Annotated in this window: 66 protein-coding genes, 5 tRNA genes and 2 pseudogenes (1 of these 73 only partly in view); all 73 read right to left on the bottom strand. The window is 47.6% G+C overall.

The features are described 5' to 3' along the window. On the bottom strand, positions 1-52 hold the beginning of the coding sequence (rpsE, locus tag WC592_02880; GenBank protein ID MFA4981394.1) for a 30S ribosomal protein S5. 410 nt of this gene lie to the left of the window's left edge; only the first 52 of its 462 coding nucleotides appear in the window; it begins with the start codon at positions 50-52; the stop codon falls past the left edge of the window. Between the two features lie 244 nt (positions 53-296). Beyond that, positions 297-665, bottom strand: a complete 369-nt coding sequence (gene rplR, locus WC592_02875; protein MFA4981393.1) for a 50S ribosomal protein L18 — start codon at positions 663-665, stop codon at positions 297-299. 3 nt (positions 666-668) lie between these two features. Then, on the bottom strand, positions 669-1232 hold the full coding sequence (gene rplF / locus WC592_02870) for a 50S ribosomal protein L6 (protein MFA4981392.1): 564 nt from the start codon (positions 1230-1232) through the stop codon (positions 669-671). A 9-nt stretch (positions 1233-1241) separates the two neighbouring features. After that, on the bottom strand, positions 1242-1640 hold the full coding sequence (gene rpsH, locus WC592_02865) for a 30S ribosomal protein S8 (protein MFA4981391.1): 399 nt from the start codon (positions 1638-1640) through the stop codon (positions 1242-1244). Between the two features lie 165 nt (positions 1641-1805). Continuing rightward, entirely contained in the window at positions 1806-1991 is a 186-nt protein-coding gene (locus WC592_02860; protein MFA4981390.1) for a type Z 30S ribosomal protein S14, read from the bottom strand. A 36-nt stretch (positions 1992-2027) separates the two neighbouring features. Continuing rightward, a complete protein-coding gene (gene rplE / locus WC592_02855) occupies positions 2028-2627 on the bottom strand; it encodes a 50S ribosomal protein L5 (protein MFA4981389.1) in 600 nt (199 codons plus the stop codon). Between the two features lie 3 nt (positions 2628-2630). Continuing rightward, a complete protein-coding gene (rplX, locus tag WC592_02850) occupies positions 2631-2942 on the bottom strand; it encodes a 50S ribosomal protein L24 (GenBank protein MFA4981388.1) in 312 nt (103 codons plus the stop codon). Further along, the gene (gene rplN, locus WC592_02845) at positions 2939-3307 is read right to left on the bottom strand and encodes a 50S ribosomal protein L14 (protein MFA4981387.1); all 369 of its coding nucleotides are present in this window, start codon (positions 3305-3307) and stop codon (positions 2939-2941) included. Before rplN ends, rplX begins: the two co-directional genes overlap by 4 nt. Continuing rightward, on the bottom strand, positions 3304-3594 hold the full coding sequence (rpsQ, locus tag WC592_02840; protein ID MFA4981386.1) for a 30S ribosomal protein S17: 291 nt from the start codon (positions 3592-3594) through the stop codon (positions 3304-3306). Before rpsQ ends, rplN begins: the two co-directional genes overlap by 4 nt. Continuing rightward, positions 3581-3781: a 50S ribosomal protein L29 gene (rpmC, locus tag WC592_02835; GenBank protein MFA4981385.1), complete on the bottom strand. Its 201-nt coding sequence runs from the start codon at positions 3779-3781 to the stop codon at positions 3581-3583. The genes rpsQ and rpmC overlap by 14 nt, the downstream gene beginning before the upstream one ends. After that, positions 3781-4200: a 50S ribosomal protein L16 gene (gene rplP, locus WC592_02830; protein ID MFA4981384.1), complete on the bottom strand. Its 420-nt coding sequence runs from the start codon at positions 4198-4200 to the stop codon at positions 3781-3783. The genes rpmC and rplP overlap by 1 nt, the downstream gene beginning before the upstream one ends. Positions 4201-4218: 18 nt before the next feature. Next, positions 4219-4893, bottom strand: a pseudogene (gene rpsC, locus WC592_02825) (30S ribosomal protein S3). A 172-nt stretch (positions 4894-5065) separates the two neighbouring features. After that, positions 5066-5410 (bottom strand): annotated as a pseudogene (rplV, locus tag WC592_02820) (50S ribosomal protein L22). Between the two features lie 56 nt (positions 5411-5466). Beyond that, on the bottom strand, positions 5467-5751 hold the full coding sequence (gene rpsS / locus WC592_02815; protein MFA4981383.1) for a 30S ribosomal protein S19: 285 nt from the start codon (positions 5749-5751) through the stop codon (positions 5467-5469). Between the two features lies 1 nt (position 5752). Beyond that, positions 5753-6571 (bottom strand): 50S ribosomal protein L2, encoded by an 819-nt coding sequence (gene rplB / locus WC592_02810; protein ID MFA4981382.1) that lies wholly within the window; start codon positions 6569-6571, stop codon positions 5753-5755. Positions 6572-6676: 105 nt separating this feature from the next. Next, a complete protein-coding gene (rplW, locus tag WC592_02805) occupies positions 6677-6955 on the bottom strand; it encodes a 50S ribosomal protein L23 (protein MFA4981381.1) in 279 nt (92 codons plus the stop codon). Then, positions 6955-7677 (bottom strand): 50S ribosomal protein L4, encoded by a 723-nt coding sequence (rplD, locus tag WC592_02800; protein ID MFA4981380.1) that lies wholly within the window; start codon positions 7675-7677, stop codon positions 6955-6957. The genes rplW and rplD overlap by 1 nt, the downstream gene beginning before the upstream one ends. A 10-nt stretch (positions 7678-7687) precedes the next feature. Continuing rightward, complete coding sequence (gene rplC / locus WC592_02795; protein MFA4981379.1) at positions 7688-8392, bottom strand: 50S ribosomal protein L3; 705 nt, start codon at positions 8390-8392, stop codon at positions 7688-7690. Positions 8393-8431: 39 nt separating this feature from the next. Then, entirely contained in the window at positions 8432-8746 is a 315-nt protein-coding gene (gene rpsJ / locus WC592_02790) for a 30S ribosomal protein S10 (GenBank protein MFA4981378.1), read from the bottom strand. An 8-nt stretch (positions 8747-8754) separates the two neighbouring features. After that, entirely contained in the window at positions 8755-9951 is a 1197-nt protein-coding gene (gene tuf, locus WC592_02785) for an elongation factor Tu (protein MFA4981377.1), read from the bottom strand. Between the two features lie 10 nt (positions 9952-9961). Further along, the gene (fusA, locus tag WC592_02780) at positions 9962-12058 is read right to left on the bottom strand and encodes an elongation factor G (protein ID MFA4981376.1); all 2097 of its coding nucleotides are present in this window, start codon (positions 12056-12058) and stop codon (positions 9962-9964) included. Positions 12059-12078: 20 nt separating this feature from the next. Continuing rightward, positions 12079-12546, bottom strand: a complete 468-nt coding sequence (gene rpsG, locus WC592_02775; GenBank protein MFA4981375.1) for a 30S ribosomal protein S7 — start codon at positions 12544-12546, stop codon at positions 12079-12081. Between the two features lie 18 nt (positions 12547-12564). Beyond that, positions 12565-12966, bottom strand: a complete 402-nt coding sequence (gene rpsL / locus WC592_02770) for a 30S ribosomal protein S12 (protein MFA4981374.1) — start codon at positions 12964-12966, stop codon at positions 12565-12567. A gap of 5 nt (positions 12967-12971) precedes the next feature. Then, a complete protein-coding gene (rpoC, locus tag WC592_02765) occupies positions 12972-17024 on the bottom strand; it encodes a DNA-directed RNA polymerase subunit beta' (GenBank protein ID MFA4981373.1) in 4053 nt (1350 codons plus the stop codon). Positions 17025-17026: 2 nt separating this feature from the next. Continuing rightward, positions 17027-20737 carry a DNA-directed RNA polymerase subunit beta gene (gene rpoB / locus WC592_02760; protein ID MFA4981372.1) on the bottom strand — a complete coding sequence of 1237 codons (3711 nt, stop codon included), beginning with the start codon at positions 20735-20737 and terminating at the stop codon, positions 17027-17029. Positions 20738-20779: 42 nt separating this feature from the next. Beyond that, a complete protein-coding gene (gene rplL / locus WC592_02755) occupies positions 20780-21154 on the bottom strand; it encodes a 50S ribosomal protein L7/L12 (protein ID MFA4981371.1) in 375 nt (124 codons plus the stop codon). Positions 21155-21224: 70 nt separating this feature from the next. After that, on the bottom strand, positions 21225-21794 hold the full coding sequence (gene rplJ, locus WC592_02750; GenBank protein MFA4981370.1) for a 50S ribosomal protein L10: 570 nt from the start codon (positions 21792-21794) through the stop codon (positions 21225-21227). A gap of 5 nt (positions 21795-21799) precedes the next feature. Then, positions 21800-22498, bottom strand: coding sequence for a 50S ribosomal protein L1 (rplA, locus tag WC592_02745; protein MFA4981369.1), 699 nt, complete (start codon positions 22496-22498; stop codon positions 21800-21802). Between the two features lie 10 nt (positions 22499-22508). Next, positions 22509-22934, bottom strand: coding sequence for a 50S ribosomal protein L11 (gene rplK / locus WC592_02740; protein MFA4981368.1), 426 nt, complete (start codon positions 22932-22934; stop codon positions 22509-22511). 1 nt (position 22935) lies between these two features. Continuing rightward, positions 22936-23466, bottom strand: a complete 531-nt coding sequence (gene nusG / locus WC592_02735; protein MFA4981367.1) for a transcription termination/antitermination protein NusG — start codon at positions 23464-23466, stop codon at positions 22936-22938. A gap of 18 nt (positions 23467-23484) precedes the next feature. Further along, complete coding sequence (gene secE / locus WC592_02730; GenBank protein ID MFA4981366.1) at positions 23485-23676, bottom strand: preprotein translocase subunit SecE; 192 nt, start codon at positions 23674-23676, stop codon at positions 23485-23487. A gap of 163 nt (positions 23677-23839) precedes the next feature. After that, positions 23840-23915, bottom strand: a tRNA-Trp gene (locus tag WC592_02725). 132 nt (positions 23916-24047) lie between these two features. Then, positions 24048-24200, bottom strand: coding sequence for a 50S ribosomal protein L33 (gene rpmG, locus WC592_02720; GenBank protein MFA4981365.1), 153 nt, complete (start codon positions 24198-24200; stop codon positions 24048-24050). A gap of 111 nt (positions 24201-24311) precedes the next feature. After that, positions 24312-25508: an elongation factor Tu gene (tuf, locus tag WC592_02715; GenBank protein ID MFA4981364.1), complete on the bottom strand. Its 1197-nt coding sequence runs from the start codon at positions 25506-25508 to the stop codon at positions 24312-24314. Between the two features lie 28 nt (positions 25509-25536). Next, positions 25537-25612, bottom strand: a tRNA-Thr gene (locus WC592_02710). Positions 25613-25804: 192 nt separating this feature from the next. Then, on the bottom strand, positions 25805-26575 hold the full coding sequence (locus tag WC592_02705) for a hypothetical protein (GenBank protein ID MFA4981363.1): 771 nt from the start codon (positions 26573-26575) through the stop codon (positions 25805-25807). Then, on the bottom strand, positions 26572-28401 hold the full coding sequence (locus tag WC592_02700) for a BatD family protein (protein MFA4981362.1): 1830 nt from the start codon (positions 28399-28401) through the stop codon (positions 26572-26574). Before WC592_02700 ends, WC592_02705 begins: the two co-directional genes overlap by 4 nt. A gap of 11 nt (positions 28402-28412) precedes the next feature. Then, a complete protein-coding gene (locus WC592_02695) occupies positions 28413-29621 on the bottom strand; it encodes a hypothetical protein (GenBank protein ID MFA4981361.1) in 1209 nt (402 codons plus the stop codon). Continuing rightward, the gene (locus tag WC592_02690; GenBank protein MFA4981360.1) at positions 29618-30628 is read right to left on the bottom strand and encodes a VWA domain-containing protein; all 1011 of its coding nucleotides are present in this window, start codon (positions 30626-30628) and stop codon (positions 29618-29620) included. Before WC592_02690 ends, WC592_02695 begins: the two co-directional genes overlap by 4 nt. Beyond that, on the bottom strand, positions 30625-31623 hold the full coding sequence (locus WC592_02685) for a VWA domain-containing protein (GenBank protein MFA4981359.1): 999 nt from the start codon (positions 31621-31623) through the stop codon (positions 30625-30627). The genes WC592_02690 and WC592_02685 overlap by 4 nt, the downstream gene beginning before the upstream one ends. Before the next feature lie 3 nt (positions 31624-31626). Next, on the bottom strand, positions 31627-32562 hold the full coding sequence (locus WC592_02680) for a hypothetical protein (GenBank protein ID MFA4981358.1): 936 nt from the start codon (positions 32560-32562) through the stop codon (positions 31627-31629). Between the two features lie 3 nt (positions 32563-32565). Beyond that, complete coding sequence (locus WC592_02675) at positions 32566-33441, bottom strand: DUF58 domain-containing protein (protein ID MFA4981357.1); 876 nt, start codon at positions 33439-33441, stop codon at positions 32566-32568. Between the two features lie 18 nt (positions 33442-33459). After that, entirely contained in the window at positions 33460-34455 is a 996-nt protein-coding gene (locus WC592_02670) for an AAA family ATPase (GenBank protein ID MFA4981356.1), read from the bottom strand. A gap of 96 nt (positions 34456-34551) precedes the next feature. Further along, on the bottom strand, positions 34552-34956 hold the full coding sequence (locus tag WC592_02665) for a response regulator (GenBank protein ID MFA4981355.1): 405 nt from the start codon (positions 34954-34956) through the stop codon (positions 34552-34554). Between the two features lie 282 nt (positions 34957-35238). Further along, a tRNA-Gly gene (locus tag WC592_02660) sits at positions 35239-35312 on the bottom strand. A 445-nt stretch (positions 35313-35757) separates the two neighbouring features. Then, positions 35758-36126 (bottom strand): response regulator, encoded by a 369-nt coding sequence (locus WC592_02655; protein ID MFA4981354.1) that lies wholly within the window; start codon positions 36124-36126, stop codon positions 35758-35760. Between the two features lies 1 nt (position 36127). After that, positions 36128-39778 (bottom strand): PAS domain S-box protein, encoded by a 3651-nt coding sequence (locus WC592_02650; protein ID MFA4981353.1) that lies wholly within the window; start codon positions 39776-39778, stop codon positions 36128-36130. Positions 39779-40211: 433 nt separating this feature from the next. Beyond that, entirely contained in the window at positions 40212-40442 is a 231-nt protein-coding gene (locus WC592_02645) for a CopG family transcriptional regulator (protein MFA4981352.1), read from the bottom strand. After that, complete coding sequence (locus tag WC592_02640) at positions 40429-40710, bottom strand: BrnT family toxin (GenBank protein MFA4981351.1); 282 nt, start codon at positions 40708-40710, stop codon at positions 40429-40431. Before WC592_02640 ends, WC592_02645 begins: the two co-directional genes overlap by 14 nt. A gap of 108 nt (positions 40711-40818) precedes the next feature. Continuing rightward, positions 40819-41418, bottom strand: coding sequence for a hypothetical protein (locus WC592_02635; protein MFA4981350.1), 600 nt, complete (start codon positions 41416-41418; stop codon positions 40819-40821). Between the two features lie 19 nt (positions 41419-41437). Next, positions 41438-41977, bottom strand: a complete 540-nt coding sequence (locus WC592_02630) for a hypothetical protein (GenBank protein ID MFA4981349.1) — start codon at positions 41975-41977, stop codon at positions 41438-41440. A 79-nt stretch (positions 41978-42056) separates the two neighbouring features. Continuing rightward, a complete protein-coding gene (locus WC592_02625; protein ID MFA4981348.1) occupies positions 42057-42650 on the bottom strand; it encodes a hypothetical protein in 594 nt (197 codons plus the stop codon). A 371-nt stretch (positions 42651-43021) separates the two neighbouring features. Beyond that, positions 43022-43429, bottom strand: coding sequence for a hypothetical protein (locus tag WC592_02620; protein ID MFA4981347.1), 408 nt, complete (start codon positions 43427-43429; stop codon positions 43022-43024). Next, entirely contained in the window at positions 43426-43971 is a 546-nt protein-coding gene (locus WC592_02615; GenBank protein MFA4981346.1) for a nucleotidyltransferase domain-containing protein, read from the bottom strand. Before WC592_02615 ends, WC592_02620 begins: the two co-directional genes overlap by 4 nt. A gap of 162 nt (positions 43972-44133) precedes the next feature. Then, on the bottom strand, positions 44134-44499 hold the full coding sequence (locus WC592_02610; protein MFA4981345.1) for a hypothetical protein: 366 nt from the start codon (positions 44497-44499) through the stop codon (positions 44134-44136). A gap of 23 nt (positions 44500-44522) precedes the next feature. After that, on the bottom strand, positions 44523-45068 hold the full coding sequence (locus WC592_02605; protein MFA4981344.1) for a hypothetical protein: 546 nt from the start codon (positions 45066-45068) through the stop codon (positions 44523-44525). Continuing rightward, on the bottom strand, positions 45055-45474 hold the full coding sequence (locus WC592_02600) for a hypothetical protein (protein ID MFA4981343.1): 420 nt from the start codon (positions 45472-45474) through the stop codon (positions 45055-45057). Before WC592_02600 ends, WC592_02605 begins: the two co-directional genes overlap by 14 nt. A 259-nt stretch (positions 45475-45733) precedes the next feature. After that, positions 45734-46126 carry a hypothetical protein gene (locus WC592_02595; protein MFA4981342.1) on the bottom strand — a complete coding sequence of 131 codons (393 nt, stop codon included), beginning with the start codon at positions 46124-46126 and terminating at the stop codon, positions 45734-45736. 11 nt (positions 46127-46137) lie between these two features. Next, a complete protein-coding gene (locus tag WC592_02590; protein ID MFA4981341.1) occupies positions 46138-46386 on the bottom strand; it encodes a hypothetical protein in 249 nt (82 codons plus the stop codon). 876 nt (positions 46387-47262) lie between these two features. Next, positions 47263-47338 (bottom strand) — tRNA-Thr (locus WC592_02585). Beyond that, entirely contained in the window at positions 47329-48192 is an 864-nt protein-coding gene (locus WC592_02580; GenBank protein MFA4981340.1) for an NAD(P)H-hydrate dehydratase, read from the bottom strand. Before WC592_02580 ends, WC592_02585 begins: the two co-directional genes overlap by 10 nt. A 2-nt stretch (positions 48193-48194) precedes the next feature. After that, positions 48195-48578 (bottom strand): holo-ACP synthase, encoded by a 384-nt coding sequence (gene acpS, locus WC592_02575; GenBank protein ID MFA4981339.1) that lies wholly within the window; start codon positions 48576-48578, stop codon positions 48195-48197. Further along, complete coding sequence (locus WC592_02570) at positions 48575-49288, bottom strand: pyridoxine 5'-phosphate synthase (GenBank protein ID MFA4981338.1); 714 nt, start codon at positions 49286-49288, stop codon at positions 48575-48577. The genes acpS and WC592_02570 overlap by 4 nt, the downstream gene beginning before the upstream one ends. A gap of 8 nt (positions 49289-49296) precedes the next feature. Next, a complete protein-coding gene (locus WC592_02565) occupies positions 49297-49746 on the bottom strand; it encodes a YbbR-like domain-containing protein (protein MFA4981337.1) in 450 nt (149 codons plus the stop codon). After that, positions 49743-50531 (bottom strand): diadenylate cyclase CdaA, encoded by a 789-nt coding sequence (gene cdaA / locus WC592_02560; protein ID MFA4981336.1) that lies wholly within the window; start codon positions 50529-50531, stop codon positions 49743-49745. The genes WC592_02565 and cdaA overlap by 4 nt, the downstream gene beginning before the upstream one ends. A gap of 1 nt (position 50532) precedes the next feature. Continuing rightward, positions 50533-51438 (bottom strand): dihydropteroate synthase, encoded by a 906-nt coding sequence (gene folP / locus WC592_02555; GenBank protein MFA4981335.1) that lies wholly within the window; start codon positions 51436-51438, stop codon positions 50533-50535. Then, a complete protein-coding gene (gene ftsH / locus WC592_02550) occupies positions 51380-53290 on the bottom strand; it encodes an ATP-dependent zinc metalloprotease FtsH (protein ID MFA4981334.1) in 1911 nt (636 codons plus the stop codon). Before ftsH ends, folP begins: the two co-directional genes overlap by 59 nt. 180 nt (positions 53291-53470) lie before the next feature. Then, entirely contained in the window at positions 53471-54535 is a 1065-nt protein-coding gene (gene tilS / locus WC592_02545; protein ID MFA4981333.1) for a tRNA lysidine(34) synthetase TilS, read from the bottom strand. A gap of 2 nt (positions 54536-54537) precedes the next feature. Beyond that, positions 54538-54957, bottom strand: coding sequence for a hypothetical protein (locus WC592_02540; protein MFA4981332.1), 420 nt, complete (start codon positions 54955-54957; stop codon positions 54538-54540). Positions 54958-55113: 156 nt separating this feature from the next. Further along, a tRNA-Met gene (locus WC592_02535) sits at positions 55114-55190 on the bottom strand. Positions 55191-55238: 48 nt separating this feature from the next. Further along, on the bottom strand, positions 55239-56030 hold the full coding sequence (gene larE / locus WC592_02530; protein MFA4981331.1) for an ATP-dependent sacrificial sulfur transferase LarE: 792 nt from the start codon (positions 56028-56030) through the stop codon (positions 55239-55241). Between the two features lie 25 nt (positions 56031-56055). Next, positions 56056-57150: a tRNA 2-thiouridine(34) synthase MnmA gene (gene mnmA / locus WC592_02525; protein ID MFA4981330.1), complete on the bottom strand. Its 1095-nt coding sequence runs from the start codon at positions 57148-57150 to the stop codon at positions 56056-56058. 15 nt (positions 57151-57165) lie between these two features. Continuing rightward, the coding region (locus WC592_02520) for a hypothetical protein (GenBank protein MFA4981329.1) at positions 57166-57387 on the bottom strand (222 nt) is incomplete at its 5' end.

Raw genomic sequence — 57387 nt, 5'->3', positions numbered from 1 at the left:
GGCCGCCCTTGACGACCTTAGCGACTCTCTTTATAAGAACTACTTTCTCGATAAGCCCTTCTTCCGAAGCGGCGCGCGACTGGCGCTTTCCGCCAAAACCGCCTCTGCCGCCCTTCCTTGACCTATCCTGTCTCGCGGCTGGCGGCTGAGGAGCCGCAGCGGCTTCTTTCTTCTCTACAACCTTATCGGGAGCCTGTTCAGGTTTTTCAACTCCGGCAGGCTGGGCTTTAGGTCCATTCACTTCGGTCTTCCCGTTATTTTCGCTATTGTCAGGTTTTGCCAATTTAAATCCCTTTCTAGAATTTCAATCCGCCTTTTCTGGCGGCATCCGCCAGGGCTTTTACGCGGCCGTGATAAAGATATCCCGACCTGTCGAACACTATATCCGTGATCCCTTTAGATTTGCACTTCTCTGCCAGGGCTACCCCTAACATACCTGCCCCTTTTACATTCCCGGCGTCCTTCTTTACCTTGTCTTTAAGATCCGGCGAGTTGGTCGACAAAGAAACCAGCGTCTTCCCCGTGACATCATCGACAAGCTGCGCGTAGAGGTTATTCAAACTGCGGTAGACGCTCAGCCTCGGCTTTTGAGCCGTTCCCGATATCTTCTTCCGGATTATCTTATGCCTTCTCTCCAAACCTGTGATCTTTATCCATCTCTTCATATGTTATCCGCCCGCTCCGCCGGCGCCTGCGCCTGCGACAGCCTTACCGGCTTTGCGCCTGACATGTTCTCCGACGTATTTTATGCCTTTCCCTTTATAAGGTTCCGGCCTGTAATAATCCCTGATCTCGGCAGCGACTTCCCCTACCTTCGCTTTGTCGATCCCTTTTATGACGATCTGGTTCGGCTTCGGCGTCTCGATCGTTATGCCTTCAGGTATATTGTAATTTATAGGATGCGTAAAGCTGAGCTGTATATTCAATACCTTCCCCTGGACGCCGGCTTTGAAACCCACGCCCGTTATTTCCAGGTCCTTCCTATAACCTTCGGTTACGCCGATTATCATATTGTTCAGAAGGCTCCTTATCAGGCCGTGCGTCGACTTATCCTGCTTTTCGTCCGACGGCCTTGCGACAGAGACCAGCTTTTCCTTTATCTCGATCTTGAAACGAGGATCTGCCTTATAGGTCAGTTTGCCTTTCGGCCCTTCGATTGTAATGGCGCTGCCTGAGATCGAGGCTTTTACGCCGCTAGGCAGACTCAATGGTTTTTTACCGATTCTTGACATATTCAGTCCTTACCAGGCGTAGCAGACTACTTCTCCACCCACCTTCTTTTCACGCGCAGCCGTATCGGTCATCAGCCCGTTGGATGTGGAAATTATCGCAACGCCCAATCCGCTGTATACTTTAGGTAGCGCGTCGGTCTTCTTATATATCCTTAGGCCGGGCTTAGAGATACGCTTTATACCCATCAAGGCCGGTACTCCGTCTTTAGAGTACCTGAGATATACCCTCAGCAGCCCCTGCTTATTGTCCTTGATAAGCTTATAATTTGCTATAAATCCTTCTCTCTTCAGTATCTTCAATATTTCTTCGGAAAAGATCGAGTTCTTTACCTCTACGACCTCTTTCTTGGAGGAACTTCCGTTCCTTATGATTGTAAGCATATCTGATATCGGGTCTGTCACTGACATATTGCTGCTCGCTTCCTAAATGTTTGCGTAATGTGCAAAGTGTAATGTGTAATGCCGGTGTAATGAAGCTATGTGTAATGGAAAATTCTCTTTCATTACACAATTAACCATTAAACCTACTTTACACATTCCACATATAACATTACACAAAGTTGTTTACCTCAATTACCAGCTTGCTTTTACAACGCCGGGTATTTCGCCTCGCGAAGCAAGTTCCCTGAAACACAGCCTGCAGATCTGGAACCTGCCTATGAAACCGCGCGGCCTTCCACAGATAAGGCACCTATGATACTTTCTGACCTTGAACTTGGGTGTCCTCTGCGACTTGACTATTAACGACGTCTTTGCCATATCATCACTTCCTATTTTTTAACCTGCCCGCCTGAGTTAGTTTTTGCCGGGCAGGCGGGCCTGCTCTGCTGCAGGCGCTTTTCCTTCGATGGGACGGATAAACGGCATCCCGACCAGCCTCAAAAGTTCAAACGCCTCTTTTTTTGTCTTTGCGGTAGTACATATAGTTATATCCATGCCATGCGCTTTCATGACCTTATCCGCGTCGATCTCGGGAAATATCAGCTGTTCATTCAATCCAAACGAATAATTACCGCCCTCATCAAACGATTCGGTAGACAGCCCCCTGAAATCCCTGATCCGGGGTATTGAAACAGATATGAGTCTGTCGAGAAATTCATACATCCTGGCGCGCCTGAGCGTTACCTTGCATCCTATCGGCGAACCCTTACGTATCTTAAAATTGGCTATAGCCTTTTTGGCTTTGGTCACCACAGGTTTCTGCCCGGTGATCATAGCTATTTCAGACTGGGCGCTTTCAAGTAATTTGATGTCCTGAGTCGCCTCGCCAAGGCCGATGTTCACGACGATCTTTGTCAACCGTGGTACCTCCAGCAAATTCTTATAGCCGAAGATCTTGGTCATTTCCGAAGCAATCTCTTTTCTGAATCTTTCCAAAAGTCTTGGTGTTATCATATATTATATTACCTCTTTGCAGCGCTTGCAGAACCTGGCTCTGGTGCCGTCGGCAAGCACGCTGACGCCGACGTGGGCGGACTTATTGCAGGTCTTACAAAATAGCGCCAGATTCGATATCTGTATAGGACTCTCTTTTTGAGCTACGCCGCCCTGCTGGTCGTTCTTCGTCTTCCTCACATGCTTCTTCACGTAATTGACGCCTTCGACGAGCGCGCGCTCCTTTTTCGGGAATATCCTGAAAACCTTTCCCGTCTTTCCGCGCGACCTGCCGGAAAGCACAAAAACTATATCATTCTTTTTAATCTTATTCACAGTACCTCCGGCGCCAGGGAGATTATCTTCATAAAGTTCTTGTCGCGCAGCTCTCTTGCCACGGGGCCGAATATCCTCGTCCCTCTCGGGTTCATCTGAAGGTCGATGATTACAACGGCATTCCGGTCAAACCTCAAACGGCTTCCGTCCGGCCTGGTAATGGGAAAAGCGCTTCTTACGATGACGCCCTTAACGACCTCATGGTCCTTGACGATCGCGTCGGGTGAGGCCTCCTTAATGTTGCATGTAATAATATCACCTACGTCGGCGTATTTCCGGTTCCCCCTGCCGATCACACCTATCATAGACGCCTTCCTGGCGCCCGTGTTATCAGCTACATCAAGTATGCTTCTCATCCTGATCATGTCGTTACCTGTTCTTTTTCTACGGGGTTGGCAATCTTAATTATCTCCACCAATCTCCACCGTTTCGTTTTTGACATGGGCCTGGTCTCTTCTATCCTGACCGTATCGCCCATCTTCGCTTCATCCTTTTCGTCATGTGCCTTGAATTTAGTAGCGGTCCTGACCATCTTGTTATAGACCGGATGGCGTACCACTCTTGCCACTTGCACCGTAACGGTCTTATCCATCTTATCGCTTATAACCACACCTACGCGTGTTTTACGCATGCCCCTATCATTGCTTTGCATTTATTTTCTCCCTTAACACCGTCTCACATCTTGCAATATCCTTCCGCGCTTCCGCTATCCTGTGAGGTTTCTCGATCCTGCCTGCCTCAGCCTCGGTCCGTGCGTTGTAAAGGTCCTTCTTCAGAGCCTCAAGCTTGTGCCCTATTTCTTCTACGGTCATGTTCCGTATTTCATTGGTCTTTATCATTAGTGCGCAATCCCTCTCGTGATAAACTTTGTCCGGAAAGGTATCTTATGCGCCGCTACACGCATAGATTCTTTAGCTATCTCAAGCGGCACGCCGTCCATCTCGAACAGTATCTTGCCTTTCTTTATGACGGCTACCCAGTGGTCCGGGATGCCTTTACCTTTACCCATCCTGGTCTCCGCCGGTTTCTTCGTTATGGATTTATCCGGGAATACCCTGATCCATATCTTTCCGCCGCCCTTGAGGCTCCTCATGAACGCGACCCTTGCCGCTTCTATCTGCCTGTCGGAAAAATAGGCATTTTCTAGGGCCTTCAGACCGAATTCGCCGAAAGAGAGGGTTGCGCCCCTCCATGATGTTCCAAAGCGCCTGCCCCTCTGGCTCTTCCTGAATTTTACTCTCTTTGGCATTAAACCCATGAAATCCCTCGCGCTATGTTATAGCTGTTTCTTCTCTTCTACTGTCGTATCTTCAACCTTCTTATCAAGCACCCTGTCGCCTTTATATATCCATACCTTAACGCCGATCAACCCGTAGGTAGTTACAGCCTCGGAAAATCCGTAATCCACATCCGCTCTCAGCGTCTGCGCGGGTATTGATCCGACGCGATAACTCTCTCTGCGCGCGATCTCGGCGCCGCCGAGCCTCCCGGAGCACAGGATCTTGACGCCTTTAGCTCCGCTATCAAGCGCATTCTGTATGGATTTCTTCATGGCGCGTTTGTGCGGTATGCGCTTCTCTATCTGGAACGCTATGTTCTCCGACACAAGCTGGGCGTCTACATTAGGGTTCTTGATGTCTTTAATATCTATCAGGACCTCTCTGCCGGCTATCGAATGGAGCGTCTCTTTCAATTTCTCTATCTCGGATCCGCGCCTGCCGATTATTATGCCCGGCCTGGCCGAAAATATCATGATCCTTATCTTATCGCTCGCCCTTTCGATCTCTATCTTGGAAACGGCGGCGGCGGACAATACCTTCTTTATGTATTTCCGTATTTTAACATCTTCTATCAGGAGCTTAGCGAATTCCTGCCTTGTCGACTACCACCGAGATTTCCAGTCGTATATGTACCCTACCCTGAACCCGTATGGATGAACCTTTTGTCCCATCTTACTCCTTACCTTTTTTGCCCGATTCGGCCTTTTTAGTCTCTCTGGCTTTATGCGGCTTTGCGTGCGCTGCCGCATCCTTAGCCTTATCTTTCTCTTTTGCTTTAACGGCGTATTGAGCGTCTTCTTTATGGGCCCTGGTTCCGGCATGCGCCGCTTCGACGCGCTTATTTTCTTTCTTGTTTGTAAACTCGTCCAACTCTACCGTAATATGCGAAGTCCTCTTTCTTATAGTGCTCGCCCTGCCCATAGAGGCCGCCCTGAACCGTTTCAGCGTAGGGCCGCAGTCGGCAAAGAACCTGGATATATAGAGGTTTGAGACGTCAACACCCTGTTTCCGTTTTGCGTTAGCAATAGCGGATTTGAGCAATTCGATAGCGTAAACGCACGCGCCCTTCTTTACGTTCATCAGTATCGCTATCGCCGCCTCGGGATTCTTCCCTTTTACAAGAGGGATTATGAGCCTGAACTTCCTCGGACTTATCCTTATATATCTAGCTACTGCTTTTGTCACCATTATCTTTGCTTCCTTTTTTACTTACAACTTACCACTTATAACTTACAACTAACAAATTACGTTTTCTCCATCGATATCTCTGTGGCCGCTCCATGTTTCTTAAATACCCGGGTAGGAGCAAATTCGCCTAACTTATGTCCAACCATATTCTCCGTGACATACACCGGCAGGAACTTCTTGCCATTGTAGACAGACAGTGTGATCCCTACGAATTCCGGAGTTATAGTTGACCTGCGGGACCATGTCTTTATAGGCTTCTTATCGCCGGACTTAATTACCTTCTGCACCTTGATCAAAAGCTTTTCATCAATAAACGGGCCTTTTTTGGTCGATCTCGACATTCTATTTTCTCCGTTTCACTATGAATTTATCCGAATGCTTAGTCTTTCTCGTCTTCAATCCCCTTGCGTACTGGCCCCACGGGGATCTTGGCAATCCGCCTGTTGCCTTACCCTCGCCGCCGCCCATCGGATGGTCGTGGGGATTCTTCGCGACTCCTCTGGAATACGGCCTTTTGCCCATCCACCTGGATCTGCCGGCCTTGCCTATCGATATCGTCTCGTGCTCGATATTTGCCACCTGCCCGATAGTTGCCATGCACTCGACGCTAATGAGCCTTATCTCGCCGCTCGGGAGTTTGACATGCGCATAGTCGCCTTCCTTGGCCATTATGAGGCATGAATTACCTGCCGACCTCGCGATGCACCCACCCGAACCTTTTTTAAGCTCTACATTATAGATAGGGATACCCGCCGGTATATTGGACAATTGCATTGAATTGCCGACTTTTACTTCGGCGGTCTTACTTGATATTACTTCGTCTTTTACGCTCAATCCTACCGGGGCGATGATATAGCGTTTCTCGCCGTCAGTATACTGGACAAGCGCGAGGCGCGCTGACCTATTCGGGTCATATTCTATCGCAAGGACTTTGGCCGGCACATCGAACTTATCGCGCCTGAAATCAACTATGCGCCCCATCCTCTTATGGCCGCCGCCGCGATGCCTCGAGGTGATCCTGCCGCGGTTATTCCTTCCCCCTGATTTCTTCAACGCGACGAGCAGGTTCTTCTCCGGTTTTCCCTTTGTGAGCTCGTCGAAATTGGAAATCGCCGTATGTCTTAACCCCGGTGTCATCGGTCTGAATTTTTTTATTCCCATAATATTAAAGCAAGGTTATGTAAAGTTAAGGAAGGTTAATTAAGGTTACGTAAGGTTATTTTAGTCTTTGTAACCTTACGCAACATTCACTAACCTTACGCAACATTACGTAACATCAATCTTGCTCCCTTCTTTTAATGTGACTACAGCTTTCTTCCAATCAGGTGTCTTGCCCATCTTGTAGCGGACGCGTTTCATCTTGCCGCGCATCGTTATGGTGTTTACGGCGCTGACCTTGACTTTATACATTTCCTCAATCGCTCTCCTGATCTCTATCTTATTGGAGTCACTATCGACCCAGAAAAGGTACTTATTGAGCGGCATAAGCATAGCACCCTTTTCGGTCCTTATCATCCCTTTTACTATATCCTGAGGCGCCTTCATTAGTTTTTAAACCTTTCCGGCAGCTTTTCTAAAGCTGTTTTAGTCATGACTACGGTGTCGCATTTGAGCACATCAAGCGTACTGAAATCCCTGTAATTTTTTATATCGGCCTCCTGGAGATTCCTCGACGCCCTCATTATCTTTTCGTCTACGGCGTCCAGGATGAACAGGCTCTTTCCTTGGAGCTTCAGTGCATCCATTATGCCTTTGAATTTTTTAGTCTTAGCTTCCTCCAGGACTAAAGAGTCTATGCCTATAACCTTATTGTCGTTAAGCTTCGAATTTATGATCGACAGGAATGCCAGCCGTTTCATCTGTTTCGGTATGCTGTAATGGAAATCTCTCGGGTGCGGACCGAATACGGTGCCGCCGTGCCTCCAAAGAGGTGAACGCGTAGAACCTGCGCGAGCCCTTCCCGTACCCTTCTGTCTAAAAGGTTTCTTCCCACCGCCCGATACATCGCCTCTCGTTTTAGTCGCGGCATTTCCCTGGCGCTTATTCGAGTTATACATGAGGATAGCCTGGTAGAGGATCTTCTTGTTGACCTCCCCGTCGAATATCTTCTTATTAAAATCAAACGTCCCGACTTCCTTACCCTTGACATTATAAATAGGTATGGAGAAGCCTTTAAATTCGCCGGGAGCGGCTTTCTTAGCTGTAGATACCCGCTTTTTTAAATCTGCTCTTGTCTTCGTCCTCTGTGCTCTTGTCTTTGATTTCATATGCTCACTTTTATTTTTTCTTGCCGACCGTGGCTTTAACGCTCTTCTTAGATGAGACCTGTACGGCTTTGGCCTTTACGAATCCTTTTGGCCTCTTTCTGGCTTCCTTAACCACAAGAAAATTGTTCTTATGCCCCGGAACCGAGCCCCTGATAATTATAAGAGAATTCTCTTTATCAACATCCAGGACTTCCAGATTCTGTATCGTTATCCTGTCAACACCCATATGCCCGGGCAAATGATGCCCTTTTGTCACTCTGCCAAGTCTTGCGCCGGACTGGATGGAGCCTACGGCGCGGTGGAACATCGAACCGTGCCCGCCCGGACCGCCCTTCCAATTCCATCTCCTAACGCCGCCCTGGAATCCTTTACCGATCGATGTGCCGACGACATCAACGTAATCGCCTTTGGCAAATACATCCACTTCTATCTTCTGCCCTAGCTTATAAGGCGCGACATCATTGACCCTCAATTCCTTTACGAAACGGACCGCGTCAACGCCGGCTTTTTTGAATCTTGCCTTATCGGGTTTATTGACAAGTTTCTCTCGCTTCGCGCCGAAGCCTATCTGCAGGGCATTGTAGCCGTCGTTCTCCATTGTCTTGATCTGGAGGATATAACATGGTCCTGCTTCGACGAGAGTGACGGGGATGTTCCTGCCGCTTTCATCGAATATGTTCGTCATTCCTATTTTTTTACCCAATAATCCTATCATGCCTTCCCCTTCTATCTACTACGAACAATCAGCTATGAACTATTTTATTTCCACATAAACGCCGGCCGGTAAGTCCAGCTTCTTCAAGGCATCGATAGTCTTTGCCGTCGGGTTTATTATATCCAGTATCCGCTTATGTGTCTTTATTTGGAACTGGTCCCTGGACTTCTTGTCCACATGAGGCGACCTCAAGACCGTAAATATCTCGCGTCTGGTCGGGAGAGGTATCGGTCCGGCAACACCGGCACCGGTGCGTTTGGCCGTCTCCACTATCTCCTGCGCGGACAGATCCAATAGCCTGTTGTCATAAGCAAGTAACTTTATCCTGATTTTTTGAATCTCTTGTTGCGCCATATTCTTCTCTATTCTATGACTTCGGTTACGACCCCTGCGCCAACAGTATGTCCGCCTTCACGTATGGCGAACCTCAACTCTTTTTCCATGGCTATCGGGGTTATCAGAACTACTTCGAAGCTTACGTTATCGCCGGGCATGACCATCTCGACCTCTTTGGGGAGGGTTACTACTCCCGTGACGTCTGTGGTCCTGAAGTAGAACTGCGGGCGGTAACCGTTAAAGAAGGGCGTGTGACGGCCTCCTTCTTCTTTGCTCAATATATATACCTCTGCCTTGAACTTGGTGTGAGGGGTGATGGAACCCGGCTTTGCCAGGACCTGCCCCCTCTCGAGGTCTGTCTTCTCGATACCCCTTAACAGGACGCCGATGTTGTCTCCGGCTTGTCCTGAATCGAGCAGCTTCCTGAACATCTCAACGCCCGTGACTACGGACTTCTTTGTGGGGCGTATGCCTACTATCTCGATCTCCTCGCCCACCTTTATCTGGCCTCTCTCGACCCGGCCTGTTCCTACTGTGCCGCGGCCTGTTATCGAGAAGACGTCTTCTATGGGCATGAGGAAGGGTTTATCTATGTCCCTCTTGGGCTCGGGGATGAACGTATCGCATGCTTCCATGAGCTCGAATATGCTCTTTGTGGATTCCGGGTTATCGGGCGCCGACATCGCTTTTAATGCGCTGCCCCTTATCACGGGGGTCTTGTCTCCGGGGAACTGGTACTTGGTGAGAAGCTCCCTCACTTCCAGCTCGACCAGGTCCACGAGTTCCTTGTCTTCCACAAGGTCTACTTTATTGAGGAATACGACTATTGAAGGGACATTGACCTGGCGGGCCAGGAGGATATGCTCTCTTGTCTGGGGCATCGGGCCGTCCACTGCCGATACCACAAGTATGGCTCCGTCCATCTGCGCGGCTCCGGTTATCATATTCTTGATGTAATCGGCGTGTCCGGGGCAGTCTATATGGGCGTAATGCCTCTTCTCGGTCTCGTATTCAACGTGCGCTACGGCGATAGTAACGGTCTTGGTTTCATCCCTGACGGTGCCGCCCTTGGCGATATCGGCGTAGGACTTAACCTGCGCCTTGCCCTTTTTGGCAAGGGTCGCTAAAATTGCTGCCGTCAAAGTAGTCTTGCCGTGATCGATATGGCCGATTGTGCCGATGTTCACGTGCGGCTTAGATCTTACAAACGCTTCCTTTGCCATAAACTCTCCTTTATTTTCTTTCTTTAACGCGTCCGCTTAATTCTATTATTTTTTCCGATATATTTTTAGGCACTTCCTGATAATAGGAAGGCTCCATGGTGTAAGAAGCGCGTCCCTGCGTAAGGCTTCTTACGGTAGTCGCATAACCGAACATCTCGCTTAACGGCGCGAACCCTCGTATGACTTTAATATTCAACCTGTCCGTAATGGCTTCTATTTTTACCCTGCGCGAACTGAGATCTCCGATAACGTCGCCCATATAATTGTCCGGAGTAATTACTTCCAGGTTCATGATAGGCTCAAGAAGTATCGATCCCCCGGTCCTGAGCGCCTCACCCACGGCGATCGAGCCCGCCATATGGAACGCCAGGTCGGATGAATCTACTTCGTGATAAGAACCGTCTACCAGTTTCACGTCGATATCAGTCACGGGATATCCGGCAAGCTGCCCGTTCTGGGCGGCATCTATCACGCCCTCTTTGACGGACGAGATATACTCCCGGGGAATGGCGCCGCCTATGATCTTCGACTCAAATAATACGCCTGCGCCTTTCTGCGCCGGCGCTACATCCAGCACGACATGCCCGTATTGGCCCCTGCCCCCGCTCTGCTGTATAAACTTGCCTACGGCCCTGACCTGCCTGGTCAGAGTCTCTTTATAAGCTACCTGAGGCTTGTCCACATTGGCCGCGACATTAAATTCCCTGAACATCCTATCGACTATTATCTCCAGATGCAGTTCGCCCATGCCGCTTATTATCGTCTGCCCGGTCTCTTTAGCGTAGGTTACCTTAAAAGTCGGGTCTTCCTCCGCGAGCCTGTTCATAGCCAAACCCAACCTTTCCTGGTCTGCCTTTGTCTTAGGCTCTATCGCCATAGATATGACAGGTTCCGGAAAATGCATCGTCTCCAGGACAATGGGGTTGTCTTCATAACAGATGGTGTCGCCGGTCGTCGTATTTTTCAACCCGACGAGCGCGACGATATCGCCGGCCATCGCCTTATCGACGATCTCCTGCTTATTTGCATGCATCTTCAATATCTTGCCGATGCGTTCTTTTGTATCTTTCTTGGAATTGTAAACATATTGCCCCGGATCGAGTATCCCGGAATAAACGCGCGCGTAAGCCAGTTTTCCGACGAACGGATCGGCCTTGATCTTGAATACAAGCGCGCAGAACTTCTCGTTTTCAGACGGCTCTCTCGTCACCTCTTCTTCCGTCTCCGGGTTGATCCCTTTGACAGGAGGAAGGTCGAGCGGCGACGGCAGGAAATCGCAGATACCGTCCAATAAAGGCTCTATGCCTTTGTTCTTCGCGGAAGCGCCGCAGAATACGGGAATTATTTTTGCGGCTAATGTAGCTTTCCTGATAAAATTCCTTACTTCATGAGGGTAGAGTCCTTTTTCATTGATGTACCTGTCCATGACCGTCTCGTCTACCTCGCCTAGTTTCTCTATCAGATTATGCCTGTACTTGCTCGCCAATTTCTTCAAGTCCTCGGGTATGTCGGTAACCTCAAACCCGGATTTTCCTTCGCTGCCTAAGTAGATTATAGCCTTCATCGTTATAAGATCTATGACCCCCTGGTACTTGTCTTCCGCACCTATAGGTATCTGGAGCGGCAAGGGATTCGCCGCCAATCGCTCGCGCATATCATCAAGAACCTTAAAGAAGTTCGCGCCGGTCCTGTCCATCTTATTGATGAAAGCGATCCTTGGAACTTTATACTTCTCCGCCTGGCGCCATACGGTCTCGGATTGGGGCTGGACGCCTCCAACGGCGCAGAGAACAACAACGGCGCCGTCAAGTACCTTAAGGGATCTCTCGACCTCTACCGTAAAGTCGACGTGGCCGGGGGTATCTATAATATTGATATTCTTGTCTTTCCAAAAACAGGTGGTTGCGGCGCTCGTAATAGTAATACCGCGCTCCTGCTCCTGGACCATCCAGTCCATTACTGCGGTCCCCTCGTCGACAGTGCCGATCTTATATACCTTGCCGGTAAAAAATAGCATGCGTTCGGTCGTCGTCGTCTTGCCGGCGTCGATATGCGCTATTATGCCTATGTTCCTTAAATTAAATAATCTTGTGTCTTTTGTAGTCATTTTTTTATCAACGTCCTCGCTTACCATCTGTAATGAGCGAAGGCCTTATTCGCTTCAGCCATCTTATGTGTATCTTCCCGCTTCTTCATGGCAGAGCCTTCTCCTTTGTAAGCCTCCAACATCTCATCCGCAAGCTTTATCTCCATCGGCTTGCCCTTCTTCGCTCGCGCGAAGTTCCGTATCCACCTCATCGCGATAGAAATACCTCTTTCTGACTTAACATCGATAGGGACCTGATATGTTGCTCCTCCGATCCTTCTCGGCTTTATTTCCAATAACGGCCTGACGTTATCGAGAGCTTTCAGAAAAACCTCCAGAGGCGGTTTACCGGTCTTCTCGCCTAATATGCCGAAACACTTGTAAACTATCTTTTCCGCGGTAGACTTCTTGCCCTGCAGCATCATTATATTGATAAATCTTGCCACAGTGGCGTTCTTATATTTTGGATCCGGTATGATCTCTCTCTTATCAGCTCTGCGTCTTCTCATCGATTATCCTTACCTTTTTTATTTTGCGGCTTTACCTGGCGCTGCCTTATCTTTCGGTTTTTTTGCTCCGTATTTCGATCTCGATTTACGTCTGTCGGTCACACCTGCCGTGTCGAGCACTCCTCTCACGATGTGGTACCTGACACCCGGAAGGTCTTTTACTCTGCCGCCTCTGACCAACACTATGGAATGCTCCTGCAGGTTATGGCCGACTCCCGGTATATAAGATGTGACTTCTATTGAATTCGTCAGCCTTACCCTGGCAACTTTTCTCAGCGCTGAATTCGGCTTTTTGGGAGTCTGCGTCTTTACCTGAAGGCACACGCCCCTTCTCTGCGGACAGCCCTTGAGAGCGGGCGACTTGCTCCTGTTTTTGAACTTTTCTCTTCCCAATCTTATAAGCTGGTTTATCGTCGGCATTTGTATTATCCCTGCTCCCCTGCTTTATCTTCTTTTGTGCTCCCCTTTTTATCTTCTTTAGTCTCTTCTTTGTCTTTCTTGGCGTCGTCCAGCACATGCTTTACTATCGATATGTTCCTGTGGAAATCAAAACCAGTTCCAGCCGGTATCAGATGGCCCATGATGATATTCTCTTTCAGCCCGATCAGGTTATCCGTCTTGCCGCTTGCGGCAGCTTCGGTCAGCACCCTGGTCGTCTCCTGGAAGCTTGCGGCCGAGATAAAACTCTCGGTGTTCAGCGACGCCTTCGTTATACCCAACAACACAGGCACCGCACTTGCCCCCTTACCTTTCTTCTTGGTCGCCCTCTTATTCTCTTCAATATAAACGGTCTTATCGACCTGCTGCCCCATCAGGAACGTCGTGTCTCCCGGGTTCTCTATTCTCACCTTGCGCAGCATCTGCCGCACTATGACCTCGATATGCTTATCGTTAATATTGACGCCCTGCAACCTGTAAACTTCCTGAACTTCATTTACCAGATACTCCTGAAGTTTTTTATCTCCGGAAACCCTCAAGATGTCCTGCAGGACTACGGGACCGTCTATCAATTGCTCGCCCGCTGTGACTTTATCGCCCTTATACACGTTAAGGTGTTTTCCGTGCGGAATGACATATTCTTTCTTCATACCTGTCGGGGATGTGATTATGACCCTTTTCTGCCCTTTCTTCGACTCGCCGAATTCTACTAAACCGTCGATCTCGCTTATGATGGCGGGATCCTTAGGCCGTCTTGCCTCAAAGAGCTCAGCGACCCTTGGCAAACCTCCGGTTATATCTTTGGTCTTACCGAAGACGCGGGGAGTCTTAGCGAGAACCTCTCCGGCAGTAACCCCTTTACCATCATGTACTACGATATGGGCGCCGGCAGGGATCGGGTATATAGCGAGAACCTCTCCGTCCTTGTTTAATATAAGTATCTGAGGATGGTAGTCGCCTTTGTGCTCGACGATGACGCGGTTCTTCAACTTCGTCGCGGGGTCGAGCTCTTCCTTCATGGTAACGCCTTCTTTGATGTCCTCGTACTTTGTCTTGCCGGAAACTTCTGTAAGGATGGGTACAGTGTAGGGATCCCATTTCACGAATATCGAACCTTCTTCTACCGGCTTACCGTCTTCAACCCTTAATATAGCCCCTTGGGGGATCGTATATCGTTCAAGTTCGCGTCCCTGCGGATCATTGATGCTCACCTGGCCGTTTCTGTTCAGGACGACCAATTCGCCTTCTTTCTTGGTTGCAACGACCCTCAAATTGTGGTATTTTATCATACCTTTATACTTCGATTCAGTAAATGACTGCTCCACTATCCTCGAGGCGGTTCCTCCTATATGGAATGTTCTCATCGTCAGCTGCGTACCGGGCTCACCTATAGACTGTGCCGCAACTATACCGACTGCCTCACCGAGTTCAACGATCCTGCCCGTTGCGAGATTTCTTCCGTAACATTTTACGCAACATCCGTGCTTTGATTCACAAGTAAGAACACTCCTGATCCTGATCTTCTCTATGCCGACCTCTTCGATCTGCTTTGCCTTCTCTTCGGTAATCTCGGCGCCCGCTTCTACAAGTACCGTATCTGTTATAACGTCGACTATGTTGTCGAGCGCGACCCTTCCTATTATCCTTTCGGCCAGCTTCACGACCACCTCGTCGCCTTCGATGATCGCGCTTATCAATATACCGTTCAACGTCCCGCAATCGTCTTCGCTGACTATGACGTCCTGCGCCACATCGACGAGCCTGCGAGTAAGGTATCCGGAATCAGCTGTCTTCAACGCAGTATCTGCCAGACCTTTTCTCGCGCCGTGCGTAGATATGAAATACTCCAGCACAGTCAGCCCTTCCCTGAAGTTAGCCTTGATAGGGGTCTCTATAATCTCTCCGGAAGGTTTTGCCATCAGTCCTCTCATGCCGGCGAGCTGCCTGATCTGGAGCTTCGAACCGCGTGCGCCGGAATCCGCCATCATGAATATAGGATTGAACGAATCGAGTTCCTGGAATATGAGGTCCGATACGTCGTCGGTCGCATGTGTCCACAGGTCTATGATCTTATTATAACGCTCGCGGTCTGTTATGAGCCCTCTCTTATACTGCTCTTCGACGTGGTTGACGTCTGTGATCGTCTTCTGGAGATATTCGTCTTTTTTCTTCGGTATCTGCAGGTCATTTACGGATATCGATAGGCCCGCTTTCGTCGCCTCTTCGAATCCAGCCCTCTTGAGATCATCGAGCAGCTTTATGACCACCTGATGTCCCTTTGTCTTGTAGCAGCTATATATGGTCTTGCTTAATTTGGATTTGCTCATAGTCTCGTTCACATAGACTATGCCTTCGGGCAGAAGAAGGTTAAATAAGACCCTGCCAACCGTTGTTTCAATAAGCTTGCCGCCTATGTCGACCTTTATCTTCGCGTGCAAATCGACCTCTTCGTCATTATGAGCGATAACGACTTCCTCGGACGAGCTGAAGATCTTTCCTTCGCCCTTGGCGCCGGGCTTCTCCTTCGTCATATAGTAACATCCGAGGACAATATCCTGGGTCGGGCTCGTGATCGGCCTGCCGTCTGCCGGTGAAAATATATTTGTTGTGGCCATCATGAGCAGTTTACACTCGGTCTGCGCCTCGATAGAAAGAGGAACGTGCACCGCCATCTGGTCACCGTCAAAGTCCGCGTTGAAAGCTGTACAGACGAGCGGATGTATGCGAATGGCATTGCCCTCGATCAGTATCGGCTGGAACGCCTGTATACCCAGCCTGTGCAGGGTCGGGGCTCTGTTTAACATAACGGGATGGTCTTTTATAACATCGTCCAAAATGTCCCAAACCTCCAGCTTCGCCTTCTCGACCATCTTTTTGGCGCTCTTTATCGTATGGACAAACCCTTTTTCTTTCAGTTTCTTTATAATAAAAGGCTCAAAGAGTTCAAGAGCCATCTTTTTTGGCAACCCGCATTCTTTGAGCTTCAGCTCAGGACCGACTACTATAACGCTTCTTCCGGAATAATCTACCCTCTTACCCAGCAGGTTCTGCCTGAAACGCCCCTGTTTTCCCTTCAACATATCGCTCAGCGACTTCAAAGGCCTGTTGCCGGGGCCCAGAACGGCCTTTCCGTGACGTCCGTTATCGAAGAGGGCGTCGACAGCCTCCTGGAGCATGCGCTTTTCGTTCCTTATGATGATCTCCGGCGCCTTCAGTTCTATCAACTTCTTCAACCGGTTGTTCCTGTTTATCACACGCCGATAGAGGTCGTTAAGGTCGCTTGTCGCGAACCGCCCGCCGTCAAGCGGCACGAGAGGCCTTAGGTCGGGAGGGATGACCGGTAATATGTCGAATATCATCCATTCCGGCTTGTTTCCTGAATTCTTGAACAATTCTATGAATCTGAGGATCTTTACGCTCTTCTTCTGGATGTTATCGGACTTGGAGTCTTTGATCTCGCGTTTTATCTTCGAGGCCAGCTTATCGAGGTCGATGTCTTTAAGCAGATCCCTTATAGCTTCAGCCCCCATCTTAGCCGTAAATTTCTGGCCGAATTTTTCCCTGAACTCTTTATAACGCTCTTCGGACAGCAGGTCCATCTTCTTCAGCGATGTCTCACCCGGATCGATGACTATGTATTCTTCGTAATAGAGCACCTTCTCCAACTCTCTGGAAGTTATGCCCAGCATGATACCGATCCTTGACGGCATGACCTTAAAGAACCAAACATGCGACACCGGACAGGAGAGCTCTATATGGCCCATCCTCTCCCTGCGAACGCTGGAGCGGGTGACCTCTACCCCGCACCTGTCGCATATGATGCCCTTATGCTTTATGCGCTTATATTTCCCGCAATTGCATTCATAGTCTTTGGTAGGCCCGAATATCCTCTCGCAGAAGAGTCCGTCTTTCTCGGGCTTCAGCGTCCTGTAGTTGATAGTCTCCGGCTTCTTGACTTCGCCTTTAGACCATGACTTCACGACCTGGGGTGACGCTATCTTTATGGTTATTGCATTAAAATAACCGATATCCTCGACCATTATTATTTATCCTTTTCTTCAACAGGAGATCTCTTCTCCAGCTTGATTTCGAGTCCCAACGACTGCAATTCTTTTACAAGGACGTTGAAGGATTCGGGCGTACCCGACTGAAGTTTATTATCGCCCTTGACCACGGCTTCATATATCTTCGTCCTTCCGACAACATCGTCCGATTTAACAGTAAGCAATTCCTGTAAAGTGAACGCCGCGCCGTAGGCTTCGAGAGCCCACACTTCCATCTCGCCGAATCTCTGTCCGCCGAACTGCGCTTTTCCTCCAAGCGGCTGCTGAGTAACGAGCGAATACGGCCCGATGGACCTTGCATGTATCTTGTCGTCGACCAGATGGGCCAGTTTCAGCATATAAATGTAGCCAACCGTCACTTTCTGGTCGAACGGTTTTCCTGTAAACCCGTCATACACGCTTACCTTGCCTTCAAGCGGTATCCCGGCCTTCTTCATTTCTTCTTTGATCTCATTTTCGCTCGCGCCGTCAAAGACATGGCTCGCTACGGTGAAACCGAGTATCTTGGCGGCCCATCCGAGATGCGTTTCGAGTATCTGCCCTACGTTCATACGGCTCGGCACTCCGAGCGGATTCAACACTATCTCAACAGGCGTCCCATCTGCGAGGAACGGCATATCCTCCTCGGGCAGGATCTTCGCGACGACCCCCTTATTCCCGTGTCTTCCCGCCATCTTGTCGCCGACCGATATCTTCTTCTTGCTCGCTACATATACTTTGACCTTCTTCAATACACCAGGTGGAAGCTCGTCGCCTCTCTTGACTCTATCTATCTCCCTTTCGAGTTCAAATGTAAGCTCTTCTATCTGGCTGTCGAGCAACCTGGTGATCCTGGCTATCTCCTGCTCTATCTCGGGATTATTGACCTTGACATTCTCCAGGTCTCCCTTATCGACTATCTTATTCAGGTCTTTTACCCTTACGGTCCTGCCCTGGGAGATCAGCGCCCTGCCGGATTCCTGGTCCAGTATTCCAGCCGCAAGTTTGCGGCCCACCAGCAGGTTGTGGAGTTTCCTATACTTCTCTTCTTTTATCTTTTCTATCTGTGTCTGGAACGTGCCCTCCAGGATCTTTATCTCTTTCAGTTCCAGCGTCCTCTCTTCTTTTGTTTTAGAACGCGCGTCCCTTCGCGAGAATACCCTTACATCAACGATTATACCGTCAACTCCCGGAGGCGCGATCAGGGACGAATCCCTCACGTCGCCGGCCTTTTCTCCGAATATCGCGCGCAGCAGTTTTTCTTCAGGAGATAGCTCGGTTTCGGACTTAGGCGTAACTTTGCCCACCAGGATATCTCCGGGCTCAACTTCGGCACCGACTCTTATTATTCCGCTTTCGTCCAGGTTCCTGAGAGCTTCCTCGCCGATATTAGGGATATCCCTGGTTATCTCTTCATTTCCTAACCTGGTATCTCTGGCCTCAAGTTCAAATTCCTCGATATGGAGGGATGTATATTTATCTTCCGCCACAAGCTTTTCGCTCAGCAGGATAGCGTCTTCAAAATTATATCCTCTCCAAGGCATGAACGCCACGAGCACGTTCTTCCCCAGAGCCAGCTCGCCCTTGTCAGTCGCTGCGCCGTCGGCAATAACATCTCCTTCTTTTATCTTATCCCCAAGCTTGACTATTGGCCTCTGGTTTACGCATGTATTGGCATTTGACCTGTCGAATTTTATCAGCTTATAGCTCTTGCCGCTTACAACTATCTCGCCTGCGTCAACACTTGTCACCGTTCCGGAATTCTTCGATGAGATTACGGCCCCGGAATCTTTAGCGGTCCTATACTCCATGCCTGTGCCTACCAGCGGAGCTTCCGTATACAGGAGAGGAACAGCCTGGCGTTGCATGTTGGAGCCCATAAGCGCCCTGTTGGCGTCATCGTGTTCAAGGAACGGGATAAGGCTCGCGGCCACGCTCACAAGCTGCCTGGGCGATACATCCATATACTGGACATCCTTAGGCTCAGTCTGGAGGAAATTATCTTTAAAACGGCAGAATACCTTATCTTCCGTAAGATTGCCTTTCGCGTCTATCTTTGAATTGGCCTGAGCTATGATGTAAAGGTCCTCTACATCAGCCGACAAATAGTCGATCTTATCGGTAACGCGGGCATTCTCAACTTTCCGGTATGGCGTTTCGATAAAACCGAACGGGTTTATCTTTCCGTATGTGCTCAAGGAGGCTATAAGGCCTATGTTCGGGCCTTCAGGCGTTTCAATAGGGCACATCCTGCCATAGTGGGAATAATGGACATCGCGGACTTCGAATCCCGCCCTGTCCCTATTAAGACCTCCTGGCCCAAGCGCGCTCATGCGGCGCTTGTGCGTCATTTCGGCCAGCGGATTCGTCTGGTCCATGAATTGGGACAACTGGCTCCTGCCGAAGAAATCCCTGATAACGCCGGACACAAGCTTTGCGTTCACCAGGTTGTGCGGCATCACATTGGAAAGGTCATAAAGGTTCATTCTCTCCCTGCACGACCTGTCGACCCTTGCCAGCCCTATCCTGATCTGATTTAAAAGCAATTCTCCAACACAGCGGACGCGCCTGTTGCCTAAATGGTCGATATCATCCGTCGTTCCCTCTCCGTTCTTAACTGATATAAGCCTGTTTATGACCTGGACGAGCGTATCCGGGGTTATAAGCCTCTCTTCCAGAGACACGTCCATATTCAATTTTCGGTTAAGCATGTAACGGCCGACCTGGCCAAGATCGTATCTCTTCATGTCGAAGAACAGCCTCTGCATAAGATTGGCGGCCGATTCCGGCGTTGGGGGATCGCCGGGCCTGAGTTTTCTATATACATCCATTACCGCATCTTCTTTGGTCTTAGTATGATCTTTCTTCAGCGTATTCAATATCTCCGGAACCACCTTGGTCAGCACATCGACCTTGCGCGCGGACGAATTCCATATCCTCTCCGCCGACTCTTTAGTGATCTTGTGCAGTTTCTCGGCGACTACTACGTTCGTTTCCTTTTCGACCAGGTCTCTGGCAATAGTCATTCCTATTAGTTTCTCAAGCTGCGCCTGTCTTGTTATCTCATGAGTCTCTACTCCGCAAAATGCCTTAAGGATGTCGTAATCGGAAGAGTAGCCGAATATCCTGAAGAACGGCGTCGCGAGGAATTTGCGCCTCCTGTCGACATATACATAAAGCACATCGTTAATATCAAATTCGAATTCGACCCATGCGCCCCTATATGGAATTATGCGCGCGGAAAATATCGTCTTGCCCGACGCATGCGGTTCTGATTCGAATGAAATGCCGGGTGAGCGATGAAGCTGGCTGACGACAACGCGCTCATCCCCGTTCACTATGAATGTGCCGGTGTCGGTCATAAGAGGTATGTCGCCAAGATAGACTTCCTGCTCTTTCGTCTCGGTCTTCGATTTAAGCCTTAGCATGATCTTGAGGGCTCCGGCAAAGCTCATGCCGCGCTTCTTGCATTCCGGTATGTCGTATTTCGGCTTGCCGATAGTGTAGCTTAGATATTCAAGCTTATGCTCGCCGTCAGCAGTCTCTATCGGGAACACCTCACGGAACGCTGATTCCAACCCCTGGTTCTTCCTTTTGCTCTTAGCAGTATCCGATTGCAGGAATTCGGCATAAGAGTCAAGCTGTATCTCCAGTAGATTAGGGAGCCGGTAACACTCTTCTATCTTTGCGTAACTTTTGCGCTTAGGCATGTCTTCCTTCTTAAATTATAGTAACCAGATACCAGTAACCAGTTATTTTAATTCGATCTTCGCGCCCGCCGCTTCAAGCTGCTTCTTTATCTTATCGGCTTCTTCCTTTGTGGCGCCTTCTTTAACTGTCTTCGGCGCTCCGTCGACAAGATCCTTGGCTTCCTTCAGGCCCAGGTTCGTCAAGGTACGAAGCTCTTTGATGACCTGGATCTTGCTCGCTCCCGCTGCCGCCAGGACTACCGTGAACGAAGTCTTCTCTTCTGCGGCTGCAGGCGCTGCGCCCGCTCCGGCGCCCGATGCTACCTGCACGCCGACAGCTGCGGCTGCCACGACCCCGAACTTATCCTCGAGGGCCTTGACCAGATCAGCCAACTCCATAACGGTCATCTTCTCGATGGTGTCCATTACGCTCTTCATCTTTTCAGTCAATTCAACTTTTGCTTCTTTTGCTTCCATGTCTTTACCTCTCCTTCTTGTTTATTCTGTCTTAAGTTCTTACTTCCTGCGCGCCCGCGGCGGGCGTACTCTGTTTGCTCGTTTTTATAGCGTCGACCACATAGACGAACTTCCTTAATACCGCTGACAGCGTATTGACAAATCCCGTTATCGGCGATTTTATGCCGCCCACTACCTGAGCCAGCAGCACGTTCTTCGGCGGCAGGCCGGCCAACTCCTTCACTTTCTCCGGCGGCAGCGGCTTTCCGTCTATGACAGCGCCTTTTATCTTGAATTTATCATGATCCTTTGCGAAGGCGGCCAGTATCTTGCAGGTCGCTACTATATCTTCGCCGCTTAACGAGATGCCCATCCCGCTGTCGATCTTGGAGACTTCCGACTCCATCTTTATCTTTTCAAATATTATCTTAAGCGCAGAATTCTTCACTACAAAAAACGTCGAAGACGACTGCTTAAGGTTCCGCCTGAGCGATTCGAGGTCCGCGACGGACGACCCCATATAACTTGTGATCACGAAATTCGGACGCTCCTTGAACCTCGAGGCTATCTCCTCTATCATCAGTTCTTTACAGAGCTTCCCGTATTTATCTTTTGCTATCATGACAATTATTTCCTAAATTCCGACAGGTCCAGCTTCACGCCTGGACCCATCGTAGTCGATATAAAAAGCGTCTTCACATGCTGCCCTCTCAGCCCCTGGGGATTGGACCCCATTATCGCGTCTATGATAGTCATCGAGTTCTCGTAGAGCGCCTCTTCCTTAAAAGAGAGCTTGCCGACCGGCGCATGTATGCCCGCCTGTTTATCCATCTTAAACTCAATCTTTCCGGCTTTAACCTCTTTAATGGCCTTAGCCGTATCCGGCGTAACTGTGCCGGACTTCGGGTTCGGCATGAGACCTCTCGGGCCGAGAACTTTTCCGAGCTTCGCTATGTCTTTCATCATGTCAGGAGTCGCTATAGCTACATCAAAATCAGCCCATCCGCCCTGAACCTTCGCCACTAACTCCTCTGCGCCTACGACATCAGCGCCCGCATCCCTTGCTTTCTTATCCTCTTCACCCTTACAGAACACTACGACCCTGACCTTTTTGCCGGTTCCATGAGGAAGGGCAACCGTGCCGCGGATCGACGCGCTCTGAGCCTGTTTAGGGTCTATACTTAGCTTGGCGGATATCTCTACGGTCTCGTCAAATTTCAGCTTCGGGGCTTTCCTAAGTATTGCGATGGCATCCTTAAGGCTATAGAGCTTCTGTTTATCTACAAGAGCCTGGACCACTTTCAATCTTTTCGTAAGTTTTTTCATTATCTCCGGCCTATCCTTCTATATCAATTCCCATGCTTCTGGCGGTCCCTTTAACGATGTTTATTGCCGCTTCCATATTCTGTGTATTTAAATCTTTCATCTTCATTTTGGCGATCTCTTTTACCTGTTCAATGGTAACCTTGCCGACCTTGGTCTTGTTAGGTTCGCCGCTTGCTTTGGCGATGCCACAAGCGCGCTTCAGGAGCACGGAAGACGGGGGGCTCTTAATAATAAAGGTAAAGGACCTGTCCTCATATGCTGTAATAACAACTGGAAGGGTCAATCCTTCCTGGTTCTGTGTCTGCGCATTGAATCTTTTACAAAAATCCATTATATTCAGGCCGTGCTGGCCCAGGGCAGGTCCTACCGGAGGCGCCGGATTGGCGGCTCCCGCGGAACAATATAGCTTTATTATCGCTTTTACCTTCTTGGCCATTTTAAATCTTCTCCACCTGCCAGGTCTCTAATTCGACCGGTGTCGCCCTTCCAAATATCGATATCATAACCTTTATCTTGCCTTTGGTCAGATTAGCTTCTTCCACCACACCGTTAAAATTCGTGAACGGCCCGTCATTGACCCTGATATTTTCGCCTTTATCAAAAACAACCTTAGGCGTCGGTTTCTCTTTCGCTTCTTTAGCCTGCTTCAGTATCATATCTATTTCATCTTCCCTGAGCGGCAACGGCCTCGCGCCGGCCCCGACGAATCCTGTAACGCCCGGTATACTCTTGATGAGGTACCACGTCTCATCATTCAGTTCCATCTCCACCAATATATATCCCGGGAAGAACTTGCGCTGCGATATCCGCTTCTTTCCGCCCTTCACTTCCGATACCTGCTCTATCGGCACCAGGATCTGGGAAATATTATCTTTAGCGAGGCCGGCCTTGAGCTTACCCTCGAGGACGTTCCTCACCCTGTCTTCGTAACCCGTCTGTGTGTGCACTACATACCACTGTTTTGCCATCTCTTAAATTACCCAGCCTTATAAACTTGACATGATGACGTTAATGATCTTGGACAATATGATGTCGCAGACCCCTATGAATAATGAGAGTATCGCTAAAGATACAAGGACCACGACCGTTGAGCCTATCAATTCTTCTCTCGTAGGCCATGACACCTTCAACATCTCGAGCTTTATCTCTTTAAAGAAATTAGCAACTTTATTTGCCATTTTTTCTAATATCTTTCCGCGCTCAGTGTCCTTTCCGGGATTGAGCTTTGTTTATTCCCGTATTTATTTCGGGAAATTGCAGGCCCAAATTTAGCGACGCATTTAGGTCCTTCAGCTGCTCCTATTCGTCGCAACTTCTGGACCAAATTTGCTATCGCAAATTTGGCAGGCCAGGAGGGACTTGAACCCCCAACACGCGGTTTTGGAGACCGCTGCTCTGCCATTAGAGCTACTGGCCTCCCTAAGATCACTCCTGACTCTAACCTGGCGGGACTAAGGGAGACTGTTGGCTTACATTCCCGCCTCTCATTCCATATTATGCCGGCGGGCACCACCCACTCCTCTCACCACACGCCGATATGCGCGCGGGCTTACTTAATCTCCTTATGCGCTGTATGTTTCTTACAAAACTTACAAAACTTGCTAAGTTCCAGCTTATCCGGATTCTTCTTCTTATTCTTAGTAGTTGAATAATTCCGATTCTTGCATTTGGTGCATTCAAAGGTGATAACTTCTTGCGCCATGGTACAGCTCCTAAACCCTTAGTAACCAGAGCCCAGTTGCCAGAAACCAGAACAATTAGACTGCCGTTTTTTATCTGGTTACTGGTTACTTTCTTTCTGGTTACTGTTGTCCTATTCTATGACTTCGGTTACGACCCCTGCGCCAACAGTATGTCCGCCTTCACGTATGGCGAACCTCAACTCTTTTTCCATGGCTATCGGGGTTATCAGAACTACTTCGAAGCTTACGTTATCGCCGGGCATGACCATCTCGACCTCTTTGGGGAGGGTTACTACTCCCGTGACGTCTGTGGTCCTGAAGTAGAACTGCGGGCGGTAACCGTTAAAGAAGGGCGTGTGACGGCCTCCTTCTTCTTTGCTCAATATATATACCTCTGCCTTGAACTTGGTGTGAGGGGTGATGGAACCCGGCTTTGCCAGGACCTGCCCCCTCTCGAGGTCTGTCTTCTCGATACCCCTTAACAGGACGCCGATGTTGTCTCCGGCTTGTCCTGAATCGAGCAGCTTCCTGAACATCTCAACGCCCGTGACTACGGACTTCTTTGTGGGGCGTATGCCTACTATCTCGATCTCCTCGCCCACCTTTATCTGGCCTCTCTCGACCCGGCCTGTTCCTACTGTGCCGCGGCCTGTTATCGAGAAGACGTCTTCTATGGGCATGAGGAAGGGTTTATCTATGTCCCTCTTGGGCTCGGGGATGAACGTATCGCATGCTTCCATGAGCTCGAATATGCTCTTTGTGGATTCCGGGTTATCGGGCGCCGACATCGCTTTTAATGCGCTGCCCCTTATCACGGGGGTCTTGTCTCCGGGGAACTGGTACTTGGTGAGAAGCTCCCTCACTTCCAGCTCGACCAGGTCCACGAGTTCCTTGTCTTCCACAAGGTCTACTTTATTGAGGAATACGACTATTGAAGGGACATTGACCTGGCGGGCCAGGAGGATATGCTCTCTTGTCTGGGGCATCGGGCCGTCCACTGCCGATACCACAAGTATGGCTCCGTCCATCTGCGCGGCTCCGGTTATCATATTCTTGATGTAATCGGCGTGTCCGGGGCAGTCTATATGGGCGTAATGCCTCTTCTCGGTCTCGTATTCAACGTGCGCTACGGCGATAGTAACGGTCTTGGTTTCATCCCTGACGGTGCCGCCCTTGGCGATATCGGCGTAGGACTTAACCTGCGCCTTGCCCTTTTTGGCAAGGGTCGCTAAAATTGCTGCCGTCAAAGTAGTCTTGCCGTGATCGATATGGCCGATTGTGCCGATGTTCACGTGCGGCTTAGATCTTACAAACGCTTCCTTTGCCATAAACTCTCCCTCCTCTTTGACTTATTCATGGAGCTGCAGATCGGGATTGAACCGATGACCTCATCCTTACCAAGGATGTGCTCTACCGACTGAGCTACTGCAGCCGCTCAGTCCCGCTAATGTCATCAGGCATTGACTCTGCAGCGGCTATAAACAAAAATTACAAAAACTCCTCCACGTCAGAGTTATCGTGTATAAAACTCTTCTAAATAAACTATATAATATAATATCTAATACAATATATAGAGTTTTTTTATTATAACAAAAAACTCAAATATGTCAAGTATTTTTTTAATTTATATGATCTCGACCGCTTCTTTTTTGATCCAGGCGAGTTTTCCGTCGGGACGCTTTATCCGGCGCCATCCTTCTCTCGTCGTCAGGACGGTCACCTCATCCCCCTCGTGCAGCTTGTAATAAGTTGTGGATTTGTCTATAGGCTCGTATTTACATTCGACATCTTTTTCTATGATTATACCGTGCCTCAAGATCTCTTCATCGTAATAGCGGACAGAGACCGCGCTGAGTGCGACCAAAAATATCGCCGTCAGAACGATGAATAATAATATACCCTTCCTGGCAATTATACGGTTAAAGATAAATATTGCCAGGACCACCATGATGATAAGATACAGGGCCAATGTCAGGTTCGCGAGGGCATTCAGGTTCATGTCCAAAAATGGCGCCTTAATGTACCCTGTAAGCCTCCGGATGGCGCTGTCGTCAGGATACGAAGTCCCTGCCATTGTCTTGGCGTACGCTAGGTTGGACTTCAGGTCGCCATCCTGCGGAATGAGCCTCCTGGCCCTCTCATAGCATAGGATAGCGTAACCGATCTTTCCGAGTTTAAAGAAACCGTTACCTATATTATAATGCAGCCTTCCGTTCTCCACTCCGGTATCGAGCACCATAAGGTACTCTTCGAGCGCCTTCTTATAGTCTCCGGCCCCGTATGAACGATTCGCTGAGTAAAATAACTGGTTAGGATCCTTCGCGGCAGGTTCCGCGGCACACGCCCGGCTTGCAAGGGTAAACAATATAAATAAAGCCGCTATATATCTCTTCATAATTTTCTGCGCTCCAGGTATCTTATGATCTCCGCCACATCCTTTACGTTATCCTGCATCTTATAGATATCCGTCTTCGAGAAAGCGAATCTCATCTCATCGCAGGCATCGAACAATTTCTTTATCTTCTGGATGATATCGCGGTCTACGCCCTTCTCCAGGGCGATCCGTTCTATCTCACTATATGTTGTTCCTGCCGGAGCGATGTAGAAACGGTTCCCGAGATACCCCTGAAGCGTCTTGAACAGGGTCTCGTAAAATATCCTAGGGTCTTCCGGTTTTAAGTGTCGTTTCAACTCCCTCACACTTCTTTTGGCATACCGGAAAGAAGCCAGGCGCGCGGCGTATTCCGTGTCGTATCTGATCCTGTTCCTGCGCGCATTGGTTACATAAAGAGATATCAATAACACAATTGGTACAATTGTAAGGACAATAAATAGATTACTCCTGTATATCTGGTAATTTTTAGGCAGCCATGCGCCCGGAGATTCCTTTATATATATGATGTCTCTGGCCAGATCTTCTTTTTCCTCAGTCCTCCGCTCAGGCACGGATGCCGCGCCTATCACCTGGGACGGCGACTCTTCAATGCCCTTCTCCACCTGCAGCGGGATCGGATCCTGAGTTATCACCTTGTACATCTTCTGCGCCGGGTCAAAATAACTGAAGACAGCTTTAGGTATCTGTGTGATCATGTCGGTAGTTGGGATGAGGACCTGGGAAAAGGTCTTCCTATTCTCTTCGGTCTTGACCTGCGGATCGTAGACCTTAAAACCTTCGGTATTATCTATCCTGGGCGAAAGCACCGTATTGAAGTTGCCTGTGCCGTTAATGACCATAGTGACCGTCAAAGGATCACCCACTTTTACTTTCTTAGGATTGGCGCTGTATATGAACTGATAATCGCCGACAGCGCCGAGATAGTCTTTAGGCCTGCCTTCGGCAGGGATGGGCTCTATCGTTATCCTGGTTTCCTGGGATTTCAGCTCCATGGGATGCTTTTCATACCGGGTAAAGAAATCGTCAAACGAATCCCTATAGGGTGAACTGTCGTAATCATCCATCATAGACGGCATCCTGGCCAGCCTCTTTCTGGCAATCACATTGCACTTGATCTTTGCGGGGCCGAGCGAGTAGTCGCCGCTCTTGGTCCCAAATATATTCGTATTGAACTCGAGGACGTCGTATAACAATCCTCCCATACGCTCCCTGTATTGTTTCGGTTCCTTGAACTCTATCTTTGAAAACCCTTCCTGGGCAAAGGTCGGCAACTGGATATCGCTCACATTGAGCCTGTTCACATAAAATTTCACTTTTACCGGAATAAGTTCGTTTACATAAGCCGAGGCCTTGCTGATCTCAAGCTTTACGAATATCCTGTCGCCCAGTTCAATATTATCCGCGGATGACTCTTCGACGCTCTTTGCCGCGATCACTTTCTCAGCCGTAGCCTCCAGCGTCACCGTATTTGATACGTAATTGTCTCCTTTATATTTGAAAGAGAACGGCCCCAACTGAAAAGTCCCTATCTTCAAGGGTAGGACGGTATACATGTGCGTTATGGCGGTGGATACCTGGCCGTTGATGACGGTCATCATGGTCGACGGCCCTAGATACCGTATCTCGAGTCCGCTGATATTCCCTATGTCGGGCGCAGGCATGCTCTGGGTCCCGCGGAAGGAGAGCCCCAGTTGCGCGGACTCGCCGAGGGCTACCTGCCGGCGGTCAAGGCTTACTTCGAATCTTCCGTCCTCTGCATATAATAAGGACGCCAGCGAACAGATCGTAATGGCTAAAACTATAAATATATAAATGCGTTTTTTCATACACACCTTATTTACCAATCTCTGGACGGCTCCGGAAGGTTCACCCTTTTCTTCATCATCTTTATCGCGCCGCCGGTAGCCTCTTCCCCTTTATATCCTTCGAGTATCATCTTAGCTTCCTGTTCCGACATCTCACCAGGCTCTCCCTGCTCCTGCGGTGACTGATATGCTGTCAATCCTCCGCCTTCCTCGTCCTCTTTTGAAATACCGGCTGTCTCTTCTTCCTTTCCTTCTTCAGATGGCTTCGGCTGCTCCTGCTCTTCTTCTCCCGTGCCGCCCTTATCCTTTTCCTGATCCCCGGGCTGCTGCTTATTCTCCTTCTCGCCTTCCTGCTTCTGCTGTTCTTCCTTATCGCCGTCCTGCTCCTTCGGATTTTCCTCCTGCTCGCCGCCTTCTTTCTTCTGCTGATCAGACTCTTCGCCCTCTTTTTTGTTGTCAGCGGCGTTCTTCTCGTCCTCGCCCTGCTTTTGATCCTGGTCCTTCTGGTCACCTTTATCTTGTTCGGAGCTGGATTTCCCTTCTTTCTGCTGCTCTTCCTGCTTCCCAGTTTCCTCTTTTTCCTGACTTCCCCCGCCGCCGGCATCCTGGGGCTGAGACCCTTTTTGCTGATCCTTCTGCTGTTCCTGCTTATCCTGTTGCTGTTTATCCTGGTTTTTCTGCTGATCCTTCTGCTGCTCTTTGTCCTGCTTCTTCTGGTCCTTATCCTGTTTCTGATCCTGTTTTTTCTCCTGCTCCTGGTTTTTCTGCTCCATCAGCTGCATGAGCCTGTTCTCAACGAACTCATAATTATATTTCGCGTCTTTGTCGGACGGATCCAGGTCTATAGCGCGCTTATAAAATTTAAGCGCTGTCTCGTACAGTTCTTTAGTCTTATTGAAATCGCTCTTCTGTTTTGTTGTCCCTATCTTGTACTGGACGTTTCCGATATTGTAATCTGCCTTTGGCACCAATCCAGCGTCACCTGAAGCTATCGCTTTATTGAAAGAATCTATCGAACCGGAATATGACCCCTCCTTGTACTTCGCGGCCCCGATATTGAAATTCACAACCCCGGAATCGCGTTTTTCTTTCAACGCCGCGGAATATATCTTGGCCGCTTCGGAATATTTTTTATCATTATATAATAAATTGCCTTTTTTCACATCATCTTTAAGCGTGGCGAAGGCGCATTCGCTGATCGCGAAGCACATGAGGAACGCGATCGAGATCACCCTTATCATGTCGCGATACGCCTCCTCTCGGAAATGAGCGGTTCGATGAAGAGCAGTAGTATGGCGAACGCCAGGAAATACTGAAACTTCTCCCTGTAACGCTTCCTCATTTTGGCTTCGATGTCGCGTTTTTCAAGCTTTGAAATGCTTTTATCATATAACAGGACGAGCCCGAATTCGGCCTGCGTCGCCCGGACATAATTGCCGTCTGTAGCGATCGCTATCTGTTTCAGCACATCTTCGTTCAGTTTCGTCTTTACAATATTACCTTTACTGTCTACGAGATATTCCCTGTCGCCGCGCTCCCCTATGGTGGGTATCAATTCGCCTTCCGCCGTCCCTACGCCTATGCAGTATATCCTTATTCCCGCCTCAGCGGCCTCTTTTGCCGCCGAGAGCGCATCGCCCTCCAGATCTTCCCCGTCGGTGATGATGACGAGCACTTTGTACTTCTTCTCCTGCCCGCTCAATATCCTCATCGCTTCTTTTATAGCGCTCGCTATGGATGTCCCTCCCCTGGGGATCGTCTCTGTGTTCAGGTCATCAAGGGCGAGAACGAATCCGTTATAATCGATCGTCAGCGGGCACTGCAGGAACGACGCTCCGGCAAACGCTATCAGCCCTATCCTGTCGCCGTTCAGCTTCTTTATCATGTCCTTTACGGCAAATTTGGAACGTTCGAGCCTGTTGGGCTTGACATCTGTAGCGAGCATGCTGTTAGAGACGTCTATGGCTACCAATATATCCAGCCCCATCCTCTTCGTCTCTTCCCATTCGAACCCCCATTGCGGACGCGCGAGCGCGATGAAGCTTAAGGATACGGCTATCGTGATCAGCGCCATCTTTATCAACTTCCGCCTCATACTTACCGTGGGTGCGATGCTCGACAGTAACGTCTTGTCCGCAAACTTTCTGATGCGCGCCTGCCTGCGCCTGAAGGTCCATATATAAAACAGCACCAGGAGCGCGGTCAAAGAATAGATAATATTAAAATAATCCGGGTTCGCGTAGTTCATGGCACCTTTAAAAATAGAGTGTTCGCAAGGAATATCTCAAGCGCCAGCATAATCAGCGCCGGTATAAGGAAAATATAGAAGAGCTCGCTATATTCCCTGTAGCCGAAATGCTCGATATTCGATTTTTCAAGCCGGTTTATGTCGTCGAATAACTTACGCAGGGTCTCCGTGTCCGTCGCGCGGTAATATTTTCCGCCCGTGATATCGGCGATCTTTTTGAGGACCTCTTCGTCGATCTCTATAGGTATCTTCTGGTAAACTGTCCTGCCGTAGACGTCCTTAAAAGGATAAGGGACGAGCCCCTTTGTGCCCACGCCTATCGTGTATATCTTTATCTTAAGCGCCTTCGCGGCCTCGGCCGCGACTATAGGCGAGATCGTGCCCGCGTTATTTACGCCGTCCGTAAGAAGTATTATTATCTTGGATTTTGTTTTGGATGTGCGCAGCCTGTTGCTGGCGCTGGCCAGCGCCGAGCCGATGGCGGTGGCATCTTCGATCATTCCGACCCTCACCCTATCGAGATTTTCGTTCAGCCACGCGTAATCGGTAGTCAGGGGGCATACGGTATAAGCGCGCGCCGCGAACGCTATCATACCGATCCTGTCATCTTTCCTCTTCCTGAAGAACTCCTTGACGACTTCCTTTACCACATCATACCTGTTCACGCGCGACGCCCCCAACCTGAAGTCTTCGGCCAGCATGCTCGTCGATGTGTCAAGCGCAACTACAATGTCGACGCCTTCGGATACTGTCTTGGTTCCTTCCAGAACAGATTGCGGCCTGGCGAGGGCCATTATGAAAAGGCACAGCGCTATAACCCTAAAAAATATCATGAACTTCGAGAGCCGTAGGCGGAGCGTCGGCTTAAGCCCCTCCAGGAGTTCGCGTGAGGAAAAGATGAATGTCGTGTCGGTGCGCCTGCTCTTAACTATTATGAAAAGAAGAGGCAGCAGAAGGATCAGCCATAAGGCTGCAGGGTATTTGAACGTTACCATATTTTACACCTTTTGGGGCAATTTCCCGACGACGGGATATGTTGTTTCTCCTATAAACTTCTTTGCCGCGGTAAAGACGGACTCTATCTCGTCCTTTCGAGGAGTATATTTGGCAAACTTGACAAGGTCGCACGCGCTCATGAATTCCTTGAGCACTTCTTTCTGTGAAGCCGTTAGGGCAGCTGAATCATTCAGGGAATTCAGGAATTCCTCGGTCGTCATCTCCGGGGCCTTTAGCCTAAAGACGCTCTCTATATAGCGTCTGATCGAGTCGGATATCCCGATGTAGAACTCCTTGATGTCGCCTGTCCTGGCTAACAGCGCGTTTATCGCCTCTAATTCCTCCAAAGCAACCTCATGCGGCGGCCTTGGAGGACGCATGCGCAGTCTTTTAATACAGATTTGCGCGGCCACGCCCGCGATACCAAATATAAAGAAAACTATGGCAACCAGGGCCCAATCTATCTCACGTATAGACATTGGCCCTTTTATGTCCTTTATGTCAACGAGAGCCGCGCCTTCCGGCAATATACTCTCCACGACTACAACGATCTTCTCGGAGTGAATATTATTCCAGTCTTTCTCGCCTTTTTTCTTATACCTCAGGTCATATTGCGGCACTTCATGCTTGCCGACTGAAAATGACGTTATCGAATACCAGCGCGAGATGGACCTGTTTCCGAAAATGCCTTTTTTACGGATTGACCCGAAATCCTTTATCTCAAAATCCCCCATTACACCTTCTTTGAAATTCGGGAATTCAAGCTCGAGCCCTTCCCTATATTTTACGGAAACCGTATACCTGACCCTGTCTCCTATCAGGATGTTCCTCCTGTCGACAGAGACACGCATCACCGGCTTATCATCGGAGGCCAGGGCGAACGTTGATAAGAGAGATAGAAAACAGACCGCCAGGATAGATATTTTCACTATCTTCATCTTTTAAATTCTTTTTTTTCGGCGTTTGAAAAACTTTATGAATTCGTCTATATACGGCCTGTCGGTCCGTATGTCCATATGGTCCATATTTATGGAGGCGAATGTCTTCAGCCGCTCGCGGATCAGTTCTTGCGACCTATCGGCGTATCTCTTCCTTATCGACGCCCTTGATGTATCGATCAGGAAGAGTTTACCGGTCTCGGCGTCCGTAAACTCCATCAGGCCTGCGTTCGGCAGCTCCAATTCTCTTGGGTCAGTTAACGTGATGGCTATGGCGTCATGCCTCTTATTAGCTATCGAAAGGGATTTCTTGAAATCTTTCGCGAAAAAATCGGATATGATGAAGACGACCGCGCGTCTGGTCGTGACGCTGTCGAGATACCTGAGCGCTCCGGCTATGTCTGTTCCCTTACCTTTGGGCTTAAAATATAGCGATTCCCTTATAACGCGCAGGACGTGCGGCAGTCCTTTTCTCGGCGGGATGAACTTCTCGATCTTATCTGAAAATATAAGGAGGCCGACCCGGTCCTTGTTCTGTGTCGCCGCGAACGCCAGCACAGCCGCCACCTCTGAGGCTAACTCGCGCTTGAGGCGGTGCGATGTCCCGAAATAAGAGGAGCCGGACGCGTCGAGGAGTATCATTACCGTAAGCTGCCGCTCTTCTACGAACTTCTTGATGAAAGGATGGCCCATCCTGGCGGTGACGTTCCAGTCTATGGAGCGGATCTCGTCGCCGGGCTGATACTCCCTTACCTCGTCGAACTCGATGCCCCTCCCCTTGAAGACGCTCTCATACTGGCCAGCAAGCATATCGGTAACGAGCTTAGACGTCGTTATCTCTATACGCCGTATCTTCTTGATTATATCTTTTGGGAGCATGGCCTCTCGGATACCAGGTTATGGCACTTTAACTTCTTCGAATACCCTCTTTATGACGTCCTCCGACGTCTTATCCTCCGCCTCGGCTTCATAACTCACGATGACGCGATGCCTCAGTATATCCATGCCGATCGTCTTGACGTCTTGCGGAACCACATAGCCCCTGCCCTGCAGGAACGCGTACGCCTTTGACGCTATAGAAAGATATATACTCGCCCTCGGGGAGGCACCGTATTGTATTAGCGAAGTCAGCTCGTCCAGCTTGAACGATTTCGGCTCCCTGGTCGCAAAGACTATATCGATGATGTACTTCTCTATCCTTTCGTCCATATATATGTCATCGACTACTTTTCTAGCTTTCACGATATCGCTTGGACCGACTACGGCATCGACGTCTATCTTCTTATCGGTCAAGGCCATCCTCTTCATTATCTTGAACTCTTCTTCCTTGGTAGGATAACCGATCTTCAATTTCAACATGAACCTGTCGACCTGCGCTTCGGGAAGCGGGTATGTGCCCTCGTGCTCGATCGGGTTCTGCGTCGCCAGCACCAGGAACGGCTCATCCAGCTTGAAAGTATTTTCGCCGATGGTGACCTGCCTCTCCTGCATCGCTTCCAGGAGCGCGCTCTGGACTTTGGCCGGCGAGCGGTTTATTTCGTCGGCAAGTATTATATTGGCAAATATCGGCCCTTTTTTTGTCGTGAACGCCCCGTCTTTTGGATTATATATCAAAGTCCCTATCAGATCGGCTGGCAGCAGGTCCGGAGTGAACTGGAGACGCTGGAACTTCGTGTCTATCGACTGCGCCAGCACCTTGACGCAGAGCGTCTTCGCGAGTCCGGGCACACCTTCGATCAAGATGTGGCCGTTCGCGAGAAGCCCTACAAGGAGCCTTTCTATCATATATTTCTGCCCGACTATGACCTTCTCCATCTCGTGTATCAGCGCCTGAACAAAGACGCTCTCTTTCTTGACCTTCTCATTCATCGCCTCTACGTTAGCGTTATGCATATGCTCCTCCATCATTTCATGTTTATTGCATCCTTAAAATAAAAAATCCCAACAGCGCGCAGAACAGGCTTTGAGATTCCGCAAAAACGGCATCGGTTAAGTCGCACCCAGATCCCTTATCTGGATGTTAAGGAATTTCGATGTCACGACCTTATCAAGATACTCCAGGCTGAGAGGTTTTGTAATGTACTCATCCGCGCCTGCGTCCATCGCGCTCTTCTTGATGTCATCGTCTTTCATGCCGGTCACCATGATAACTATTATCTTCTTATCTATCTCTTTTATCTTTTTCAAGACCTCTATGCCGCTCATCCCTTTCATATTCACATCCAGTAGGATGATGCTCGGATGCTCCTTTTCGATGATCTCCAACGCGGATTTGCCGCTCCTTGCGTTAAATACTTCATAGTTGCGCGCCGTAAAAAACTCGTAAAAGAACGAGTCGATGCCAAGCTCATCATCAACGGTCAATATCTTGCATAACGGCTTTGAATAGTCCATAGCGCCTCCAAATTTGCGTGCAAATTTGATATTGAGACAGCGTTAAAAAATCCGACCCATTGGGAGGATTTTAGCTGTCGAAATACCTTTACTCTATTTTCAGTACAAAATAGTGAACCGATATAGGTCCTTCGTCGGACCTCAGTTTAACTACTTCCTCCTCAGGATCAAATTTTGCCTGAGTTAGAGACAGTCCTTTTATAGGTAGTCCCTCGTCAGTATACCGTCTAACTGCAACTTCCTCGGGATCAAATTTCGCCTGAGTTAGACTATAGCGAAATTTGGAGCGGGCGATCGGAATCGAACCGACGTAGCTAGCTTGGAAGGCTAGCACTCTACCATTGAGCTACGCCCGCAAGTTTATTCAGCCATAGTGCTAACTAAGTGCCGAGGCCTCTGGCCGAGGCCGTCGCAACTGCTGTCAAACCATATTGTTTTTCTTCCTCTGACTCAAACTCTAAAAACCAAAAAAACATGGAGCTTATTTAGGCTCACCTTTAGTACAAGATTGTTGAGCCTAAACCCAACACTACACTATTCATGGCGAAATCCGCCGAAGCTTCATTACAATCTAACCACCATAGCGAAGGCGGAAGCTACGCCCGCGATTTATTTACTCTTCGCGTTCATTATAATGCTATGATTATATCATATTATCTTATGATAACAAGGCTATAATTTCAGTTAGAGTGTTTATCGACGCGAGATCGGAGTATCGACCTTGTACGGCAGTATATAACGCAGCATTAATATGCAACAAGCAATAGCCTGAGCTTAAACGCGTCTGTTGCTGCACATAAGTCATCCTATAAATTTTTTGACTTTACTTAATAATTCCTGCGGCTCAAATGGCTTCAATATGCAATCATCCGCGCCTATCTCTTTAACCTTTTCCGGCAGGCTGGTCCGGATAGCGCTGGCTGTAAATAGTATAATGGGGATATTTTTAAATTTATTGTCAGATTTCAATTTTTTACAGAGCTCGTCGCCTTGCATGTTGGGCAAGAGCAGATCCAGCAATATTAGATCGGGAACATCCTTCTGTAAAACAACCAGAGCCTCCTCTGCATCGGCCGCAGGTACTATTTCATATCCTAAGTGCCTCAACCTGACTGTCGCAACATCCATAATGTCAGGTTCATCGTCAACTACGAGGATCATTTTTCCCATATTATTCCCTCCGCTCTTTAATAGGAATATTGAAATAAAAACTTGCGCCTTTGCCGAATTCTGACTCTGCCCAGATCTTCCCTCTGTGCGCCTCTATCAGCCTCTTACAAATAGAAAGGCCGAGTCCGGCGCCGCCTACTTTTCTCTGTAATTGTGTAAATTCGCGGAACAGCCTTTGGATATCTCCTTTCTTGATGCCGACACCCGTGTCTTTAACCATGACCTGGATAAAATTGTCCCCCTTGCTCGTGCGAACAGTAACAGAGCCCTTTTCCGTAAACTTGAGGGAGTTATTTACCAGATTGGTCAAAACCTGGCTGATCTTGTCCCTATCGAACTTGACTTTTGGAAGATCGTCGCAAAGATCCAGCTTAAGAGCCAAATGTTTCTTCTTGAATAATAGCGCCATTGTATCACACATCCCCTTAACCACTTCATTCAAATCACTATCTTCCGCCTTGAGTTCCATTTTCCCGGATTCAAGTTTCTGAAAATCAAGAACCTCGGAGATCAACCGGTCCAACCTGTCGACGTTATTTTTTACTATACTGAGATACTTGTTCTGCTCGATATTTATATCTCCCGTTACCTTGTCTAAGACCACAGAGACGCCTTCTTTGATAGCGGCAAGCGGCGTCCTCAGTTCATGGGAGACCATACCGGTAAAGCTTGTTTTTATCTCTAATGAAGATTTCATGGCCTGCTCCCTGATTATTTCTTCGGCTGCGGCAGCCTGCTGGACAACAAAAGAAATGGTGACGCTGAGACTGTACAACATCGCATCTTCAGCCGGAAGTATCGGATGCTTGGCAAAGAGCGCCATAACACCGAACGTATCTCCACTGGTATTTTTGAGCTGGTAACCCGCGAACGACACCAGACCCAATTCGCGAGCCCATTCATGATCATGCACTCTTGGATCGTTTGGCACGTCATTCGTCAGGAATTTATGCTCCTCGCCGGAAGCGACGAGCCCGATCTTATAACATCCGAACGGTACACGGGCATGTCCTTTACCGTCTATGTGGGTGTACCTGCCGGAGCTTGCTACTAAATGCAGGCACTTGTTGCGAAAACGGCATACATGCGGCCCATCAGTAACTTTGGCGTGTACGCAACCTTTGTCGCACAGATCTCCCGGCCGGGTCAGCCATATCCGGCAAAAATCGGCGTTGAAGATCCGCACGGCGCTATCGGTTATTACCTTGAGCTTATGCTCAAGGGGAGAAGGAACAAGAAGCGATTGCCTGAGCGCATTTACATCCTCTTGCCATTTTAATGTCATTTCACGCTCGTTCTCCACCTTCTTACGATCGGTAATGTCGCGCCCTTCAGGGATAAGAAATACCACCTTGCCGTTTTGGTCCCTGATCGGCTTAAGCGAAAAATCCACGTAATGTATGCATCCGTCGGCGGCCGGATGGGTCGCTTCGAAAAACACGGTTTCGCCATTAGCGGCTTTTATTACGGCTTCACGCAGGTTATCCTGCATCTTTTTAGAATGCGTCCACCAGGGAGTATCCCAGAAAAATTTGCCTATGCAATCCGATTTTTCAATACCGGCAAACTCCATAGCCGTCCTGTTTGCCTCTATCAATTTCCCGTCCACCGTCATCATGCCGATGAACTGGAAGGTTTGGTCAAAAATAACTCTGATCTTTTCCTGGTTTAAACGTATCTCCTCCGCTGCCTTATTACGTTCGGTGACGTCCCGAAAAAAGGCTACAAAATATCTTCTATTATCCATAATGAGATTTACGGAAGCAACATCCGCAAAAAAAATACTGCCGTCTTTCCTTACGACGGGGATATTGGATGATAAAGAAGTTTCTCCGGTGACATGCCGTAGGAACTCCAGTTTTACAGAACCCCAATCGTCTTCACGATGAAGATTTTGAATGGTCATATTGATTATATCTTCCTTTGAATGGCCCAATAACCGCGCCATAGCATCGTTGGAATAGACAATCTCCTGAGTCTCGGTATCGCAAAAAATAATCCCGTCGTTTGAACCCTCAACAATAGCCTTGAATTTTAATTCACTCTCCCGCAATAACTCCTCCGCTTTCTTACGCTCGGTAATATCAAATATCATCCCATTAAAAATTATCTCATCATCCCGCCGTATAGGAGTTGCGTTCCCGGAAAACCATATTTTCTCGCCTGAAGGTTTTTGCAGCACACCATCATATTTCCATTCATTTACTTCGCTGACCGCCTTATCAATTGACTTAAAAAAGCTTTCCCTGTACTCAGGAACTACCAGCTCGCTGAATCGCTCAAAAAATCCTTCCAGATCAGGACCGGGTTTTATGCCCAAGATCTGTTCCGCCATGCTGCTGACATAATACACACCCATCTTGCCATTCGGCCTGGCGTAGAACTGATAGACAACGCCTGGAATCTGGCTTGTCATTTCGAGCAGCAACTTTCTATTTTTTCGCAGTTCCTCTTCCGCATTCTTGCGCTCGGTGATATCCCAGAAGAAACCAAGGATCCCCGTAACGTTGCCCACCTTGTTCTTTACGGGAACTTTTACTGTATTGATAATGATCTTCTTAGCCTTATCAAGGTAATCCCCTATCACCATATACTCCTCTTCAAAGTTCTCAGTTTCCCCGGATTGTACGATTCTCTTATCGTCAGCCCTGTATTTTTCAGCTAAATGCGTAGGGAAAAACTCATAGTCTGTCCTGCCTGCGATCTCATCGGCTTTTATCTTGAGGTCCTTTGCGTATTCTTCATTGCAGAATTTGTAAACCGAATCCTTGTCTTTTAAAAACACCTTTCCGGGGAGACTTTCAATAAGCGTCCTGTACTCCCGTTCCTTGGCCAGCGTCAATTCACCCTCTATGCGCTTACGCTCGGTGATGTTACGGATGTTGCATTGCATGACTTTCGCTTTATTGACTAAAATGACCTCTGAATCAATGCTCAGGCCTTCTTTGGTCTTTACCGAAATGTCTTCGTAATGCACTACACCGTCTTTTTCCAGCCTTGACATTGTCTTTAGAAAATCCTCGCGGTCTTTAACCGCGCATATTCCCCAGAGTTTCTTTTTCAAAAGCTCAGCATGGGAATATCTCAATAATTCCTGCGCAGATTCGTTAGAGTTCAGGATGCTGCCTTCGGTTTTATGCACGAGCAACAGTCCGTCGCGCGACGTCTCAAATGCCCTGCGATAACGCGCCTCAGACTCCTTCAATTCTTCCTGCAACCGCTTACGTTCGGTAACGTCTTCGATGGCCAGTAGGATCAGATCCCCTTCTGATATATTTCCTTTTACTTTCGACGATATTATTGCCGCGGTATCATCAGGAACACGCAGCTTGCACGCATTCAGGATCATGACCCGCGCGCCGATCTGTTCAAAATCATGCGCTACTTCGTAATCTTTTACGATCTTCTTGTCCGGCACGATCTCTTCTAACAACTTAAGCAGCTTAGGTATTTTCCATTGTTTGTTTCCTAGATCATAAAGCGGCTGGCCGATTGTTTCTTTTCCCGTGACCTTAAAGATGGTGAAAAAGGATTTGTTGGCGGAAATGACTTTTAAGTTCTTGTCCAAGACCAAAAAAGGCTCTCTTAGCGTAGCTATAATACCATTGGCATATTTTAACAGCGCTCCAATATCCGGTTCGTGTAACGCCATTTTATTTCTCATTTTTTAGCCCTCGCAAAAATAAAACCCAGGGCCTTGTGCTTTCCCGCACAATACTCCTGGGTTCAAATTAGACAAACCGGCAACTATAGCGCTTTGACGACTGATTGCTTCTAGCGTCGTTCTTAGTTTCCAAAGCATCCCTCGCAAGTGACTATGCTGATATTGTACTATATCTCGGCATGGATGCAAGAAAAAATAACCCTTCACAAATATAGGAAAGTAAGGCTCGTGAAGAGACGAAAAACAGTGTTTTTCTCTTATGAAATTTATTGCCCGGGATGGCGTCCATTTAAAGGAAGTCCCTCATAGCCTCAGTCTAATTATAGTTACTCGGGATCATTTTTTGCCCTGACGAAGTCTACATGCAAAAAATGGTGGTGAGGGTTCGATCTGGACTTAACAGATAGAATTCCCTCACTTTTTATGAATACTTCTCCGCGTACTTATCCACCAAAAATCTAAGCATCTTCTGGTACTTGGTATGATACTTTTTAGCCTGATCTTTGAAGAATTCAACACTCTTCTCGCTAAGCCTCAAAGTAACCATAACGGTATGTTCCGGCATAGCCAGGTCCTTGGGAGGCGGTAAAAAGTCGTCTATTCTTTTTAGTTCACCTATAGGCATATCGTAATCGATTTTATGCTTTTTCATAGTATTTTCTCCCCTTTCTCCAGTAACCCGCGCCAATTATCCTAATCTTGTTACCCCTACGAGTAAAGCGCACGGTTACTATCTTATTATTTATCCTTCCTATACAAAAATATCTTTGTTCGTGCTCACTATGCCAAAGGTCGGCAAATATCTTTCTTTTAGGATCGTCGAATGCATAGGCTGCCGTAGTAAAATCGATCCGGTGCTTTATTACATTTATTCTTTCTTTCCTCGGATCCCACACAAAACTGTTATGTTCTTCGAGCATAATTAAGTATACTCGATATACATATTTTTGTCAATATAATTGTAAATATATTTTACGGGAACAAACATATCTAACATTTAATAGAGCCACCCTTCTCATTCCCTTGTTTTAACTAAACTCTCTTTCTTTTGCTGTAATTAGCCTTCCGCGTTCGCGCTCAAAACTCTCCAGCACTTTTGTTCTTGCGCTACTATCGTACATATTTCTAGCACTGAAATTATTGTTGATCTCATCCATCATCGAGTTATATATAAATGCCTCGGCAGCACTCCATTCTTGAAAAGTAAAATAATCTGGAATCTTAGCAATTTCTTCATAATAATCAATGATCCGCTCTCTATTATGTTTCCAACCCAAGCGCTTTAAGCTAAGATCTATGCTTTCTAAATAATTGGAAATATACAGTCCATATTCGGCCTCTGTTAAAACACCTTTTTTACTTTTTTCTTTCAGTTCCTTCATACCATCCGAAATCTCACTTTGCCCCGTTAGCATATCGTTTTGGTACAAGTCATCTCTGTATTTTTTATAATCCGAGGATCTCTTCTCTTTTAACCCGTAAAACCCTTGAAACATAAGACACGCTGCCGTGATTACAAGAAATAATATTTTAAGATGCCTGCTTAATTTTTCTTGCGGCAAAAATCCTACGAGCACACTAATGATGCCAACCACACCTATAGAAATAAAAAATATCGTATCCATCATGCCCCCCACTTATAGAAAACTATAATTTTATCCGATACTTATCTGCCAACATTTTCAGCACTTCGAAATCATCAACACTAAAACTTTTTGGCATACCTACAGCCTGCAAGAATTTCTCAGTCTCAGCTAAGTCTTTTAATAAATGGGGATATTTCAGCCAAAACCATATTTCAAACAGTAGGGCAGGCTGAGACTGTCGATATTTCAAGCATTTATCGGATGCGACATATCTGAACAAATGACATGCTTCAACAATGCAAAAAGGCAATATATCATTTTCGTAAGATAAAATATCATCTGAATCATTATCAGCGTGTTTAAAAAAATTCTGAGCTTTATGAAGAGTGTCTATCCATAGCTTCTTATATTCTGGCTTTATTTTATCCGAATCATGGGAAGGGGCTTGAATGCCATATTTTTTACCTATAGGTCGCAATATACCTATAACAGCCCCTATCAATGTTTCAATAACTACAGGATTAGCCTCATCAAAAAATAAAAAGATAGCTTCATTTAGCTGCGCTTCTGCGGCTTGAATTTTACTAATCTTAATTTTCATTATTTTATTCTTAATTCATCCCAATACTCTAGTTACCCACAAAGTAGTTGACGTTTAAACGTCAGCTACTTACTTCTCCTTATGTTTTCTTATCTGTGCTATTCTTCAGAAACTCCGAGTATTCTCCCAATACCTTGTTTTTATCTGCCTGTAGTCTATCAATAGTATTCTTATCAAATACCGATTTATTGAAGTAATTGTACTCTACGTTCTTTTTACCGTGAGCAAAAGCAACTCGAAGATTATTAACTGCATATAATATTTTGATAGCGTCTTTGCTAAATATCTTCAGCCTCTCTATGATATGCACCCTCTTTGCATAGTCAACCTTGTCATGTATAAAATCTATAATTTCCTGAACCTCTTGCCCATTATATTCCTTTCCATGATGTCCACCCCGAAAGACAAGCATAAACCCAATGACAGAGCTTACGGTATAATCCAAAAGCAAATGAATGTCTAATACTATACTGCGCACAACTATAAAGTGTCTCGATTTATTAGATGCTGTTTTTTTAGCTAATTCCGTTAAATATTTCTCATCTTTCTCCGATTGTTCAAGTGCCTTAATAACATCTTCCCATGATATGCCAAGCGTTTCTAACCAACTGTCTTTACGGCTTTCTGCAGTAACCGCTTCTTTAATTGTCTCGTTTAGATTTTTTTCTTCCACATTACCCCCTTAAAATAAAATTAGCACCCCACAACTGCGGATGCTAATTTACGGGTATTATTAGGTCTAAAATTATCACATAGCACACTCATTTAACTATTGTGAGGGACGGATTCGTCGCCCTGAACTTAGGCTATGGGCTCCTTAAAAGGAAAACCTGATGTTTTCCTTTTAATGTTATCCTTTCTTCCGCATAGATGTTCTCGTGCGCCGATAAGGGAAAAAATTCTTTTTTCCCTTAAAAACCCTTTTTGCGAATCCATCTTCAACGCGGGTATTATAATACTCAGTCGAACTGAGTAGATATTACTGGTGGTGAGGGTTCGCCTCGAACTTAACATATAGAAACTTCCTCACCCGCAAGCATATTATCAGATATTTAAGGCTTTTTCAATTTTTTTCAAAATACTGTCTACGAAACCCAAATATTCGCACGCCTCTTTTTCGGTAACCTCCACCCCGCCATCGTAGAAATCCACATTGCGCTTTGAGCGCATAGCGCCGCCCACAGCTTCAATTGTGTCGTCATTTAATATTTTCGCAACCATCTCTATAATCTTCACATGATGCCCTGGCGCACTTTTGACTTTTTTGTTGTAGCTGCTTATCAAAGCAATACCACCTTTAATAAGTGCATCATAAGAGTATGTGAATTTGACATCCGGGATGGCATCTTGACGCGCAATCTTAATATCTTTTAAGGCATTATCGAAATTCTTTTTGACCTGATCCTTTGTAAATACAAAATCTTTGAAATATTTATCTTCGAATTTCATCATATTATCTTTATGTGCTTTTGTTTGAGCACACCACTAATAAAGGGATCTTTTGCCTTTACGCGCCGGGTAAAGTCCTTTTTGGTCATAACAGTAACGCTTATCTCCCTATCTATTTCTCTCTGTAGCTTGCTTATGTGCTTTTGTACGGTTACAACACCTACACTACCTACAATAAGAACGTCGATATCGCTATGAGTATCCATAGCATTTTTCGCATATGAGCCATAAATATACGCTTCTTTAACTCCAGTAACTCCTTTTAAAAGATGCCTCAGTTGTTCCTCGACTCCTACCGTTGTCATGATAATTTTACGAAATTCTTTATATAAAGGATAGCTAGCATTTATAGCATATAACTTAAGGTTGCCTCTCGTCTCATGAACCAATATCCCTTCAGCCTCTAGCTCCTTGATCTTTTTTACCAGGTTCCTTTTATCCAGAAATAGCTTCCGGGACAGCTCATTTACATATAAGCTTTCTTGTGGATTGACAAAAAAGTAATTTAGTATCTTTTTAGTTATTGTCGATTTAAGCGGGATCATATGCGTTCCTCACATTACACCGATAAGTGTAGCATATTACACCTGTAGTGTCAAGACACCTAAAAAGGTATGCTGTCAAGAATCAACATTTCCTGCATATCGGTAAAGCATCCGCAATATGCTATGGCTTGATTGTTCATTTATTTCTTTAACAACGAAATCTTAAGGCTTATATTTTTCGACAGGGAATTCTTGGTATACATACTTCCCTTCGGTTGAATAATTACATTTATACACAACAGCTTTCCCTGTAACCTGATTATACTTTAATGTATAACCGCCTTGAGTGGATACAAAACCCCACTTAGGAACTAACGCACTAAAGGCTATAACTGCTGACAGAATAATACTTCCTGCAAAATACATCTTTGAAGCCTTAAGCATTTTATTGCTCGAATCATTCGCCTTGATTACGAGGTCGCACAGAGCTTGCTTAAAAGTTGCTACTTCGCCTGATAAAAATATTATTTTCCCCGCAAGGTCTTCTACTGCGTTTTTTATTATTGTTGCAGGATTTTGCTCTGACATTTTCGCACCTCTCTATTTAGCTTTTAATGTTTAACTGCCTCATTCATAATATCAGGTATCCAACACTTAATAGGTAATGAGCCATATATAAAAACATTTGCATTTATATCGTGGGGCAATCTTGAATCACTCCCGCTTTTTTCATAAGCACCGTTAGGACGAAGCATAATAAGGATTTTCGGCAGAGACGTGCCACCGAGGATAGTTAGCATAACCGAGGATATTATCTTTGCAATGACACTATTATAATGCTTCGTTGACCAATAAATAAGTATCTCATCGGTCTTATTATGTGTTTCTCTATACCTAAAGGCATCCCAAAGGTTAGCAAAGTCAATGGAATGTGTTATAAAGGCGGTTATTTCAGTGGGTATTTTTTTACATCTAATAGTAATTTTTGCGTAAGGGGCGGAGGTGCTGGGCGATATTACAACCCCATCCTTAACGCTACTCCCCATCATTGGGAAAAATTCCGTTACAAGACAAAGCTCGCCATCAATCAAGCTCCACTCCTTATCTTTGAGAAGAATCGGCTCTGATTTTATGTCTGAAAGATTAGCCATGCCCATTTTTGCACTCCCCTTTATCTGTCCCCTTTAATTTTTGATACCGAGCTTGCAACTCTTTTATAACCTTTTCTTTCCTTTGAAGCTCTCCTATAATCCAAAATATATAAACTGATATTGCAAGAGCAATCATCCAAGCTAAATTGAATCTTAATGAATTCTTAACTCCTTCTCCTTCGTGCCACCCCCAAGAATAAGGTATGGGTGCAAGTAAAAACTTTTCTATGCCTATGCTTAAAATTAACCAAAGCATAATAAGTGTTCCAAGCGAAAAAATCGCTGACAAGCCATTTAGGTTATTAGGATTATAAGGCACTTTCCCTCGTTTATCACGAATCAAGAAGTAAATAAATACGCCAACTGATATGTAAAGATATGCGAAGAATATATACGCTAAAATTTTCATCATAATTACCATCTCCTTGCCATGACTCACAAAATACGCGTTCAAGCAAAAAAGCGCAGACTATACAATAGCCAGCGCTTCTCCCAATTTACACGGATCCGTTTTCTATATCTAAAATCTTCAAGTTTTTGTTCGTTTCACACCTCTTTCTGCATTGCGCAGCAAAGGCAGCTATTAGGGACGTGTCACTTTGGGGGCATTCCACTCAAACTGCGTGTCCTTTTTTGACGCGTCCCATAATTCCTCATTCTCTACTACCTACTTATCTTTTCGCAATATCTCCGATAAATTCACATATAAATGGCGTTACCCACATAAATATAACGAACATCAAAAGATATAGTTTTTTAGCTAGTTTACTCTTTATTACATCCATAAAAATAAATGGAACAGAAGCAACGATAGAAAAATACAGATACCCCACAAGATAACCCACCACTTTAGAATAAGTCCTTGCCATTCCACTCTGTATCATAGCTCCATAGACATTCCCACCATAGACTTGTGAATATTCGTATCCAATTAGAACCAACCATAAAACAGAGAAATATTTGATGAAGCCACACCTTCTGAATAAAAACAACACTAAAGATGCCACTAAAGCAAATGGAACCAATCCCCACGCGTTATGATAAAAACCTATCAAATATCCCATAGCCTCTCCTTTTAATGCTTTATTAGCACCAATAACAACGTTGCCACGACTAATCCCCACGTTGCATAAACAAGGTGCTTCATCTGCTTAATTGAATCGTCCTGATGCTTCCTTTGGCTCTCTATTAGTTCTCTGTTTAATTCCACCTTCAAATACTCCTGAAGTAATAATTGTTGCCATGACGGAGGCTCTTTCGCAACCCCTGCAATAGCCTTTGCTATATGTTCCGAGCCTTTCCCTATATAATCGTCAGCATTCATACCTCATTACCCCCAAATTAAAAGCGCTGGCCATACCAGCCAGCGCTTTGTCTCATTTACATACAGATCCTTTTTCTGAATCTATAATTTTCAAGAGTTAATTCGTTGTAGACCTCTTTCCATATTAGACAGAAAATATTTTTACCGGAACCAATTTTAATGGCTTTTTGTTAAAGTCTAAAATCTCCAGGTCGCATAACTCACTGACACTATAGAACTTATGCAATAAATCTGTTAAGTTGGTGGTGAGGGATGGATTCGAACCATCGAAGGCTTGCGCCGCCAGATTTCAAGGGCCCTCAAGTTACCTCGAGGCTTGGACTATCTCATCACCTTGGTTCTTGCGAACTTTAGGCGGCGGGCGCTTAGTCTCTGCACCTTCAAAGAACCATTACGGTTCTAGGCTTGGCTCAGGATTCCCCTTAATGTTTCGCTATTAAGGGCTCCCCTGAATTCACCCGCTTTTCCATCATGAATTTCTTCATGACGCTGCGTTCACCACAGTCTGGTCCATTTGGCCGCTATGGTACCTCACCACTAAACTGATCTACATATATATCAATCCAATTATGTATCGTTTCCAACAGCTTTTTGTCATTATAGCGAATATGGACAAGCCCGTAAAGCAATTTTCTATTGCTTAGATTCGGATTTCCTTTTCGTACATATGGCTTAGTAAATTGAGCAAGCGGCACTCCTGTTATTTTATGCCAGTATATTCTTGCCTTCTTTAGATTAACGCGTGAATGCGTATAGCTGTATAATCCTTATTCCAATACAATGATTTGATTTTATATTTATTTAATTTTCGCATTTATATAAATATTTATTGTATTCGCTTCAATTCCTATCTGTACTATTTCGACTTAAATAACTTGGAGCTGGGGAAAGGAATTGAACCTTCAACGTCCGCATTACAAATGCGGTGCTCTGCCAATTGAGCTACCCCAGCACCGTCAAAACTTCCGGCAACTTATTTAATATATCCGTAGCGAGCAGGCTGAGTTGGCCCTTCTCTTTAGCCGCCTCATCGCCGGCCAGGCCGTGAAAATATACGCCCAACACAGCGGCTGTAAAAGGATCTAGCCCCTGTCCTATGAAGCTAGCTATTATTCCTGTCAACACATCGCCTGTGCCGCCGGAAGCCATCCCAACGTTGCCGGTCTCATTCACATAATATTCGCCGCCCGGTTCTGCAATGACAGTGTTGTGCCCCTTTAAAACTAAGACCGTATTATACTCATTAGCAAAGCTTAAAGCAATATTTTTTCTATCCTTCTGAATCTCTTCCGCCTCTTTCCCTATCAGCCTCGCCAACTCTCCCGGATGAGGTGTCATTACAAGCGGTCGCTTCGAATTTTTCAGGGCATCCAGGCATCCTACAAATGCGTTAATACCGTCCGCGTCAAGTACAACCGGCTTGTCGAGTTTTTCCAGTAGATTCCTTACAAGCCGCTGCGTCTCCTTATTCTGCGACAGTCCAGGGCCGATCGCGATAGAATTACATTTATGCGCAAAGCCGACAAGGTCTTTTTCGGCCAGGAGACTTAGGGAACCGTCTTTAGTCTCGATGAACGGACGGACCATTACCTCCGTCAATTTTGACGCTAGCACACCGTACAGGCTTTTCGCTATCGCAAGGGTCACGAGTCCGCTGCCCGAAAGCGCTGAGGCCTGGCTCGCGAGATACGCAGCACCGGTATATCCGCACGATCCCGCCATGACAAGGACGTGGCCGAAGTCACCCTTATGCGCATCCGTCGCCCTTTTAGGGAACTTCGTCAGCGCGTCTTTTATCTGCTGCATCGCTAACCTTTCTTCATCAATATAACGTTCGCTATCGCGTAATTCTTGGAATGGGACATGCTGACGATTATCCGGTCGATCTTCTTCCTCTTTTTCAGCTTAAGCGCGTCGCCGCGGAATTCTATCATGGGCTTACCCTCTTTATCGTTCAATACCTCGACGTCCGTCCATTTGATGGGAAATTTGCGGGGCTCGCCGAACGCCTTGATAACCGCCTCTTTTGCCGCGAACCTGGCGGCAAAGTGCTGGTAAGAGAACCTCCGTGATATCGAGTAACCGATCTCTTTCTCGGTAAATATCTTCGACAGGAAGCTGTGCTCCCACTTATTTATAGCGTCTCTCATCCTGAATACCTCGACTATGTCGACACCGGCGCCGAATATCATCTTATAATCTCCAGCATCTCTTCGACCGCCCTTTCCATCCCTACAAAGACGGCCCTGCAAATAATAGAGTGGCCGATATTCAATTCATTCATGCCTTTGATCGCCGCGACATCAGCCGTATTATCGTAATTCAATCCATGTCCGGCATTAACTTCGAGACCCTTCGACAAAGCGTATGCGGTTTCATCTTTCAGGATACCTAGTTGGCGCCTTCGTGCCGCTTTCGAAGCGGCGTTGGCATATTCGCCCGTATGGAACTCTATGATCGCAGCGCCGGAATCAGCCGACGCATCCACCTGTTGTTTCGACGGATTGATGAATAGGCTGACCTCAATGCCGGCACGCTTCAGCCTCGATACGACAGATTTTATTTTATTATAATTCTTTTTTACATCAAGGCCGCCTTCGGTCGTGACCTCCTGTCTTCGCTCAGGCACAAGCGTAGCCTGGTCAGGCTTCACCTTACACGCGAAATCTACTATATCTTTCACCGCCGACATCTCGAGATTAAGCCTCATGCCCCGGATCTTTCTCAGCCGCAACACATCCGCATCCTTTATATGCCTTCTGTCTTCCCGCAAATGGCATACAATCGAATCGCAGCCTGCTTTTAAGCATATCCGGGCCGCTTCTACCGGATCCGGCATATAGGTCTTTCTCGCCTCTCTCAAAGTGGCAACGTGGTCTATATTGACGCCGAGTTTAACCATAAATGATCCTATTGCCTGATCTTTTCGATCGGCACAGTGACCTGCACGAACGTCTCTTCCATATAAACACCGGGCGCGATCGGGCTAAGCGCCACGGGCCGGATCAGCGACCTGGATGCGCCGGCAATGTCTATCGGCATAGTGTACGCTACCCGTATCTTGCCCAGCAGTTCCTTTGTCCCTATGACGATACAGTAATCAGGCTCGACCATCACTGACGATATGTCTATCGCATAACCGGGCCGAGGCTTGCCTATGAATACTGGTTGTATGGAAAGCTGTTTAGCCGCAACGTCTCCCGACGGAAGTATCTTATTCAGGAAATGCTTCTCTTCCTCGCTGCCCTTATTAAGCTCTCCGACGACGTAGAACCATAGGACCAATGTCAGCAGCAACGCCGTTACCTTAAGTCCTATATTTTTAGTAAAAAAACTTTTAATGAACTCCGGGATCCTCAAGTTGCCTTCCTCTTTTTGGACCAGATATGCGAAAACGGCGTCTTCTGGTCCGACGGCTTATATAGTATGCTCTTAAGCACTTTAGATAGGTTATCTTCCCCGATATCGTATGTCAGGTTGCCTCCGCTGGCAACCGAGATCGCACCCGTCTCTTCGCTCACCACTACGCAGAGCGCGTCGGTCTCTTCGCTTATACCCACTGCCGCGCGGTGCCGCATACCGAGAGAGCGCGGGATATCCTTGTCGTCCTGTGGCAGCGGCAATACGCATCCCGCGGCCGTCAACCGTCCCTGTTGGATTATGACAGCGCCGTCATGGAGCGGCGATTGATGCGTGAATATCGAAACCAGGAGATAATCGCTGACCTTGCTGTCAAGCTGCGTGCCGCTCTCGACATAGCTTTTCAGCTCGCTCCCTCTGTCTATGACCATAAGAGCGCCTATCTTCCTCTTGCTGAGATCCGAGGACGCCCTCGCTATCTCGTCGATCGCCTCGACGTTCTCCTGCGGGACGCCAAGCTGTCCCAGCCTCGCGAGGCCCCGACGAAGCTCCGGCTGGAATATTACAACGAGCCCGATTACAGATATCGGAACGAGCCTTGTGAGCACCCAATTTATGGTGTCCAGCTTCAGTTGCTGGGTAATGGTGAATATCAATGCTATGATGAGGAGGCCCTTAAGGAGATGCTCCGAACGCGTGCCTTTCACAAATAGGAGTACCATATATATCACATACCATAGAAGCGCCAGTTCCAGGATTATCTTCCAGTTCGAAATATATGACATATCAAAAGGCCCTTTCCCGTAATACGCTGTCGGTCATACGACTTACCGCAACAACCTCCCTGACATCATGGACCCTTAAAATATTGGCGCCCTTCATGATCGCCATTACACATGTAGCCAGCGTACCTGCCAGCCTGTTATTCGTACCCTCGATGCCCAGGACCTTTCCTATGAATGACTTTCTCGAAGTCCCGACGCAGACCGGATAGCCCAGAGCCTTGATCTCATCAAGCCTGTTGAGGATGACGAGATTGTGTTCGGCAGTCTTTGAAAAACCTATACCGGGATCTATGATCACCTTCTCCTTTTTCACACCCGCATCGACGGCGATCTTGATAGATCGCTGCAATTCCCCGGCAACCTCTTTCATCACATTCTTGTAGCGCGGCGCCTTCTGCATATCTAGAGGCGTCCCGCGCATGTGCATCAATATGACAGCTGCGTCATATCGCGCGGTAACGGCAGCCAGATACGGATCATACTTGAATCCCGAAATGTCATTCACTATTTTCGCGCCGGCCCTCAATGCGGCCTCAGCCACTTTCCCTTTTCGTGTATCTATCGACACAGGGACGCCCGCTTTCCCTGCCATGGCCTCCACGACCGGCATGACGCGATCGAGCTCTTCTTCAACGCTGATCTCGGTTGAGCCGGGCCTTGCAGACTCCCCTCCGACGTCTATAATGTCCGCTCCTTCGCGCGCCATATCCATGGCATGCTTCACGGCCTTATCCTTGTCGAAGAACTTTCCTCCGTCGGAAAAGGAATCGGGAGTTACGTTCAGGATCCCCATAACGTATGTCCTGACGCTGAAGGCGAGACGAAACCTGCCGATCTCTATATCGATATCAGGCTGTCTTGTTTTGGCTGGGCGGGTTAACGGAGCTACTCGGATCAGGTTTTTCATCCTTTTTATATCCCAGAAGGACCCTTATCTCTTCTACTTCCATTACCTCTTTTTCCAGGAGTTTTTCGGCAAGGGTCTTAAGCTTGTCTTTATGCTTGCTCAACTCGTCCTTTGCCCTGGTATAACAGTCATCGATTATCTTCCTGATCTCCTGATCTATAACGAGCGCTGTCTGGTCGCTGTAATTGCGTTCATCTATCAGGTCGCGGCCCAGGAAGACCTGCTCTTCTCTGTGGCCGAATGTCAGGTGGCCCAATTTTTCGCTCATACCGAACCTCGTGACCATTTTTCTCGCGATCGCGGTAGATACCTCGAGGTCGTTCTGGGCGCCTGTCGACAGCTCGCTGAAGATCAGATCCTCGCTTGCTCTGCCTCCCAGTATGCCGGTTATCCTGTTCAAGAGCTCTTCCTTGGTGACTATATACCTGTCCTCGAGAGGCATCCTTATAGTGTAACCGAGCGCCATCCCGCGCGGCAATATGGATACTTTATGAAGCGGATCCGCTCCCGGGATCACGAGCGCCAGCAGAGCGTGGCCTGATTCATGATACGAGATTATCTTCTTTTCCGGCTTTGATATGACCTTAGATTTTCTTTCCGGGCCGGCCATAACTCTGTCTATGGATTCCTGAAGCTCGACCATCGTTACGGTCTCTTTGTTGCGTCTTGCCGCCAGGAGTGCCGCCTCATTTACCAGGTTGGCGAGGTCAGCCCCCGAAAAACCGGAGGTCTGGCGCGCAAGCGAGTTAAGCTCCGCCTTCTTATCGAGTTTAATGTTCCGCGTATGGACTTTAAGTATCGCCTCGCGTCCGACAATGTCCGGCCTGTCGATCACTATCTGGCGGTCGAACCTTCCGGGCCTGAGGAGCGCCGGATCGAGCACGTCGGGCCTGTTAGTCGCCGCTATCAATATGACGCCTTCCTGAGTATTGAATCCGTCCATCTCGACGAGAAGCGCGTTCAGGGTCTGCTCCCGTTCGTCATGTCCGCCGCCTATGCCGGCGAACCTCTGCCTGCCGACAGCGTCGATCTCATCTATGAATATGATGGCGCCGCGTCCGGATTGCTTCGCCGATTTCTTCGCCTGGTCGAACAAGTCACGCACGCGGGATGCGCCGACGCCGACGAACATCTCCACGAAATCAGAGCCCGATATCGACAGGAACGGCACGCTCGCCTCGCCGGCGACCGCTTTGGCCAAAAGGGTCTTGCCTGTTCCCGGAGGCCCCATTAAAAGGACTCCTTTAGGTATCTTTCCGCCGAGCCTCTGAAACTTTTTTGGATCTTTCAAGAATTCTATTACCTCTTTCAACTCTTCCTTCGCCTCGTCAACGCCCGCGACGTCCTCGAAAGTTTTCTTGTTATTCTGGTCGGACGCAAGAGTCACTCTGGACTTTCCGAAAGACCATATCTTCCCCCCGCCTCCGCCCGGCGACCTGTAGGCGAACAGCCACAGGAACAGTATGAATAGGAACATAGGTCCGAGCGAATAAAAGAGGTTAACCCAGAGAGTCTTCGGCGGCCTTATGTCAAAATTCTTGACGTTCTCGCGCAGGAGTCTCATCAGGTCCTGGTCGTTCTCGGGTATATTTACGGCAAACTTCGTCCCATTCGAGAACTCGCCCCTAAGAATGTTTTCAGTCTTAGTGCAGGATTTTATCTTCTGGCTGGCCTGGTTGTCCTTCAAGATATCAAAGAAATTGGCATAGGCGACATCCTGGACCGGCTTCTCCATGCCCTGATTGATGTTATTAAGCAGCCAGAAAAGGCCTAGAAAGACGAAAAGCCATATTATGAAATTGCTGCCGCCCTTTTGCGGTTTCAACGGATTCTTTGTGTTTTTATTTGCCATTATATTTTAAGCTCCTTTGTGACGTCATTTTACCAAAACAATTCAAACATGGCAAGTTTATTAAGCCATGGTGTTAGCTAAGTGCCGAGGTCTCCGACCGAGGCCAAGTTTATTAAGCCATGGTGTTAGCTAAGTGCCGAGGTCTCCGACCGAGGCCAAGTTTATTAAGCCATGCGTTAGCTAAGTGCCGAGGTCTCTGACGCTATCGATTTCACACTGGCCCCATCCCGAACAAAGCGAGGGACGACCGAGGACAAGCGCCTTGTCGGTCCGCATGATACGCACGCCGCCCGGGAGGTCGACAGAATTACCTTTATGCCTGTCTCTGATGAGCCCCTCCATCTCTTTCCAATGCCTGAACGAAAGTTTCTTAACAGACCCGCCCGCTTTCTCCAGAAGATCCCTCAGCACTTCCTTCTGCAGCGCCTTTGGCTGAACCACTATGTCCTTAAGACATATCTCGACCGATCCGTCAGGACGCGCGGATATACCGCTTCTACTTTTGGCCTTTTCGCCCGCAATAAACTCAAAATCTTCCCTAAGGTGCTCGGCGAGGTTGAACAATACGCGTTTCAATCGGGGATTATACCGTTCCAGGAACGGAATAACTTCTTTTCTTACCAGGTTCCTGAAATATTTAGAGCTCAGATTCGAGCTGTCTATGCGGTAAGGAATGCCGTCGCCATCGAGATATCGTATGATCTCTTCTTTCTCAAGCTCGATGAGCGGCCTCACGAATGATAAACTGCGCTCTTCCCTTACGGGCGAAATGCCGACGATCCCTTTAAGAGAGGAGCCTTTTATGATGCGCATAAGTATCGTCTCAGCCTGGTCGTCGAGAGTATGGCCGGTTGCGATAATGTCGGCTTTTGTCTCTTTAGCCGCGTCCCTGAAGAAATTATATCGCGCCTCGCGGGCCATCTCTTCGGGAGAAAGCTCTTTCGATCTTTCTTTAAGCAGGTCAATATTTTTATATATTATCTTCAACCCCAATTCTTTCGCCAGCCGTCCGACAAAAAGAGAATCCTCGGCCGATTCCGCGCCCCTCAACCCGTGATCCAGGTTGCACACGATCAGTTCTTTTAACTTAAGTTTGCGTTTTAGGGCGTTTAGTGTATGGAGCAGGAATACCGAATCGGGGCCGCCGGACACTGCGGCGAGCACAATACTGCCCGGTTTGATCATACCGTAATTGCGCACGGTCTTAAGCACCCTCTCTGTCAAATTCTGTCTATCTCTCTTCACGATCATCTCTTTTTATTGACTCTGAAGTACCATATATCATACCGGCTCCAAGCCATGCTCTTTCCGTCGCGTTGCATAACCCTCCAGGAGTACTCTCTGCCATCCTCAAACATATCTGAAGGGACCTCTATCGAAAATGTCCTCTCATCAATGACTTTCTTGACCAGTACATCATAACCGCGCCCTTTGTATAGCGTAAACCTGAAAGACTCCCGCCCTCCGCCCGGCATAGGGACATTGTTCCATCTAAATGTCAGCAGGTCTTTGCCGGATAGATCCACAGTGGAATCGTTCTTCGGCTCGATGTAGCTGACCCGCGGCACCGGCCCCGCGGGACCTATAGCGCCTCGTCTGGCAAATACAGCCGTTGTCGCAACGACTGATATTACAATTATAGCAGCAAGCAGCAATATCTTTTTCATAAGCAGCTCCTATTTATATAGAATTCTCCGTTGAATCCATAAGAGTTCTTACGGGAAGAGATTGGCGTCCTTTTAAAGGAAGTCCTTCGTCAGCATGCAGTCTAACTCCAACTTCCTCAGGATCAATTTTCGTATGACTTAGGTAGAAGCGAAAATTGGTAGCGGGGACTGGATTTGAACCAGTGACACGCCGGGTATGAGCCGACTGCTCTGCCAGACTGAGCTACCCCGCCGAATTTTGGCTATTATAGCATGACATAAAATATTAAAAAAGTGAAATCTTAGGTTCCCTCATGCATGCTTCCGGTGCGGTAACCCTGAAGGTCCAGCGATACATATTTAAACCCTAGATCCTTCAATTTGCGTACTATTGTCTTTCTCATTTTCACAGCTCTTGTGAGATCGCCCACACATACCTCAAGTCTCGTCATATCGCCGTGCATCCGCACCCGTATCTGCTTTATGCCCAGTCGTCTCAAATATTCCTCTGCCCTGTCAAGCCTGACCAGGTCTTTTCGCGTAATGTCGCTGTGGAACGGGAATCGCGAGGCAAGACAGGCAAAGGACGGTTTATCCCATGTCGGGAGCTTGAGCCTCCTTGAAAATTTCCGAATATCAGATTTGGTCATCCCGGATTCCAGCAGTGGGCTTCGTACGCCCAGCTCTTTTGCGGCTTTCCTGCCGTAGCGGATGTCTTTCAGGTCGTCGTAATTTGTGCCGTCAAGAACATATTTCATCCCATATTTCTTTCTTATGGCGTCGAGTCTCTTAAAAAGTTCTTTCTTGCAATAATAACAGCGATTGACTGGATTGCGTTTGAAATTCGCTATTCCGAGCTCGTCTGTATGTATCGTCAGGTGGCGCGCGCCTATCGACTTTGCTATACGTTTAGCCTCTTTATATTCAGTGTCAGGATATGTCTCGGACTTAGCGGTTACGGCAAGCACATTGTCCAGCCCAAGCGTGTCTACGGCCGCTTTAAGCAGGAACGTGCTGTCGAGCCCGCCGGAATAGGCGATAACAACCCGCCTCAACTGCCGCAACATCTTATGCAGTCGAGCCAGCTTATTCATGATTTTAGCCTCAGTGATTAAGTGATTAATTACTTTCCTTTATCCAACCTCCGCCCACAACAACATCTTTATCGTAAAACACGACCGCCTGGCCCGGCGTAGGAGCGCTCTGCGGGTCGTCGAATTCTACCTTTACCGCGCCGCCGGCTGACTTAGATACGACAGCCTTTGCCTTTTTCGCGTTATATCGTATCCTCGCCAGCGTCTTAAACGGCTTATTGATACCCTCCACCGCTATCCAGTTTAATCTGTCGGCTGCCAACCCGGTCTTCAACATATCATTCTTTGTCCCTACAACTATCCGGTTCATTTTCATGTCTATTCCTGTTACGTAAAGCGGCTCACTATATGCCACGCCTAAGCCCCTCCGCTGTCCTATCGTATAGAAGGGTATACCCTTATGCCGCCCCAAGATATTGCCGTTTAAATCGACTATATCTCCAGGCTTTATCTTTATTCCTGTTTTTTTCATTATATAGTCAGCGTAATTAAGGTCCTGAATAAAACAGATATCCTGGCTGGACACGGTGTTGTGAGTTTTCAACTTGAATCCCTTTGCCAAAAACCGCGTTCTTGCCTTCGTTATAGCTCCCAATGGAAACAGTATATGCTTCAATTGTTCCTGTTTAAGGCTGAAGAGAAAGTACGACTGGTCTTTCGACTTGTCCTTGCCTTCTTTGAGCAGGAACCTCCCGGTCTTCTTGCTTTTCGATATATTCGCGTAATGGCCGGTAGCTATATATTCGCAACCGAGCGACTTCGCTTTTTCAAGCAGGAGCGAGAACTTTATCTTTTCGTTGCATACGACGCACGGGTTCGGCGTGAGCCCCTTCAAATATTCCCCGCAAAAATAATCGATCACTTCCCGCTTGAACTCTTCGCTAAAATCGAAGACATAATATGGAATGTCTAGGTCCTCAGCGACTGCCCTCGCCCTTGTCACAGCCTCCAGGTTGCAGCATGCCCTCCCTGCGCTTGAACCGCACTCCTCTTTCGGCCACATCCTGAATGTCAGGCCGATCACGTTATAGCCTTCTTTTTTCAATAAAGCGGCCGCTAGCGACGAATCCACTCCGCCTGACATGGCGACGGCTATCCTTGTATCTTTCGAAATCTTCATATTAAAAAAATAATATCATCTCAGATTGTCGAGGATCTTGTCTATGTCCAGATATTTCTCCACCATATCGACGATTATCTTGATCTTCTGGACGTCCTGGGGTTTAAGTTTGACGACGAGCGAATGTACCCGCGACGCTATCGCATAAGTATCCTCTTTTGTTATGAGGACCGGGATCTGGGACTTCTCCAGGTGTTTAAGGCTCCTTCTTTTCGGCATGAGGCCGCCGGAAAGGAT

It is taken from the genome of Candidatus Omnitrophota bacterium (assembly GCA_041648975.1).
GTDB lineage: Bacteria > Omnitrophota > Gorgyraeia > 2-01-FULL-45-10 > 2-01-FULL-45-10 > JAQUSE01.
This window is presented reverse-complemented; position numbering and strand designations above follow the sequence as displayed.

Bases quoted from the DNA above. Each gene is read 5' to 3' on its own strand.
- rplR (MFA4981393.1), bottom strand. From the start codon at position 665: ATGAAGAGATGGATAAAGATCACAGGTTTGGAGAGAAGGCATAAGATA.
- rplF (MFA4981392.1), bottom strand. From the start codon at position 1,232: ATGTCAAGAATCGGTAAAAAACCATTGAGTCTGCCTAGCGGCGTAAAA.
- rpsH (MFA4981391.1), bottom strand. From the start codon at position 1,640: ATGTCAGTGACAGACCCGATATCAGATATGCTTACAATCATAAGGAAC.
- WC592_02860 (MFA4981390.1), bottom strand. From the start codon at position 1,991: ATGGCAAAGACGTCGTTAATAGTCAAGTCGCAGAGGACACCCAAGTTC.
- rplE (MFA4981389.1), bottom strand. From the start codon at position 2,627: ATGATAACACCAAGACTTTTGGAAAGATTCAGAAAAGAGATTGCTTCG.
- rplN (MFA4981387.1), bottom strand. From the start codon at position 3,307: ATGATCAGGATGAGAAGCATACTTGATGTAGCTGATAACACGGGCGCC.
- rpsQ (MFA4981386.1), bottom strand. From the start codon at position 3,594: ATGCAAAGCAATGATAGGGGCATGCGTAAAACACGCGTAGGTGTGGTT.
- rpmC (MFA4981385.1), bottom strand. From the start codon at position 3,781: ATGATAAAGACCAATGAAATACGGAACATGACCGTAGAAGAAATAGGG.
- rplP (MFA4981384.1), bottom strand. From the start codon at position 4,200: ATGGGTTTAATGCCAAAGAGAGTAAAATTCAGGAAGAGCCAGAGGGGC.
- rpsS (MFA4981383.1), bottom strand. From the start codon at position 5,751: ATGTCGAGATCGACCAAAAAAGGCCCGTTTATTGATGAAAAGCTTTTG.
- rplB (MFA4981382.1), bottom strand. From the start codon at position 6,571: ATGGGAATAAAAAAATTCAGACCGATGACACCGGGGTTAAGACATACG.
- rplW (MFA4981381.1), bottom strand. From the start codon at position 6,955: ATGAAGGCGCCTCAGGATATAGTAAAAGGGATGATAAGGACCGAAAAG.
- rplD (MFA4981380.1), bottom strand. From the start codon at position 7,677: ATGAAATCAAAGACAAGAGCACAGAGGACGAAGACAAGAGCAGATTTA.
- rplC (MFA4981379.1), bottom strand. From the start codon at position 8,392: ATGATAGGATTATTGGGTAAAAAAATAGGAATGACGAACATATTCGAT.
- rpsJ (MFA4981378.1), bottom strand. From the start codon at position 8,746: ATGGCGCAACAAGAGATTCAAAAAATCAGGATAAAGTTACTTGCTTAT.
- tuf (MFA4981377.1), bottom strand. From the start codon at position 9,951: ATGGCAAAGGAAGCGTTTGTAAGATCTAAGCCGCACGTGAACATCGGC.
- fusA (MFA4981376.1), bottom strand. From the start codon at position 12,058: ATGACTACAAAAGACACAAGATTATTTAATTTAAGGAACATAGGCATA.
- rpsG (MFA4981375.1), bottom strand. From the start codon at position 12,546: ATGAGAAGACGCAGAGCTGATAAGAGAGAGATCATACCGGATCCAAAA.
- rpsL (MFA4981374.1), bottom strand. From the start codon at position 12,966: ATGCCGACGATAAACCAGCTTATAAGATTGGGAAGAGAAAAGTTCAAA.
- rpoC (MFA4981373.1), bottom strand. From the start codon at position 17,024: ATGGTCGAGGATATCGGTTATTTTAATGCAATAACCATAAAGATAGCG.
- rpoB (MFA4981372.1), bottom strand. From the start codon at position 20,737: ATGCCTAAGCGCAAAAGTTACGCAAAGATAGAAGAGTGTTACCGGCTC.
- rplL (MFA4981371.1), bottom strand. From the start codon at position 21,154: ATGAAGAGCGTAATGGACACCATCGAGAAGATGACCGTTATGGAGTTG.
- rplJ (MFA4981370.1), bottom strand. From the start codon at position 21,794: ATGATAGCAAAAGATAAATACGGGAAGCTCTGTAAAGAACTGATGATA.
- rplA (MFA4981369.1), bottom strand. From the start codon at position 22,498: ATGAAAAAACTTACGAAAAGATTGAAAGTGGTCCAGGCTCTTGTAGAT.
- rplK (MFA4981368.1), bottom strand. From the start codon at position 22,934: ATGGCCAAGAAGGTAAAAGCGATAATAAAGCTATATTGTTCCGCGGGA.
- nusG (MFA4981367.1), bottom strand. From the start codon at position 23,466: ATGGCAAAACAGTGGTATGTAGTGCACACACAGACGGGTTACGAAGAC.
- secE (MFA4981366.1), bottom strand. From the start codon at position 23,676: ATGGCAAATAAAGTTGCTAATTTCTTTAAAGAGATAAAGCTCGAGATG.
- rpmG (MFA4981365.1), bottom strand. From the start codon at position 24,200: ATGGCGCAAGAAGTTATCACCTTTGAATGCACCAAATGCAAGAATCGG.
- tuf (MFA4981364.1), bottom strand. From the start codon at position 25,508: ATGGCAAAGGAAGCGTTTGTAAGATCTAAGCCGCACGTGAACATCGGC.
- WC592_02705 (MFA4981363.1), bottom strand. From the start codon at position 26,575: ATGAAGAGATATATAGCGGCTTTATTTATATTGTTTACCCTTGCAAGC.
- WC592_02700 (MFA4981362.1), bottom strand. From the start codon at position 28,401: ATGAAAAAACGCATTTATATATTTATAGTTTTAGCCATTACGATCTGT.
- WC592_02695 (MFA4981361.1), bottom strand. From the start codon at position 29,621: ATGATAAGGGTGATCTCGATCGCGTTCCTCATGTGCTTCGCGATCAGC.
- WC592_02690 (MFA4981360.1), bottom strand. From the start codon at position 30,628: ATGAACTACGCGAACCCGGATTATTTTAATATTATCTATTCTTTGACC.
- WC592_02685 (MFA4981359.1), bottom strand. From the start codon at position 31,623: ATGGTAACGTTCAAATACCCTGCAGCCTTATGGCTGATCCTTCTGCTG.
- WC592_02680 (MFA4981358.1), bottom strand. From the start codon at position 32,562: ATGAAGATAGTGAAAATATCTATCCTGGCGGTCTGTTTTCTATCTCTC.
- WC592_02675 (MFA4981357.1), bottom strand. From the start codon at position 33,441: ATGCTCCCAAAAGATATAATCAAGAAGATACGGCGTATAGAGATAACG.
- WC592_02670 (MFA4981356.1), bottom strand. From the start codon at position 34,455: ATGCATAACGCTAACGTAGAGGCGATGAATGAGAAGGTCAAGAAAGAG.
- WC592_02665 (MFA4981355.1), bottom strand. From the start codon at position 34,956: ATGGACTATTCAAAGCCGTTATGCAAGATATTGACCGTTGATGATGAG.
- WC592_02655 (MFA4981354.1), bottom strand. From the start codon at position 36,126: ATGGGAAAAATGATCCTCGTAGTTGACGATGAACCTGACATTATGGAT.
- WC592_02650 (MFA4981353.1), bottom strand. From the start codon at position 39,778: ATGGCGTTACACGAACCGGATATTGGAGCGCTGTTAAAATATGCCAAT.
- WC592_02645 (MFA4981352.1), bottom strand. From the start codon at position 40,442: ATGAAAAAGCATAAAATCGATTACGATATGCCTATAGGTGAACTAAAA.
- WC592_02640 (MFA4981351.1), bottom strand. From the start codon at position 40,710: ATGCTCGAAGAACATAACAGTTTTGTGTGGGATCCGAGGAAAGAAAGA.
- WC592_02635 (MFA4981350.1), bottom strand. From the start codon at position 41,418: ATGATGGATACGATATTTTTTATTTCTATAGGTGTGGTTGGCATCATT.
- WC592_02630 (MFA4981349.1), bottom strand. From the start codon at position 41,977: ATGAAAATTAAGATTAGTAAAATTCAAGCCGCAGAAGCGCAGCTAAAT.
- WC592_02620 (MFA4981347.1), bottom strand. From the start codon at position 43,429: ATGATGAAATTCGAAGATAAATATTTCAAAGATTTTGTATTTACAAAG.
- WC592_02615 (MFA4981346.1), bottom strand. From the start codon at position 43,971: ATGATCCCGCTTAAATCGACAATAACTAAAAAGATACTAAATTACTTT.
- WC592_02610 (MFA4981345.1), bottom strand. From the start codon at position 44,499: ATGTCAGAGCAAAATCCTGCAACAATAATAAAAAACGCAGTAGAAGAC.
- WC592_02605 (MFA4981344.1), bottom strand. From the start codon at position 45,068: ATGGGCATGGCTAATCTTTCAGACATAAAATCAGAGCCGATTCTTCTC.
- WC592_02600 (MFA4981343.1), bottom strand. From the start codon at position 45,474: ATGATGAAAATTTTAGCGTATATATTCTTCGCATATCTTTACATATCA.
- WC592_02595 (MFA4981342.1), bottom strand. From the start codon at position 46,126: ATGGGATATTTGATAGGTTTTTATCATAACGCGTGGGGATTGGTTCCA.
- WC592_02590 (MFA4981341.1), bottom strand. From the start codon at position 46,386: ATGAATGCTGACGATTATATAGGGAAAGGCTCGGAACATATAGCAAAG.
- WC592_02580 (MFA4981340.1), bottom strand. From the start codon at position 48,192: ATGCAGCAGATAAAAGACGCGCTGACGAAGTTCCCTAAAAGGGCGACG.
- acpS (MFA4981339.1), bottom strand. From the start codon at position 48,578: ATGATATTCGGCGCCGGTGTCGACATAGTCGAGGTATTCAGGATGAGA.
- WC592_02570 (MFA4981338.1), bottom strand. From the start codon at position 49,288: ATGGTTAAACTCGGCGTCAATATAGACCACGTTGCCACTTTGAGAGAG.
- cdaA (MFA4981336.1), bottom strand. From the start codon at position 50,531: ATGTCATATATTTCGAACTGGAAGATAATCCTGGAACTGGCGCTTCTA.
- folP (MFA4981335.1), bottom strand. From the start codon at position 51,438: ATGAAAAACCTGATCCGAGTAGCTCCGTTAACCCGCCCAGCCAAAACA.
- ftsH (MFA4981334.1), bottom strand. From the start codon at position 53,290: ATGGCAAATAAAAACACAAAGAATCCGTTGAAACCGCAAAAGGGCGGC.
- WC592_02540 (MFA4981332.1), bottom strand. From the start codon at position 54,957: ATGAAAAAGATATTGCTGCTTGCTGCTATAATTGTAATATCAGTCGTT.
- larE (MFA4981331.1), bottom strand. From the start codon at position 56,030: ATGAATAAGCTGGCTCGACTGCATAAGATGTTGCGGCAGTTGAGGCGG.
- mnmA (MFA4981330.1), bottom strand. From the start codon at position 57,150: ATGAAGATTTCGAAAGATACAAGGATAGCCGTCGCCATGTCAGGCGGA.